The sequence below is a fragment of the Blastococcus jejuensis genome (genome assembly GCF_039534705.1).
Lineage (GTDB): Bacteria > Actinomycetota > Actinomycetes > Mycobacteriales > Geodermatophilaceae > Blastococcus_B > Blastococcus_B jejuensis.
Map to the genome: position 1 here is coordinate 112,177 of NZ_BAAAVV010000005.1, position 56,884 is coordinate 169,060.

The 56,884-nt window shown below is 73.5% G+C and carries 55 protein-coding genes and 4 tRNA genes (2 of these 59 running past the window's edge); 14 read left to right on the forward strand and 45 right to left on the reverse strand.

What is annotated here, in order from left to right; genetic code table 11:
- From ABD644_RS12055 to ABD644_RS12100, 10 genes are all read right to left on the reverse strand, one after another.
- Positions 1-377, reverse strand: the 5' portion of a protein-coding gene (locus ABD644_RS12055; protein WP_344689132.1) for a shikimate kinase. 151 nt of this gene lie to the left of the window's left edge; only the first 377 of its 528 coding nucleotides appear in the window; the start codon lies at positions 375-377; the stop codon falls past the left edge of the window.
- Complete coding sequence (aroC, locus tag ABD644_RS12060; RefSeq protein ID WP_344689133.1) at positions 377-1,570, reverse strand: chorismate synthase; 1,194 nt, start codon at positions 1,568-1,570, stop codon at positions 377-379. The genes ABD644_RS12055 and aroC overlap by 1 nt, the downstream gene beginning before the upstream one ends.
- Before the next feature lie 46 nt (positions 1,571-1,616).
- Positions 1,617-2,276 (reverse strand): prepilin peptidase, encoded by a 660-nt coding sequence (locus ABD644_RS12065; protein WP_344689134.1) that lies wholly within the window; start codon positions 2,274-2,276, stop codon positions 1,617-1,619.
- Positions 2,277-2,289: 13 nt separating this feature from the next.
- Complete coding sequence (locus tag ABD644_RS12070) at positions 2,290-3,093, reverse strand: shikimate dehydrogenase (RefSeq protein ID WP_344689135.1); 804 nt, start codon at positions 3,091-3,093, stop codon at positions 2,290-2,292.
- Between the two features lie 24 nt (positions 3,094-3,117).
- Positions 3,118-5,154 (reverse strand): endolytic transglycosylase MltG, encoded by a 2,037-nt coding sequence (gene mltG, locus ABD644_RS12075; protein WP_344689136.1) that lies wholly within the window; start codon positions 5,152-5,154, stop codon positions 3,118-3,120.
- On the reverse strand, positions 5,151-5,744 hold the full coding sequence (gene ruvX, locus ABD644_RS12080; protein WP_344689137.1) for a Holliday junction resolvase RuvX: 594 nt from the start codon (positions 5,742-5,744) through the stop codon (positions 5,151-5,153). The genes mltG and ruvX overlap by 4 nt, the downstream gene beginning before the upstream one ends.
- Positions 5,745-5,833: 89 nt before the next feature.
- Positions 5,834-8,530 (reverse strand): alanine--tRNA ligase, encoded by a 2,697-nt coding sequence (alaS, locus tag ABD644_RS12085; protein WP_344689138.1) that lies wholly within the window; start codon positions 8,528-8,530, stop codon positions 5,834-5,836.
- 64 nt (positions 8,531-8,594) lie between these two features.
- On the reverse strand, positions 8,595-8,879 hold the full coding sequence (locus tag ABD644_RS12090) for a hypothetical protein (RefSeq protein WP_344689139.1): 285 nt from the start codon (positions 8,877-8,879) through the stop codon (positions 8,595-8,597).
- Positions 8,879-9,304 carry a DUF948 domain-containing protein gene (locus ABD644_RS12095; protein ID WP_344689140.1) on the reverse strand — a complete coding sequence of 142 codons (426 nt, stop codon included), beginning with the start codon at positions 9,302-9,304 and terminating at the stop codon, positions 8,879-8,881. The genes ABD644_RS12090 and ABD644_RS12095 overlap by 1 nt, the downstream gene beginning before the upstream one ends.
- A gap of 138 nt (positions 9,305-9,442) precedes the next feature.
- A complete protein-coding gene (locus tag ABD644_RS12100) occupies positions 9,443-10,777 on the reverse strand; it encodes a replication-associated recombination protein A (RefSeq protein ID WP_344689141.1) in 1,335 nt (444 codons plus the stop codon).
- A 35-nt stretch (positions 10,778-10,812) separates the two neighbouring features.
- Here ABD644_RS12100 and ABD644_RS12105 point away from each other — a divergent pair, with 35 nt between their 5' ends.
- Complete coding sequence (locus tag ABD644_RS12105) at positions 10,813-11,697, forward strand: aldo/keto reductase (protein WP_344689142.1); 885 nt, start codon at positions 10,813-10,815, stop codon at positions 11,695-11,697.
- Between the two features lie 138 nt (positions 11,698-11,835).
- Positions 11,836-12,705, forward strand: a complete 870-nt coding sequence (locus tag ABD644_RS12110; RefSeq protein WP_344689143.1) for a hypothetical protein — start codon at positions 11,836-11,838, stop codon at positions 12,703-12,705.
- Between the two features lie 103 nt (positions 12,706-12,808).
- Here the strand turns inward: ABD644_RS12110 and ABD644_RS12115 are convergent, their stop codons facing one another.
- From ABD644_RS12115 to ABD644_RS12135, 5 genes are all read right to left on the reverse strand, one after another.
- Positions 12,809-13,900 (reverse strand): pyridoxal-phosphate-dependent aminotransferase family protein, encoded by a 1,092-nt coding sequence (locus ABD644_RS12115; RefSeq protein ID WP_344689144.1) that lies wholly within the window; start codon positions 13,898-13,900, stop codon positions 12,809-12,811.
- Between the two features lie 10 nt (positions 13,901-13,910).
- Positions 13,911-15,698, reverse strand: a complete 1,788-nt coding sequence (gene aspS, locus ABD644_RS12120; protein ID WP_344689145.1) for an aspartate--tRNA ligase — start codon at positions 15,696-15,698, stop codon at positions 13,911-13,913.
- A gap of 24 nt (positions 15,699-15,722) precedes the next feature.
- Entirely contained in the window at positions 15,723-16,715 is a 993-nt protein-coding gene (locus ABD644_RS12125; protein ID WP_344689146.1) for an aldo/keto reductase, read from the reverse strand.
- On the reverse strand, positions 16,712-17,974 hold the full coding sequence (hisS, locus tag ABD644_RS12130) for a histidine--tRNA ligase (RefSeq protein ID WP_344689148.1): 1,263 nt from the start codon (positions 17,972-17,974) through the stop codon (positions 16,712-16,714). The genes ABD644_RS12125 and hisS overlap by 4 nt, the downstream gene beginning before the upstream one ends.
- Positions 17,975-18,053: 79 nt before the next feature.
- Positions 18,054-18,749, reverse strand: coding sequence for an MBL fold metallo-hydrolase (locus tag ABD644_RS12135; protein WP_344689149.1), 696 nt, complete (start codon positions 18,747-18,749; stop codon positions 18,054-18,056).
- A 174-nt stretch (positions 18,750-18,923) separates the two neighbouring features.
- Here ABD644_RS12135 and ABD644_RS12140 point away from each other — a divergent pair, with 174 nt between their 5' ends.
- Positions 18,924-19,763 (forward strand): peptidylprolyl isomerase, encoded by an 840-nt coding sequence (locus tag ABD644_RS12140; RefSeq protein WP_344689150.1) that lies wholly within the window; start codon positions 18,924-18,926, stop codon positions 19,761-19,763.
- Positions 19,760-20,440, forward strand: coding sequence for a peptidylprolyl isomerase (locus ABD644_RS12145; RefSeq protein WP_344689151.1), 681 nt, complete (start codon positions 19,760-19,762; stop codon positions 20,438-20,440). Before ABD644_RS12140 ends, ABD644_RS12145 begins: the two co-directional genes overlap by 4 nt.
- Here ABD644_RS12145 and ABD644_RS12150 read toward each other — a convergent pair.
- The 24 genes from ABD644_RS12150 to ABD644_RS12265 form a co-directional block, all read right to left on the reverse strand.
- Positions 20,437-22,794 (reverse strand): RelA/SpoT family protein, encoded by a 2,358-nt coding sequence (locus ABD644_RS12150; RefSeq protein ID WP_344689152.1) that lies wholly within the window; start codon positions 22,792-22,794, stop codon positions 20,437-20,439. The two genes, ABD644_RS12145 and ABD644_RS12150, sit on opposite strands and share 4 nt — an antisense overlap.
- Positions 22,795-22,982: 188 nt before the next feature.
- Positions 22,983-23,591, reverse strand: a complete 609-nt coding sequence (locus tag ABD644_RS12155) for an adenine phosphoribosyltransferase (protein ID WP_344689153.1) — start codon at positions 23,589-23,591, stop codon at positions 22,983-22,985.
- On the reverse strand, positions 23,588-24,973 hold the full coding sequence (gene secF / locus ABD644_RS12160; protein ID WP_344689154.1) for a protein translocase subunit SecF: 1,386 nt from the start codon (positions 24,971-24,973) through the stop codon (positions 23,588-23,590). The genes ABD644_RS12155 and secF overlap by 4 nt, the downstream gene beginning before the upstream one ends.
- The gene (secD, locus tag ABD644_RS12165) at positions 24,970-26,625 is read right to left on the reverse strand and encodes a protein translocase subunit SecD (protein ID WP_344689155.1); all 1,656 of its coding nucleotides are present in this window, start codon (positions 26,623-26,625) and stop codon (positions 24,970-24,972) included. Before secD ends, secF begins: the two co-directional genes overlap by 4 nt.
- Positions 26,626-26,640: 15 nt before the next feature.
- Positions 26,641-26,964, reverse strand: coding sequence for a preprotein translocase subunit YajC (yajC, locus tag ABD644_RS12170; RefSeq protein ID WP_344689156.1), 324 nt, complete (start codon positions 26,962-26,964; stop codon positions 26,641-26,643).
- A gap of 275 nt (positions 26,965-27,239) precedes the next feature.
- Positions 27,240-28,355, reverse strand: coding sequence for a Holliday junction branch migration DNA helicase RuvB (ruvB, locus tag ABD644_RS12175; protein WP_344689157.1), 1,116 nt, complete (start codon positions 28,353-28,355; stop codon positions 27,240-27,242).
- Positions 28,355-28,993, reverse strand: coding sequence for a Holliday junction branch migration protein RuvA (ruvA, locus tag ABD644_RS12180; protein WP_344689158.1), 639 nt, complete (start codon positions 28,991-28,993; stop codon positions 28,355-28,357). The genes ruvB and ruvA overlap by 1 nt, the downstream gene beginning before the upstream one ends.
- Positions 28,990-29,556 carry a crossover junction endodeoxyribonuclease RuvC gene (ruvC, locus tag ABD644_RS12185; RefSeq protein ID WP_344689159.1) on the reverse strand — a complete coding sequence of 189 codons (567 nt, stop codon included), beginning with the start codon at positions 29,554-29,556 and terminating at the stop codon, positions 28,990-28,992. The genes ruvA and ruvC overlap by 4 nt, the downstream gene beginning before the upstream one ends.
- 121 nt (positions 29,557-29,677) lie before the next feature.
- Entirely contained in the window at positions 29,678-30,430 is a 753-nt protein-coding gene (locus ABD644_RS12190; RefSeq protein WP_344689160.1) for a YebC/PmpR family DNA-binding transcriptional regulator, read from the reverse strand.
- A complete protein-coding gene (gene pdxT, locus ABD644_RS12195; protein ID WP_344689161.1) occupies positions 30,427-31,077 on the reverse strand; it encodes a pyridoxal 5'-phosphate synthase glutaminase subunit PdxT in 651 nt (216 codons plus the stop codon). The genes ABD644_RS12190 and pdxT overlap by 4 nt, the downstream gene beginning before the upstream one ends.
- Positions 31,074-31,988, reverse strand: a complete 915-nt coding sequence (gene pdxS / locus ABD644_RS12200) for a pyridoxal 5'-phosphate synthase lyase subunit PdxS (protein ID WP_344689162.1) — start codon at positions 31,986-31,988, stop codon at positions 31,074-31,076. The genes pdxT and pdxS overlap by 4 nt, the downstream gene beginning before the upstream one ends.
- A gap of 46 nt (positions 31,989-32,034) precedes the next feature.
- Positions 32,035-32,607 (reverse strand): LemA family protein, encoded by a 573-nt coding sequence (locus ABD644_RS12205; protein WP_344689163.1) that lies wholly within the window; start codon positions 32,605-32,607, stop codon positions 32,035-32,037.
- An 11-nt stretch (positions 32,608-32,618) separates the two neighbouring features.
- Complete coding sequence (locus ABD644_RS12210) at positions 32,619-33,842, reverse strand: glycosyltransferase family 4 protein (protein WP_344689164.1); 1,224 nt, start codon at positions 33,840-33,842, stop codon at positions 32,619-32,621.
- Positions 33,842-34,756: a phosphatidylinositol mannoside acyltransferase gene (locus ABD644_RS12215; RefSeq protein WP_344689165.1), complete on the reverse strand. Its 915-nt coding sequence runs from the start codon at positions 34,754-34,756 to the stop codon at positions 33,842-33,844. The genes ABD644_RS12210 and ABD644_RS12215 overlap by 1 nt, the downstream gene beginning before the upstream one ends.
- On the reverse strand, positions 34,753-35,400 hold the full coding sequence (gene pgsA / locus ABD644_RS12220; protein WP_344689166.1) for a phosphatidylinositol phosphate synthase: 648 nt from the start codon (positions 35,398-35,400) through the stop codon (positions 34,753-34,755). The genes ABD644_RS12215 and pgsA overlap by 4 nt, the downstream gene beginning before the upstream one ends.
- Complete coding sequence (locus tag ABD644_RS12225) at positions 35,367-35,906, reverse strand: HIT family protein (RefSeq protein ID WP_344689167.1); 540 nt, start codon at positions 35,904-35,906, stop codon at positions 35,367-35,369. Before ABD644_RS12225 ends, pgsA begins: the two co-directional genes overlap by 34 nt.
- Positions 35,903-37,918 carry a threonine--tRNA ligase gene (gene thrS, locus ABD644_RS12230; protein WP_344689168.1) on the reverse strand — a complete coding sequence of 672 codons (2,016 nt, stop codon included), beginning with the start codon at positions 37,916-37,918 and terminating at the stop codon, positions 35,903-35,905. Before thrS ends, ABD644_RS12225 begins: the two co-directional genes overlap by 4 nt.
- 69 nt (positions 37,919-37,987) lie before the next feature.
- The gene (locus ABD644_RS12235) at positions 37,988-39,115 is read right to left on the reverse strand and encodes a CapA family protein (protein ID WP_344689169.1); all 1,128 of its coding nucleotides are present in this window, start codon (positions 39,113-39,115) and stop codon (positions 37,988-37,990) included.
- A gap of 9 nt (positions 39,116-39,124) precedes the next feature.
- Positions 39,125-39,658 (reverse strand): MOSC N-terminal beta barrel domain-containing protein, encoded by a 534-nt coding sequence (locus tag ABD644_RS12240; protein ID WP_344689170.1) that lies wholly within the window; start codon positions 39,656-39,658, stop codon positions 39,125-39,127.
- Between the two features lie 50 nt (positions 39,659-39,708).
- On the reverse strand, positions 39,709-40,476 hold the full coding sequence (locus ABD644_RS12245) for a hypothetical protein (RefSeq protein WP_344689171.1): 768 nt from the start codon (positions 40,474-40,476) through the stop codon (positions 39,709-39,711).
- A gap of 129 nt (positions 40,477-40,605) precedes the next feature.
- A tRNA-Val gene (locus ABD644_RS12250) sits at positions 40,606-40,677 on the reverse strand.
- Positions 40,678-40,702: 25 nt separating this feature from the next.
- Complete coding sequence (locus ABD644_RS12255; RefSeq protein ID WP_344689173.1) at positions 40,703-41,176, reverse strand: TIGR02611 family protein; 474 nt, start codon at positions 41,174-41,176, stop codon at positions 40,703-40,705.
- A gap of 26 nt (positions 41,177-41,202) precedes the next feature.
- Positions 41,203-42,033 (reverse strand): anti-sigma factor, encoded by an 831-nt coding sequence (locus tag ABD644_RS12260; RefSeq protein ID WP_344689174.1) that lies wholly within the window; start codon positions 42,031-42,033, stop codon positions 41,203-41,205.
- Positions 42,030-42,698, reverse strand: a complete 669-nt coding sequence (locus ABD644_RS12265) for a sigma-70 family RNA polymerase sigma factor (protein WP_344689175.1) — start codon at positions 42,696-42,698, stop codon at positions 42,030-42,032. The genes ABD644_RS12260 and ABD644_RS12265 overlap by 4 nt, the downstream gene beginning before the upstream one ends.
- 185 nt (positions 42,699-42,883) lie before the next feature.
- Here ABD644_RS12265 and ABD644_RS12270 point away from each other — a divergent pair, with 185 nt between their 5' ends.
- The 5 genes from ABD644_RS12270 (at position 42,884) to ABD644_RS12290 (ending at position 44,620) form a co-directional block, all read left to right on the forward strand.
- Positions 42,884-43,351, forward strand: a complete 468-nt coding sequence (locus ABD644_RS12270) for an SsgA family sporulation/cell division regulator (protein WP_344689176.1) — start codon at positions 42,884-42,886, stop codon at positions 43,349-43,351.
- A 97-nt stretch (positions 43,352-43,448) separates the two neighbouring features.
- Positions 43,449-43,521 (forward strand) — tRNA-Gly (locus ABD644_RS12275).
- 41 nt (positions 43,522-43,562) lie between these two features.
- Positions 43,563-43,633: transfer RNA gene (locus ABD644_RS12280), tRNA-Cys, on the forward strand.
- Positions 43,634-43,688: 55 nt separating this feature from the next.
- Positions 43,689-43,763 (forward strand) — tRNA-Val (locus ABD644_RS12285).
- Positions 43,764-43,831: 68 nt separating this feature from the next.
- Positions 43,832-44,620: an alpha/beta hydrolase gene (locus ABD644_RS12290; protein ID WP_344689177.1), complete on the forward strand. Its 789-nt coding sequence runs from the start codon at positions 43,832-43,834 to the stop codon at positions 44,618-44,620.
- On the opposite strand, the gene ABD644_RS12295 is transcribed toward ABD644_RS12290, so the two are convergent.
- Together ABD644_RS12295 and coaE are read right to left on the reverse strand one after the other, a co-directional pair.
- Complete coding sequence (locus tag ABD644_RS12295) at positions 44,604-45,131, reverse strand: GNAT family N-acetyltransferase (RefSeq protein WP_344689178.1); 528 nt, start codon at positions 45,129-45,131, stop codon at positions 44,604-44,606. The two genes, ABD644_RS12290 and ABD644_RS12295, sit on opposite strands and share 17 nt — an antisense overlap.
- The gene (gene coaE / locus ABD644_RS12300) at positions 45,128-45,724 is read right to left on the reverse strand and encodes a dephospho-CoA kinase (protein ID WP_344689179.1); all 597 of its coding nucleotides are present in this window, start codon (positions 45,722-45,724) and stop codon (positions 45,128-45,130) included. Before coaE ends, ABD644_RS12295 begins: the two co-directional genes overlap by 4 nt.
- A 147-nt stretch (positions 45,725-45,871) precedes the next feature.
- On the opposite strand from coaE, the gene ABD644_RS12305 reads away from it, so the two are divergent.
- Positions 45,872-46,144 (forward strand): hypothetical protein, encoded by a 273-nt coding sequence (locus ABD644_RS12305; protein WP_344689180.1) that lies wholly within the window; start codon positions 45,872-45,874, stop codon positions 46,142-46,144.
- Between the two features lie 115 nt (positions 46,145-46,259).
- On the opposite strand, the gene rpsA is transcribed toward ABD644_RS12305, so the two are convergent.
- A complete protein-coding gene (gene rpsA, locus ABD644_RS12310) occupies positions 46,260-47,735 on the reverse strand; it encodes a 30S ribosomal protein S1 (protein ID WP_344689182.1) in 1,476 nt (491 codons plus the stop codon).
- Between the two features lie 220 nt (positions 47,736-47,955).
- Here rpsA and ABD644_RS12315 point away from each other — a divergent pair, with 220 nt between their 5' ends.
- Positions 47,956-48,810, forward strand: a complete 855-nt coding sequence (locus ABD644_RS12315; RefSeq protein ID WP_344689183.1) for a class I SAM-dependent methyltransferase — start codon at positions 47,956-47,958, stop codon at positions 48,808-48,810.
- Between the two features lie 77 nt (positions 48,811-48,887).
- Here the strand turns inward: ABD644_RS12315 and ABD644_RS12320 are convergent, their stop codons facing one another.
- Positions 48,888-51,842, reverse strand: a complete 2,955-nt coding sequence (locus ABD644_RS12320; protein ID WP_344689184.1) for an AfsR/SARP family transcriptional regulator — start codon at positions 51,840-51,842, stop codon at positions 48,888-48,890.
- Positions 51,843-51,957: 115 nt separating this feature from the next.
- Here ABD644_RS12320 and ABD644_RS12325 point away from each other — a divergent pair, with 115 nt between their 5' ends.
- Positions 51,958-52,608, forward strand: coding sequence for a peroxiredoxin (locus ABD644_RS12325; protein WP_344689185.1), 651 nt, complete (start codon positions 51,958-51,960; stop codon positions 52,606-52,608).
- Between the two features lie 43 nt (positions 52,609-52,651).
- Here ABD644_RS12325 and polA read toward each other — a convergent pair whose 3' ends face one another.
- Positions 52,652-55,393, reverse strand: a complete 2,742-nt coding sequence (gene polA / locus ABD644_RS12330; protein ID WP_344689186.1) for a DNA polymerase I — start codon at positions 55,391-55,393, stop codon at positions 52,652-52,654.
- A 67-nt stretch (positions 55,394-55,460) separates the two neighbouring features.
- On the opposite strand from polA, the gene ABD644_RS12335 reads away from it, so the two are divergent.
- Positions 55,461-55,862: a PaaI family thioesterase gene (locus ABD644_RS12335; protein WP_344689187.1), complete on the forward strand. Its 402-nt coding sequence runs from the start codon at positions 55,461-55,463 to the stop codon at positions 55,860-55,862.
- A 6-nt stretch (positions 55,863-55,868) separates the two neighbouring features.
- Here ABD644_RS12335 and ABD644_RS12340 read toward each other — a convergent pair whose 3' ends face one another.
- Positions 55,869-56,480, reverse strand: a complete 612-nt coding sequence (locus ABD644_RS12340) for a GNAT family N-acetyltransferase (protein WP_344689188.1) — start codon at positions 56,478-56,480, stop codon at positions 55,869-55,871.
- Between the two features lie 274 nt (positions 56,481-56,754).
- On the opposite strand from ABD644_RS12340, the gene ABD644_RS12345 reads away from it, so the two are divergent.
- A protein-coding gene (locus ABD644_RS12345; protein ID WP_344689189.1) for a branched-chain amino acid ABC transporter permease crosses the window boundary here: on the forward strand, positions 56,755-56,884 show its start. Its footprint extends 1,175 nt past the window's final position; the window shows 130 of its 1,305 coding nt (coding positions 1-130); the start codon lies at positions 56,755-56,757; its stop codon lies beyond the right edge, outside the window.

Consider the following 56,884-nt stretch of genomic DNA (forward strand, 5'->3'; position numbering starts at 1 on the left):
CCGAGGATCGGACGGTCGCGGGACAGCCCGACCCGCTTGGCCGCCGAGCGCAGGTCCACGTCGAGCCAGACCACCGTGCCCCCTGCCCGGCCATAGGCGACCAGCAGGGCGCGGGTGTCGGCACTGGTCACCGCGCCACCGCCGAGGGCGAGGACGCCGGCATGCTCGGCCAGCGCCTGAGCCACCGCGACCTCCTCCAGCGCGCGGAAGTGCGGCTCGCCGTGCTCGACGAAGACGTCGGCGACGGTCGCGCCGGCCTTCGCCTCGATGTCCCGGTCGGTGTCGCGGAACTCCGCGCCCAGGGCAGCGGCGACCGCCGTCCCGACGGTGGTCTTGCCCGACGCCGGCGGCCCCACGAGGACGAGCAGGGGTGCCATCACCGGTAGGGCAGGGCGTCGAGGTAGGCCCGCGCGTTGCGGCGGGTCTCGGCCACCGAGTCGCCGCCGAACTTCTCCAGGACTGCGTCGGCGAGCACCAGGGCGACCATCGCCTCCATGACGACGCTGCCGCGCGGCACCGCGCACGCGTCGCTGCGCTGGTTGATCGCCACGGCCGGCTCGCCGGTCGCCGTGTCGATGGTGGCCAGCGCGCGGGGCACGGTGGAGATCGGCTTCATCGCCGCCCGGACCCGGAGGACCGCGCCGTTGGTCATGCCGCCCTCGATGCCCCCGGCCCGGTCGGTGAGCCGCTGCACGCGGTGTTGGCCGCCCACCGGATCCACCAGCTCGATCTCGTCGTGCGCGACCGAGCCGCGGCGCCGGGACGTCTCGAGCCCGTCACCGACCTCGACCGCCTTCACCGACTGCACGCCCATCAGCGCGCCGGCCAGGCGGGAGTCCAGCCGCCGGTCCCAGTGCACGTGGCTGCCCAGGCCCGGCGGCAGGCCGTGGACGACGACCTCGATGACGCCGCCGAGGGTGTCGCCGTTCTTCCGGACGTCGTCGATCTCGGCGACCATGCGCTCGCTGGTCGCCGGGTCGGCGCAGCGCACCGGGTCCTCGTCGATCAGCGGGTTGTCCTGGGGCCCGGGCAGCACCCCGTCGGGCACGACCACCGGTCCGATGCCCACGACGTGGCTGACCACCTCGGCGCCGACCGTCTGGCGCAGGAACGCCGCCGCGATCGCACCGAGGGCCACCCGGGCCGCGGTCTCACGGGCGCTCGCGCGTTCGAGCACGGGCCGGGCGTCGTCGAAACCGTACTTCTGCATGCCGGCGAGGTCGGCGTGGCCGGGGCGCGGCCGGGTCAGCGGAGCGTTGCGCGCCTGCCCCTCGAGCACCTCGGCGTCGACCGGGTCGGCGGACATGACCGTCTGCCACTTGGGCCACTCGGTGTTGCCGATCTGCACCGCGATGGGCCCGCCCTGGGTGCGGCCGTGCCGGACACCGCCGGTGAGGGTGACCTCGTCCTGCTCGAAGGACATGCGCGCGCCGCGGCCGTGACCCAGCCGGCGCCGCGCCAGCGCGGCGTCGATGTCGGAGGTCTGCACCTCCACCCCGGCGGGCAGCCCCTCGAGCACGGCGGTGAGCTGCTGACCGTGCGACTCCCCTGCGGTCAGCCAGCGCAACATGCCCGGGATTCTGCCAGGCGAGGACCGCGGCCCCGGCAGCGGCGGCTCAGCCGAGCGCGGCCGAACCGGTCAACGCCAGTGCGAACACAGCGCCGGCGATCAACGGCGGGCCGAAGGGGATGGCGGACCGCCAGCCGACCCGGCGGGTGACGAGCAACCCGACCGAGACCAGGGCACCGGTCAGCAGCCCGAGGAGCACCCCGGCGAGCAGCACGCCCCACCCCACCCAGCCGAGCAGCAGGCCGAGCACGCCGAGCAGCTTGACGTCGCCGAAGCCGAGCCCGGCCGGGGAGATGGCCGCGGCCAGCGCCGCCACCCCGAACGCGGCCGCGCCGGCCAGCACCGCGCGCAGCAGGGCCGGCCAGGTGTCGTGGACGGCGGCGTCGACGAGCAGGGCGGTCGCGACGACGACGGCCGCCGGGTAGGTGACGCGGTCGGGCAGCCGGTGGGTGGCCAGGTCGACCGCCCCGAGCACGACGGCCGCCCCGGCGGCCCATGCGAACGCGGCACCGGCGGGGCGCAGACCGGTGAGCAGGGCGGCCCCCGCGAGCAGCGCGGCGAAGACCGCCGTCACGACCACGGTCCGTGCCGCGGTCGGGCGCGCGGCGTCGTCGCGGGCCGCCAGCCGGGCGGCGACGACCGCGAGCCACGGGCCCACGGCGACGGCGCACACGAGCGCGGCGCCGAGCAGGACCGGCCGGGTCACCTCCACCGGGAGGTCAGCGGGTGGTGACGGCGGCGTCGAGCGCCGCGCGCATGGCGCCGATCGGCGCGGCCTGCCCCGTGAACAGCTCCACCTGGACGGTGGCCTGCCAGAACAGCACCTCGAGCCCCCCGATGACCGTGCCGCCCACGGCGGCCACGCGCTGGGCCAGCGGGGTCGGCCAGGGCGCGTAGAGCACGTCGAGGACGGTCTGCTCCGAGCGCCACGGCAGGGCGAGCAGGTCGGGCTGCGCGGCGAGGGGAACGGTGCTGACGACCACGGGAGCGGCGAGGTCGGCGGCGGCCAGCGGGGTGACGGTCGTCGACACCCCCAGGACGTCGAAGACCCGCCGCAGGTCCGCTGCCCGGGACGGCTCCCGGACGACGACGTCGACGTGCCGGGCCCCCAGCGACGAGAGCGCGACGGCCGCGGCCGCCGCCGTCCCCCCGGCACCGACGAGCACCGCGTGGTCGACCTGCTCCACGCCGCCGAGTTGCAGGGCCATGCCGACGCCGGTGACGTCGGTGTTCTCCGCGCGCCAGCCGGTCTCCGTGCGGACCAGCGTGTTCGCCGCGTGCAGCAGCCGCGGCAGCGGCTCGACCTCGTCGGCGACGTCGACCGCCGCCTGCTTGCACGGCATCGTCACCGAGAACCCGCGCCACTCCTCGCCGAGCCCGGCGAGCAGTGGCGTCAGGTCCTCGGCACCGACGTCGAGGGCGTCGTAGGTCCAGTCGGTGAGCCCGAGCGCCGCGTACGCCGCCCGGTGCAGCAACGGGGAGAGCGAGTGCGAGACCGGGCGGCCGAGGACGGCTGCCCTCATCCCGCTGTCCTCATCCCGCTGCCCTCATCCTTCGGGGTTCTCCCGCAGCCACTGCCGGAAGATCTCCACGTTCGCCGCGTGCTCCTCGGCCGTGGCCGCGAACCGCGTCTCGCCGGTGTCCGGGTCGACGACGACGAAGAACAGCCAGTTCCCGTCGGCCGGGGCGAGCGCTGCCTGCAGCGCCACCTCGCCGGGGTTGCTGATCGGCCCCGGCGGGAGGCCCGAGTGCACGTAGGTGTTGTACGGCGAGGGATTGGCGCGGTCCTCCGCGGTCGTCGTGATACCGCTCTTGCCGTTGGCGTAGTTGACCGTCGTGTCCAGCTGGAGCGGCATGTCGATGGCGATGCGGTTCTCCAGCACCCGGGCGACCTTGGCCATGTCCTCGGGCGAGGCTGCCTCGGCCTGCACGATGCTGGCCTCGGTGAGCACCTCCTGCAGCCGGTCGGCCGGGATCTGCAGTTCGGTGAACGCCTGGTTGGCCCGCGCGACCATCGCCCGCAGCATCTCGACCGCGGGCGTCTCCGGCTCGAAGTCGTAGGTGGCCGGGAACAGGAAGCCCTCGAGCGACCCGTTGGTCCAGGCCGGCAGACCGAATGCGGCGGGGTCGGCGGTCGCCGCCGCCTGCAGCTCCTCGACCGGCACGCCGGTGGCGTCCGCCAGCCGGGCCAGGGTGGCCGCGGCGGTCAGCCCCTCGGGCACGGTGACCCGGGAGACCAGCCGCGCGACGGGGTCGAGCAGCCGGTCGAGCGCCGCCTGGCCGCTCATCTTCTCGCGCAGGCCGTAGACGCCGGGCTGGATGCCCATCGCGGCGGGGTCGGTCTCGGCGGCGTCGATGAACGGACCGATCGAGGCGATGACCCCGGCGTCGACGAGCGTGCGGGCGATGTCGCTGAGCGTGTCGCCGTCCTTGACCCGCACCTCGACCTCTCCACTGCCCTGACCTGCGTAGTCGCGCGAGGACGGGTCGATCAGTCCGAGCAGCGCCTGGCCGCCGACGACGATGCCCACGACCAGGCCGGCGAGCACGAGCAGGGACACGATGACGGCCCACGGCCGGCGGCGGCGGTGCCGCCGTCCGCTGCGGGGGTCGTACGGGGCGATCGGGATCTCGTCGTCGTGCAGGTCGTCGTGCAGGTCGTGGTCGCGCGCGTCCTGGTCGTGGTCATACAGGTCGTGGTCGTGCAGGTCGTCGTCGCGCAGGTCGTCGTCGTGGTGCTCGTCGACGTAGCGGCCCGACCGCTGGTCGGCATCGTGCGCGTAGTCGGGATCGGCATCGACATCGGCGTCGTGCTCGAAGTCGTGCCCGGCGTCGTGCCGATCGGCGGCACGCCGGCGGCGGAACAGACCCCGGCGGCGGCCGTGGTCCTCGACGTGGGCGCCGATGACGTCCAGCCCACCGGTGTGGTCGTGGTCGTCCCACATCGCGGGGTCGAGGTCGTGCGCGTCGGTGACGTCGTCGGAGTGCTCGGCGTGGCGCCCCGCGTGCGGGCCGGGAAACAGCGGGCTGGCGATCGTCTCGTCGTCGGCCGGGACGTCCTGCCGGGGGTGCAGCCGGTCCCACACGCCCGCGGGGCGGGGCGGGAGCGGCGCTGAGGGGTGCTCGGTGTCGGAGAAGTGCTGCGGGGGCTGGTCGGCGGGCCGGTCGTCCCGGCCGTGCCGGGCGCTGAGCTGCCCCGCGGGGGCGTCGCTGCAGCCGTGGGCCCACCACTCGGGCTCGACCAGGGGGCCGGTCTCGTCCGCGAACCGGTCGAGGACGCGGGAGGGGCGGAGCCCACCGGTGGGGCGCTCGGCCGCCTCGAAGGAGTGCCGCGGCAGGTCGGCGCGGGAGGTGCTGACCGGCTGGATACGAGACTGCGGAACCGCGAAGCGGTTGGGCTCGTAGCGCGAGGGCTCGTAGCGGGGGGCCTCGTGACCGGGCGCCATGTCGCGGCGGGCCCCGGCCTCGAACGAGCGCGGGTCGAAGGCCATCGCCTCGTAGGCGCGGGGGTGGAAGGCGCCGGCGGCGCCGTCGTCCGCCGAGGAGTGTCGTCCCCGTCGGTCCGGCCCGCCGGTCGCGCTCACGACCGGGCCCGCCTGCCGTCGAGGAACTGTTGCAGGATGACCACGGCTGCCGCCTGGTCGATCACGGAGCGCTGCTTGCGGCTGTCGATGCCGCCTGCACGCAGGTGACTGGCTGCGGTCACGGTCGAGAGCCTTTCGTCGATCAGATGCACGGGCACATCCGCTATGCGGTCGGCCAGTGCCTGAGCGTAATCGCCGGCGTCCGCTGCGGACGCGCCCGACGCACCCGAGAGGTGCACCGGCTCTCCCACCACTACCTCGGTCACCTCGTGTTCCACCACGAGCGCCACGAGCCGGTCCAGATCGGACCCGTCCTTGGCTCGCTTGAGGGTCTCGAGCGGGCTCGCGAGCGTCCCGGTCGGGTCGGAGAGGGCCAGGCCGACGCGGACGGTGCCGACGTCGACGCCCAGCACGCGGCCGGTGGGCCGGGACCGCTCCGGCCGCGGCGGCACCTTCAGGTGCTGCGGCCAGCCCTTCGACAGGTCGATCTCGCTGGTCTCGTTCGAGACCGGCGGGAACCCGCGGGTCAGGTCGATCTCCGTCGTCGGGTGGTACTCCGGCTGCGCCGGACGCGGCCGCGCCGGCGGCACCGCCGGCAGCTCGCGCCGCCGCCCACCGACGGGACCGGTGTCGTCGGGGCTGTGCTCGGTGCTCGAGTTCTCGGATCCAGGCACGCTGGTCACCTCCCACTGGCGGTCGCAACCGCCTGCTCGCCGGCCTGCAACGCCGCGGGGATACCCGCAGGGTCCGTTCCGCCGCCCTGGGCGACGTCCGCCTTGCCGCCGCCGCGGCCGCCGACCGGGCCCGCGGCCGCCCGCAGCACGTCGTTGGCCGACAGCCCGCGCTCGACAGCGACCGGGTTCAGCGCCGCGACGAGAGCCACCTTGCCACCGGACTCGCTCGCCAGCAGCACGACGGCCGGCCGGTCGGCGGGCAACCGGCCACGGACGTCGAGGGCGAGCGTGCGCAGATCGCCGCCGCCGAGCCCCGCCGGCGAGCCCGTCACCACGGTCGTCCCGCCGACGTCGGTGGCGCCGGCGGCCAGCTGCCCGGCCGCCGCGAGGGTCTGCTGGCCGCGCAGTTCGGCCAGTTCCTTGTCCACGTCCCGCAGCCGCGCGAGCATCCCGCTGACCCGCTCGATGACGCCGTCCTGCGGGGTCTTGAGGATCTCGGCGAGCTGGCGGACCAGGTCGCGCTCGCGGGCGAGGTAGCGGAAGCCCTCCAGCCCCACGACCGCCTCGACGCGCCGCGAGCCCGAGCCGACCGACGACTCGCCGGTCAGCGCCAGCGTGCCGATCTGCGCGCTGCCGCGCACGTGGGTGCCACCGCAGAGCTCGCGCGACCACGGGCCGCCGATCTCGACGACGCGCACCTGCTCGCCGTAGGTCTCGCCGAACAGCGCGAGCGCGCCGAACGCCTGCGCCTCGGGCAGGCTCATGTAGCTCGCGGTGACCCGGTGGTCGGCGCGGACGGCCGCGTTGGCGACGTCCTCGATGTCGGTGCGCTGCTGCTGGCTGAGCGCGCCCTGCCAGGCGAAGTCCAGCCGCAGGTAGCCCGGGCGGTTGTAGGAGCCGGACTGCAGCGCCTGCGGGCCGAGCACCTGGCGCAGCGCCGCGTGCACCACGTGGGTGCCCGAGTGCGCCTGGCAGGCCGACAGCCGCCACTCGTAGTCGACCTCGGCGATCAGCTCGGCCCCCTCGCGGAGCTCGCCCTCGAGGATCCGGACCTGGTGGGCCACCAGGCCCTTGACCGGCCGCTGGACGTCGATGACCTCCGCGCGGCCGCCGTCCCAGGTGAGGTGGCCGGCGTCGGCGACCTGGCCACCGGACTCGGCGTAGAAGGGCGTGCGGTCGAGCACGACGCGCACGATGTCGCCCGGACCGGCGAGACCGGCGGCGTCCTCGTCCTCGGTCACGACGCCGAGCACGCGCGAGTCGGTGCGGAGGGTGTCGTAGGCGCGCCAGTCGGTCGGGCCGTGGTCGGTCAGCAGCTGCCGGTAGGCCAGGACGTCGACGGCGCCGGTGCGCTTGGCGCGCGCGTCGGCGCGGGCACGGTCGCGCTGCTCCTTCATGAGCGCGCGGAACCCCGCCTCGTCGACGGTCACGCCCTGCTCGGCCGCCATCTCCAGGGTGACGTCGATCGGGAAGCCGTAGGTGTCGTGCAGGGAGAACGCCTGGTCCCCCGACAGCGCCGGGGTGCCGGCCTTCTTGGCCTGCCGGACGGCCGTGTCGAACAGCGTGGTGCCGGCGCTCAGGGTGCGGCGGAACGCCTCCTCCTCGGCGTAGGCGACGCTGGAGATCCGGGCGAAGTCGGTGGTCAGCTCCGGGTAGCTGGGGCTCATCGCGTCGCGGGACACCGGGAGCAGCTCGGGCAGCGTGGCCTCGTCGACGCCGAGCAGCTTCATCGACCGGACAGCGCGGCGCAGCAGGCGGCGCAGGATGTACCCGCGTCCCTCGTTGCCGGGCGTCACGCCGTCGCCGATGAGCATCAGGCCGCTGCGCACGTGGTCGGCCACCACCCGCAGCCGGACGTCGCGTTCTTGGCTCTCCCGCCCGTCCCTCCCTTGGCCGTAGGTGACCCCGGCCAGGTCGGCCGCGCGGCGCAGCACGGGCGCGACCTCGTCGATCTCGTACATGTTCTCGACGCCCTGCAGCAGGTAGGCGACGCGCTCCATGCCCATGCCGGTGTCGATGTTCTTCTTCGGCAGCTCACCCAGGATCGGGAAGTCCTTGCCCTCGCCCGCCCCCCGCTCGTACTGCATGAAGACGAGGTTCCAGATCTCGAGGAACCGGTCGCCGACCGTGTCCACGGCCGGGCCGCCGTCGGGACCGAACTCCGCGCCGCGGTCGACGTAGATCTCCGAGCAGGGACCGGCCGGGCCCGGGGCGCCGGTCGACCAGTAGTTGTCCTCCATGCCCAGGCGCTGGATGCGCTCCTTGGGCAGGCCCGCGATCCGGTGCCAGGCGTCGGCGGCCTCGTCGTCGTCCAGGTAGACCGTGGCCCAGATCGAGTCGGGGTCGAAGCCCAGCCCGCCGTCGCCGACCGGCTTGGTGATCAGCTCCCAGGCGTACTCGATCGCGCCTTCCTTGAAGTAGTCGCCGAAGGAGAAGTTGCCGTTCATCTGGAAGAACGTGCCGTGCCGGGTGGTCTTGCCGACCTCCTCGATGTCGAGGGTGCGCACGCACTTCTGCACGCTGGTCGCCCGCGGGAACGGCGCCGGCTCCCGCCCGGTCAGGTACGGGATGAAAGGCACCATGCCGGCGACGGTGAACAGCAGCGACGGGTCGGGCGAGATCAACGACGCGCTCGGGACGACGGTGTGCCCGCGCTCGGCGAAGTGCTCGAGGAATCGGCGGCGGATCTCGGCGGTCTGCATCAGGGGCTACTCAGTTCTGCTCTTCGTCGTCGTCCTCCCGCGCGGCGGCGGGGGACGGTCGGGGTCAGTGGTCGGCGGAGTGCGCGCCGCGGCGGAAGGCCTCGACGGCGCCACCGGCGGGCAGGGGCGCGTCCAGGCCGGTGCCGGACCGCAGTTCGGCCTCCCGCTCGGCCATCGCGTCGCGGACGTCGGCGCCGAAGTCGCCGATCGCGTCGGCGAGGTCGCGCAGCGCCTCGGCGATCGACCCGGCGATGCCGCCCGGGGTCATCTTCTCGGCCGCCCGGGACAGCTTGCGCACGACCAGGGCACCGATGGTGATGCCCATGGCCAGCCAGAACAGCCGGCGCATCAGGCGGCCCGCCGAGCTGCCCGGCGTGCACGGCGCGCGGCCCTGTCACGGGCGGCGGCCTCGGCGACCGCCTGGCCCTCACGCTTCTTCCTGGCCGCGGTGCGCACGCCGTAGCTGAACGCGGCGACCTTGATCAGCGGGCTGCCGAGGGTGGCGGCGACGACGCTGGTCAGCGCGGCCACGTTGCTCGACACGTTCGCGGCGTTGCCCGTGATGTCATCGACCCGCTCGAGGTTGCTGTTCACGTGCGCCACCGTGGTGCTCGCCTGGCTGAGGATCGGGGCGGACTGCTCCCGCGCCTGCCGGATGGTCAGCGTCGTCTCGTCGAGCGTGCGGCCGAGCTTGAGCAGCGGGAACGCCACCAGCACCACCAGCAGCACCAAGGCTCCGGCTGCGATCAGCCCGGCGATCTCTCCTGCGGACACGCGCGCTCCTGTTCTCGGTCTGTTGGACGCCCGGCTCGTCTCGTCGAGGCTGGACGGCCGGCGTCAGATCACCCTAGTCGCGGGCCGCGGCGACCGTCGGCCCCCGTTCTGTATCGGCAGGGTCGGGGCGACCGCTCCCTACAGCCCCCGGCGGACGATCGCCCGCAGCTTGGCCAGCCGATCGACCAGCCGCCCCTCGACGCCGCGGTTGGTCGGCCGGTAGTAGTTCTTCCCGACCAGCGCGTCGGGCGGGTACTGCTGAGGGACGACGCCGTCGGGGTGGGCATGCGGGTAGTCGTAGGTCTTGCCGTGGCCGAGCTTCTTCGCGCCGGCGTAGTGGGCGTCGCGCAGGCCGGGCGGCACCGGGCCGGCGAGCCCGGCGCGGACGTCGGCGACCGATTCCCCCATGGCGACGGTGACGGCGTTGGACTTGGGCGCCGTGGCCAGGTGGACCACGGCCTGGGCCAGCGGGAAGTGCCCCTCGGGCATGCCGATGAAGGCGACCGCGTCGGCGGCGGCGACGGCGGTGAGCAGCGCCGTCGGGTCGGCCATGCCGATGTCCTCGCTCGCGGCGATCACCAGCCGTCGCGCGATGAACCGGGGGTCCTCCCCCGCCTCGACCATCCGGGCCAGGTAGTGCAGCGCGGCGTCGACGTCGCTGCCACGGATGCTCTTGATGAGCGCGCTGGCGACGTCGTAGTGCTGGTCGCCCTGCCGGTCGTAGCGGACGGCGGCCTGCGCGACCGCCGTCTCGAGGGTGGTCAGGTCGATCTCGGTGGCACCGACGGCCAGCGCCGCGCCGGCCCCGGACTCCAGCGCGGTGAGCGCCTTGCGCGCGTCTCCCCCGGCGACGCGGACCAGGTGCTCCTCGGCCTCGTCGGTGAGCGTGACCGCGCCGTCCAGGCCGCGGTCGCTGGCGATCGCGCGGTGCAGGACGGCGCGGATGTCGTCGTCGGACAGCGGCTGGAGGGCCAGCACGAGGCTGCGGCTCAGCAGCGGGCTGACCACCGAGAAGAACGGGTTCTCGGTGGTGGCGGCGATCAGGCTGACGATCCGGTCCTCGACCGCCGACAGCAGGCTGTCCTGCTGGGTCTTGGAGAAGCGGTGGACCTCGTCGATGAACAGCACCGTGCGCCGGCCCGCGTAGGTCAGCTCCCGCTTGGCCGCGGCGATGACCGCGCGGACCTCTTTCACGCCCGAGTCCAGAGCGGAGAGCTGGACGAACTGCCGCTTGGTGGCCAGTGAGATGACGTGGGCGAGCGTGGTCTTGCCGGTGCCCGGCGGGCCGTAGAGCACCAGCGACATCGGCTCGTCGGACTCGACCAGGCGCCGGAGCGGCGCGCGCGGGCCGAGCAGGTGCTGCTGGCCGACGACCTCGTCGAGCGCGCGCGGCCGCATGCGGACGGCGAGCGGCGCACCGGGGTCGACCGGCGCCGGTCCGTCGTCCTCGGGCGCGTCGAACAACGAAGTCACGGTTGCGAAAGTACCTGCGGGGCACGACATGCCCCGTGGAGCAGCGGAGCATCGGCAACGACACCGTCGGACGCGTCAGCGTGGGAGCGATCGGCCTCGGCGCGATGCCCCTCTCCACGAAGCAGCCGCGCCCCTCGCCCACCGAGGCCGAGGCCGTGGTGCACGCGGCCCTCGATGCCGGGGTGACCCTGATCGACACCGCCGATGCCTACGCCCACGACGAGGCGGAGTTCGGCCACAACGAGGTGCTGGTGGCCAACGCGTTGCGCTCGTACGGCCGGGCCGATGTCCTGGTGGCGACCAAGGGCGGCCACACCCGGCGCGGCACGGACTGGGAGCTCGACGGGTCACCGGCCTACCTGCGGCGGGCCTGCGAGGCGTCGCTGCGCCGACTGCACGTCGACGCGATCGGGCTCTACCAGTTCCACCGGCCCGACCCGGCGACGCCGTGGGAGGAGTCGATGGGGGCGCTGCGCTCGCTCCACGACGACGGGCTGGTGCGGATGGTCGGCATCTCGAACGCCGACATCGAGCAGATCGACTCGGCCCGGGCGATCGTGGGCGACGCGCTGGTGAGCGTGCAGAACCAGTTCTCCCCGGGCTACCGCTCCTCGGCCGGCGAGCTGGCGCACTGCGCGTCGGTCGGGCTGGCGTGGCTGCCGTGGAGTCCGTTCGGCGGGGTGTCGCGGGCCGGCTCGCTCGACGCCGCGGCACCCGCCTTCGCGGAGGTGGCCGCCGAGTTCGGCGTCTCCGTGTACCGGGTGACCCTGGCCTGGCACCTCGCGCAGGCCGACGTCGTCATCCCCATCCCGGGCGCCTCGCGGGTGGAGTCGATCCAGGACTCCGCGGCCGCCGCCGACCTGCACCTCAGCGCGTCCCACCTCGTCCGCCTCTCGGTCTCCCCGACCGCCGACTGCTGACTTGTCGTCGACAACACGGGACGACACACCGCAAGCGGCGGCAACAACTCAACAGTCGCCGTCGTCCACAGGCGGGGCGTCGTCCACAGATGTCGTGAGTCAGCCCGCTGGCCTCGCCATCGTGTCGAGCCTCGCCAGATGGACGCACACCGACTCACGACCAGCTACACCTGGAAGTCGGCGAGGTCGGCCGGGCTGACCCGCGCCGACATCCGGGACGACGGCATCCGGGTGACCCGGGGCGCGTACGTCTCGCGAGCGGTAGCCCTGTCGGTAATCGACGTATGCCGGGCAGCCGCCCAGGTCCTTCCCGCCGACGCGGTCTTCTCAGACCTGACTGCGGCGGCCCTGCTGGGTGCGCCGGTTCCCCACCGCTGGCCGTTGCACGTCACCGTGCCCGTCGGCGTCGCACGGCCGCAGCGACCGCGGATCCGCGCCCATGCGAGGGACCTGCTCGCCGAGGACGTCGTCGTCCGCGGTGGCCTCCGCATGACCAACGGCCCCCGCACCCTGCTGGACCTGTCCGCCTCGATGCCGCGGGACGAACTGGTTGCCGTGGGTGACGCGCTCTACCGCGCGGGGCACCTCGACCACGAGCGGCTCCGTGCTCGCCTCGACCGTGCCGCGGGCACCCGCGGCATCGTCACCGCTCGCCACGTGGCCCCGCTGCTCACCCCGCTCGCGGCGTCCCGACCCGAGAGCCTGTTCCGCTACTGGCTCCTCGACAGCGATCTCCCGGACCCTCGTCCTCAGATCCCCGTGCTCGATCGGTGGGGCCGCGAGGTCGCCCACGCCGACCTCGGCTACGAGGAGTGGAAGGTCGCGCTCGAGTACGACGGGCGGCATCACGCCGAAGTCCGCCAGTTCGGTCGCGACCTCGAGCGGTACTCGCTCATGGCCGCTGGCGGATGGCTCCTGCTGCGCTTCGGGGCGCCCCATCTTTTCCGACGTCCCGCCGTCGTCGACCGGGTAGCCGGGGCCTTGCGCAGTCGAGGAGCCCTCTGGTGAATCGCGAGTGCTGACTTGTTGTCGACGCCACGGTGCGACACGCCGCGGCGGGCGACAACAAGTCAACACTCGGCCATCCCGCACGGGGTAGCGGGCGGCGGCCTCAGCGGCCGAGGACTTCCTTCAACGCGCCGAGCACCAGCACCACCTTGTCGGGGGTGGCGTTCTGGCCCATGAGCCCGATGCGCCAGACAGTGGCCGCGTAGGCGCCGACCCCGCCGCCGATCTCGAGGTCGTAGCGCTCCAGCAGTTCCTTGCGGACGGCGGCGGAGTCCACCCCGTCGGGCACGCGCACCGTCGTCAGCTCCGGCAGCCGGTGGCCCTCGGCGGCGAACAGCTCCAGGCCCAGCTCCGCCAGGCCGGAGTGCAGCAACCGGCCGGCCTCGGCGTGGCGGGCGTGGACGGCGTCGAGCCCCTCCTCGAGGATCCGGCCGAGGCCCGCGTGCAGCGACACGACCATCCCGGTCGGCGCGGTGTGGTGGTAGGTCCGCCCGCCGGAGCCCGCGGCCTCGCCCGCGTACCCGCCGAGCATGCCGAGGTCGAGGTACCAGCTCTGCGGCTTCTCGATGCGCCGGTCCCACGCCCGGTCGTTGATCGTGAACGGCGCCAGGCCGGGGGCGACGCCGAGGCACTTCTGCGACCCGGAGTAGGCGAGGTCGACACCCCACTCGTCCAGCTGCACCGGCACCCCGCCCAGCGAGGTCACGCAGTCGGCGAGCAGGAGGGCGTCGCCCTTCCCGGCGGCCAGCGGCTCGAGGTCGGACAGCACGCCGGTCGAGGTCTCCGCGTGGACGGCGGCGATCAGCTTGGGCGACGGGTGCGCGGACAGCACGCGGTCGGCGTCGACCGGCTGCCCCCACTCGTGCTCGACCGCCACGACCTCCGCGCCGCAGCGCGAGGCGACGTCGACCATGCGCTGGCCGAACAGCCCGTTGACCGCGACGACGACGACGTCGCCCGGTCCCACGGTGTTGACGAACGCCGCCTCCATGCCCGCCGACCCCGTCGCCGACAGCGGCAGGGTGCGCCGGTTCGCCGTGCCGAACACCTGCCGCAGGCGGTCGGAGGTCTCGTCCAGGATGCGGAGGAACTCCGGGTCGAGATGACCGAGCAACGGCTGCCCGAGGGCGACGGTCGCCTCCGGGTAGGGGTTGGACGGTCCGGGGCCGAGCAGGGTGCGGGCGCGCAACGACATGGGCGCGAACTTACGGCCGGATCGTGACGTGCGTCGACGTGGGGCCGGGCGCACCCGGCTCGTCGGGCAGCGGCGGCTCCTCGGGCTTGGCGTCGATCCCGGCCTCCTTGCGCTGCGCCTCGGTGATCGGCGTGGGCGCACCGGTCAGCGGGTCGAAGCCGGCGCCGGTCTTCGGGAAGGCGATGACCTCGCGGATCGAGTCCACCCCGGAGAGCAGGGCCGACAACCGGTCCCAGCCGAGCGCGGCGCCGGCGTGCGGCGGCGGCCCGTACGCGAACGCCTCGAGGAAGAACCCGAACCGCTCGCGGGCCTCCTCACGGGACATACCGAGCGTCTCGAACACCCGCTCCTGCAGACCGGCGTCGTGGATACGCACCGAGCCGCTCATCACCTCGTTGCCGTTGATCACCATGTCGTAGGCGTCGGACAGCGCCTCGCCCTTGTGCTCGGCGAAGGACTCCCGGTACTCGGGCGTCGGCGAGGTGAACGGGTGGTGCATGAAGGTCCAGGAGCCGTCCTCGGTCTCCTCGAACATCGGGAAGTCGACGACGAACAGGAACGACCAGCTGCCGGGCTCGATCAGCTCCAGCCGGCGGGCGATCTCGTTGCGCGCCGCGCCCAGCAGTTCCTGCGAGTGCCGGCGGGCGCCGGCGGCGAAGAAGACGCAGTCACCGGGGGCGGCCCCCACCGCCGCGACCAGCCCGTCGCGCTCGGCGTCGGAGATGTTCTTGGCCACCGGTCCGCCCAGCGTGCCGTCGTCGCCGATCGTCACGTAGGCCAGGCCCTTCGCGCCGCGCGACTTCGCCCAGTCCTGCCACGCGTCGAACGCCCGCCGCGGCTGCGAGCCGCCGCCGGGCATGACGACGGCGCCCACGTAGGGCGCCTGGAACACCCGGAACGGGGTCTCGGCGAAGTAGGACGTCAGCTCCGTCAGCTCGATGCCGAAACGCAGGTCCGGCTTGTCCGAGCCGAACCGGTCCGTGGCCTCGCGGTAGGTCATTCGCGGGATCTCGGGCACCTCGTAGGACGCCAGCTCGCGCCACAGCGCCCGGACGACGTCCTCGGCGATCGCCAGCACGTCCTCGCGCTCGACGAAGCTCATCTCGAAGTCCAGCTGGGTGAACTCCGGCTGCCGGTCGGCGCGGAAGTCCTCGTCCCGGAAGCAGCGGGCGATCTGGTAGTAGCGCTCCAGGCCACCGATCATCAGCAGCTGCTTGAACAGCTGCGGCGACTGCGGCAGCGCGTACCAGTTGCCCGGCTGCAGCCGGACCGGGACGACGAAGTCCCGCGCACCCTCGGGCGTCGAGCGGGTCAGCGACGGCGTCTCGACCTCGACGAAGCCGTGCGAGGCCATGACCCCACGCGCGATCCGGTTGACCTCCGAGCGCAGCCGGATGGCCTGCGCCGGACCCTGTCGGCGCAGGTCGAGGTAGCGGAACCGGTAGCGGACGTCGTCGGACGCCGCCTGGTCGGTCTCGATCGGGAACGGCAGCGGCGCGGCGGACGAGAGCACCTGCAGCATCGAGGTGGCGACCTCGATCTCACCCGTCGGCAGCTCCGGGTTCTCGTTGCCCTCCGGACGGCGGCGCACCTCACCGGTGACGAGCACGCAGTACTCGTTGCGCAGGTGGTGCGCCTCCTCCTCGCGGACGACGACCTGCACGTACCCCGACGCGTCGCGCAGGTCGAGGAAGATCACACCGCCGTGGTCGCGGCGGCGGGCGACCCAGCCGGCGAGGGTGACGGTGGTTCCGGCGTCGGACGCGCGGAGCGCGCCGGCGTCGTGGGTGCGGAGCACGGTGGAGCCTTTCGTCGGGGTGAACTACCAGCGGTCGTGCACGTGCGCGCGGATGCGCTCGTCGTAGAGCCGCTCGAGATCGGACAGCTGGGACTCGGTGAGGGGCGGCAGCGTCGCCGCGGCCACGTTGCCGCGCACCTGCTCGACGGTCCGCGCCCCGGGGATGACGGTGGTGACGCCGGGCTGGTCGATCACCCAGCGCAGGGCGAACGCCGCGGTGGGCGCGTCGCCGGCGATCGCGGCGACCTCGCGGGCGGCCGCGACGCCGACCTCGAACGGCACGCCGGCGAACGTCTCCCCCACGTCGAAGGCCTCGCCGTGGCGGTTGAAGGTCCGGTGGTCGTCGGCGGGGAACGTCGTCGACTCGTCGTACTTGCCGGTGAGCAGGCCGCTGGCGAGCGGCACGCGGGCGAGGACGCCGACCTCCGCCTTCTGGGCCGTCGGCAGCAACTCCTCCAGCGGCTTGCGCCGGAAGATGTTGAGGATCACCTGGAGGGACTGCACGCCGGGGCGCTGGAGCGCACGCAGCCCCTCGGCCACGGTCTCCACCGACACCCCGTAGGCGGCGATGGCGCCCTCGTCGACCAGCGCGTCGAGGGTGTCGTACACCCGGTCGTCCTCGTACGTCGCCGGGGGCGGGCAGTGCAGCTGCACGAGGTCGAGGGTGTCGACGCCGAGGTTGCGGCGCGACCGGTCGATCCACGCGCGCAGGTTCTCCGGCGTGTACTGCGCGGCCTCGAAGGGGTCGGCACGCCGGCCCGCCTTGGTGGCCACGAAGGGGCGCTCGGCCCGCGCCACCAGGGCCTGCCGGATGCGGACCTCCGACCGGCCGTCGCCGTACACGTCGGCGGTGTCGAGCAGGGTCACCCCGGCGTCGAGCGCCGCGTCGAGGACGTCGGCGGCCGCGTCGTCGTCGACGTCCCCCCAGTCCGCGCCGAGCTGCCAGGTGCCCAGACCGACCACCGACACGTCGGCGCCGGTACGTCCCAGTGGCCGCGATTCCATCGAAGAACTCACGTCCCCACCGTCGCACGGACCGTCTCGAACAGCTCTCCCACCGGGACGGCGTGCTGCTCCCCGGTGCGCATGTCCTTCAGCTGACCGACGCCCTCGGCCAGGTCGCGGTCGCCGATCACGACGACGTGGGACGCGCCGGAGCGGTCGGCAGCCTTCATCGCGCCCTTGAGCCCGCGGTCGCCGTAGACGGTGTCGGCGGCGACGCCGGCCTGCCGCAGCTGCCCGACGAGCCGGACGGCGACCCGCTTGGCCTCGGCACCGAGCGGGACGACGAACGCCTGCACGCCGGCCTGGACGCCGATGTCGAGGCCCTCGGCCTGCACGGCGAGCAGCGTCCGGTCGACGCCGACGGCGTACCCGATGCCCGAGAGGTCCGGCCCGCCGAGCGCCGCGGACAAGCCGTCGTAGCGGCCGCCGCCGCCGATCGCCGACTGCGCCCCCAGGCCGTGGTGGACGAACTCGAACGTCGTCTTCGTGTAGTAGTCGAGCCCGCGGACCAGCCTGGGCGCCTCGGTCCAGGTGACCCCGAGGTCGGTCAGGTGCTGGCGGACGGCGTCGTAGTGCGCCCGCGTCTCGTCCGACAGGTGGTCGACCATCAGCGGGGCGTCGTCGAGCTGCGCCTGCACCTCGGGCCGCTTGTCGTCGAGCACCCGCAGCGGGTTGATCTCCGCGCGGCGCCGGGTCTCCTCGTCCAGGTCCAGCTTCTCGAGGAACTGCACCAGCTTCTCGCGGTACTGCGGCCGGCAGGTCGCGTCGCCCAGCGAGGTGAGCAGCAGCTCGAAGTCGGTCAGCCCGAGGTCGCGGAAGCCCTGCACACCGAGGGCCACGACCTCGGCGTCCAGCGCCGGGTCGTCGACCCCGAGGGCCTCCATGCTCACCTGGGTGAAGTGCCGGTAGCGGCCGGCCTGCGGCCGCTCGTAGCGGAACGCCGAGCCGACGCTCCACAGCTTCACCGGCAGCCCGGCGTCGAAGAGCCGGTGCTCGATGAACGCCCGCATCACCCCGGCGGTGAACTCCGGCCGCAGCGTCAGCGACCGGCCGCCGCGGTCGTCGAAGGTGTACATCTCCTTCGTGACCACGTCGGTGGACTCCCCCACCCCGCGGGAGAACACGGCGGTCTCCTCGAACACCGGCGTCTCCAGGTAGCCGTACCCGGCCAGCCGGAGCGGTCGGACGAGCGCGTCGCGCACCGCCAGGAACGTCGCCGACGTCGGCGGCAGCGTGTCGAACGTGCCCTTCGGCGCCCGCAGCTCGCTCACAGTGCTCCCCGTTCGACTCCGGACTCGATCCGCTCCTCGGTCGCTGGCGCTCCCTGCGATGCTCCCTCGACCGTCGTTCTCACAGCCCGCGCCCCTTCGGAGGCGCGCCCGCACCGGCCGCAGCCTCGGCGAGGTAGGGGTTCGTGGCCCGCTCCCGGCCGATCGTGGTGGCCGGGCCGTGCCCGGGCAGCACGATCGTCTCGTCGTCCAGCGGGAGGACGACGTCGCGCAGCGAGCGCAGCATCGAGTCCCAGGAGCCGCCGGGCAGGTCCACGCGGCCGACGGAGCCGGCGAACAGGACGTCACCGGCGAGCAGGCCGGGAGCCTCCCCGAGGTCCACCGAGAACATCACCGAGCCCTCGGTGTGGCCCGGGGCGTGCCGGACGGTGAGGTCGACGCCGGCCAGCGAGAGCAGCGCGCCGTCGTCGAGCGGCTTGACGCCTGCGGGGTCGGGCAGGCGGACGCCGCTGATCAGCGGGGCCAGTTGCGGGCCGTGCCAGCGGGCCGGGTCCGACAGCATCCCGAAGTCGGCCGGGTGCAGATAGGCAGGGATGTCGTAGCCGTCGCAGACCGGCAGCACCGAGAAGGTGTGGTCGAGGTGGCCGTGGGTGAGCACCACCGCCACCGGCTTGAGCCCGTCGTCGGAGAGCATCCGGGCGAGGGGCTCGACGGCGTCCATGCCGGGATCGACGACGACGCACTCCTGCCTCGGTCCCGAGGCCACGGCGTAGCAGTTGGTGCCGAACGCGCCGGCGGGGAACGAGCGGATGAGCACCCGTGCAGGTTACGCGGACGGGCGGCGCGACCCGGCGCTGCCAGGGAACCCGCAGCGGCGCCACCTAGACTCGGGCACCGAGCAGCGGCGCGCAGCCTCAGCCGCGCCGTCGAGCAGCCGTGCCGTCGAGCAGCCGTGCCGTCGAGCAGCCGTCCGTCCGAGGAGTACCGAACCGTGCCCACGAACAAGCAGCGCCGCCAGGCCGCGCAGCGTCACCTCCAGCGCCAGCTGGAGCGCCGCGCCGAGATGGCCCGCAAGCGCCGCCGGAACATCGGCATCCTCGTGACGGTCATCGCCGTCGTCGTGGTCGTCGGCGCGGCGCTGCTGCTGACCGGCGTCCTCGCCGGCGACGACGACAGCACCTCCGCGGCCGACGGCACCACCTCGGCCCCGACGACGGGCACCCCGGCCGCGACGACCAACGCCGACGGCACGATCAGCTGCACCTACGGCCCCGACGAGTCGGGCAACCCGAACCTGACCGACGTCGGCACGCCGCCCGACCCCGAGGCGACGCCCACCCAGGGCACCACCACGCTGCTGATGAGCACCGACCAGGGCAACCTCACCCTGACGCTCGACCGGGCGAAGGCGCCGTGCGCGGCGGCGAGCATGACCTTCCTGACCGAGCAGGGCTTCTACGACAACAGCCCCTGCCACCGGCTGGTCAACCAGGAGAGCTTCGGGGTCCTGCAGTGCGGCGACCCGACCGGCAGCGGCTCGGGCGGCCCGACCTACAAGTACGCCGAGGAGGTCGGCCCCGACACGACCTACCCGCGCGGCACGATCGCCATGGCGAAGACCAGCGCACCCGGGACCACCGGCAGCCAGTTCTTCCTGTGCTTCGTCGACACCGACCTGCCGCCGGAGTACACCGTCGTCGGCACCGTCGACGAGGCCGGGCTCGCGGTGCTCGAGACCGTCGCCGCCGGCGGGATCAAGGACGTCGGCCCCACTGGCGACGGTGCCCCCGCGATCCCCGTGACGATCCAGTCGATGACCGTCATCCAGTGACGGCGCGCGCCGCCGGCCCCTGGCTCGCCGCCGCGTTCGTGCTGGCCGGCTGCACGACGACCGTCGCCGGCACCTCGACGCCCGGGGACCGGGCCGCGGGTCAGGGCGAGGTCGGCTGCGAGTGGGAGGCGATCGACGACCTCGATCCCTACCTCGTCGACGTCGACACCCCGGCCGGCCAGGTGCCCGCGTCGGGGACCGTGACGCTCGAGCTGCGCACCGGGACGGGCGAGATCCCCCTCGCGCTCGACCGCGCCGGCGCTCCCTGCGCCGTGGCCAGCCTGGTGTCGCTGGCCGAGCAGGGCTACTTCGACGGCAGCACCTGTCACCGGGAGACCGACGTGCCGGGTCTGCAGGTCCTGCAGTGCGGCGACCCGACCGGCACCGGCCGGGGCGGACCCAGCTACCGCTACCCGACGCAGGTCGATGGCAGCGAGACCTACGAGCGGGGCACGGTCGCCATGGCCAACGCCGCCGACGGCTTCGACGGCAGCCAGTTCTTCCTGGTCTGGGGCGACAGCCGGCTGCCCCCGAGCTACACCGTCGTCGGTCGGGTCGACGACGCCGGGCTGGCCGTCCTCGACGGGATCGCGGCGGAGGGCAACGACGGTTCGAACGGGACGGGCGACGGCGCCCCGAACACGCCGGTCGAGATCGAGGCGGCGACCGTCGGCTAGGCGGTCACGCGTTCCACGTCGAAGACGCCGTCGACGTTGCGCACCGTCTGCAGCACCGCGCCCAGGTGGGCCGGGTCGGCGAGCTCGAAGGTGAAGCGGCTGATCGCCACCCGGTCGCGGCTGGTCTGCACCGAGGCCGACAGGATGTTGACCCGCTCGTCGGCCAGCGCCTTGGTGACGTCGGAGAGCAGCCGGTGGCGGTCGAGCGCCTCGACCTGGATGGCCACGAGGAACACCGAGCCCGGCTGCGACGCCCACTCGACCTCGACCAGCCGTTCGGGCTTGCGCTGCAGGTCGGCGGCGTTGGTGCAGTCGGTGCGGTGCACGCTCACCCCGCCGCCGCGCGTGACGAAGCCCAGGATGGAGTCGCCGGGCACCGGCGTGCAGCACTTGGCGAGCTTGGCCCACACGTCGGTCATGCCGTGCACGACGACCCCCGGGTCGCCGCCGGCCGAGCGGCGCGGCACCGAGCGGCTGGTCGGGATCGCGGTTTCCGCGATGTCCTCGACGGCGCCCTCCGCGCCGCCGAGCGCGGCCATCAGCTTCTCGACGATCGACGCCGCGGAGATGTGGTTCTCCCCCACCGCCGCGTACAGCGCGGTGACGTCGGCGTGGTGCAGGTCCTTGGCGAGCGTGGACAGCGCCTCGCCGCCGAGCAGCCGCTGCAGCGGCAGCCCGGCCTTGCGCATGGCGCGGGTCAGGGCCTCCTTGCCTGCCTCGACGGCGTCCTCACGGCGCTCCTTGGTGAACCACTGCCGGATCTTGGTGCGCGCGCGGGAGGAGCCGACGAAGGTCAGCCAGTCCTGGGAGGGCCCGGCGGTCTGGGAGCGGGAGGTGAAGATCTCGACGACGTCGCCGTTGGTGAGCTTGCTGTCCAGGCTCACCAGCGAGCCGTTGACCCGGGCGCCGATGGTGCGGTGGCCGACCTCGGTGTGCACGGCGTAGGCGAAGTCGACCGGCGTGGACTCACCGGGCAGGCTGATCACGTCGCCCTTGGGCGTGAAGACGAAGACCTCCTGCGGGCCGAGGTCGTAGCGCAGCGTCTCCAGGAACTCGCCCGGCTCCTGGGCCTCCCGCTGCCAGTCCAGCAGCTGGCGCAGCCACAGCATGTCGTCGGGCGTCCCGGCCTTGGGCGGCGCGCCGAACTCGCCCGCGCTGGGCTTGCCGCCGGCTCGCGCCTTCTCCTTGTACTTCCAGTGCGCGGCGATGCCGAACTCGGCGGTGCGGTGCATGTCGTGCGTGCGGATCTGCAGCTCGACCGGCTTGCCCTGCGGGCCGATCACCGTGGTGTGCAGCGACTGGTACATGTTGAACTTCGGCATCGCCACGAAGTCCTTGAAGCGCCCCGGTACCGGCTGCCAGTGGGCGTGCATGATGCCCAGCGCCGCGTAGCAGTCGCGCACCGAGTCGACCAGGATCCGGATGCCGACGAGGTCCCAGATGTCGGTGAAGTCGCGGCCGCGGACGATCATCTTCTGGTAGATCGAGTAGTAGTGCTTGGGCCGGCCGGTGACGACGGCCTCGATCTTCGCGGCCTTCAACTGCTCCTGGACGGTGGAGGTGACCTCGGCCAGGTACGTGTCACGGGACGGCGCGCGCTCGGCGACCAGCCGCACGATCTCGTCGTAACGCTTCGGGTAGAGCGTCGCGAACGCGAGGTCCTCGAGCTCCCACTTGATCGTGTTCATGCCGAGGCGGTGGGCCAGCGGCGCCAGGATCTCCAGCGTCTCGCGCGCCTTGACCTCCTGCTTCTCCGGCGGGAGGAAGCGCAGCGTGCGCATGTTGTGCAGCCGGTCGGCCAGCTTGATGACCAGCACCCGGGGGTCGCGCGACATCGCGACGATCATCTTGCGGATCGTCTCGGCCTGGGCGGCGTCGCCCAGCTTCACCTTGTCGATCTTGGTGACGCCGTCGACGAGGTGGGCTACCTCGGTGCCGAAGTCGGCGGTGATCGACTCCAGCGTGACGCCGGTGTCCTCGACGGTGTCGTGCAGCAGCGCCGCGACCAGGGTCGTGGTGTCCATGCCCAGCCCGGCCAGGATGGTGGCGACGGCCAGGGGGTGGGTGATGTAGGGGTCGCCGCTCTTGCGCTTCTGCGCCGCGTGCGCCGCCTCGGCGACGTCGTAGGCCCGCTGCAGCAGGACGAGGTCGGCCTTGGGATGGCTCTGGCGGTGCAGGGCGGCCAGCGGTTCGAGAACCGGGCGGACGACGGGGCTGCGCTGCCCGGCGATGATCCGGCGGGCCAGGCGGTCGCGCACGCGGCGGCGCGGGGAGCCGGGGTCGACGTCACCCGGCTCGGAGCCGACGTCGTCGGGACGCCGGATCGCCGGGCGGTCGGGAAGCGGCTGGCGCACCTCGCCGGACGGCGCGGCACTCTCCGGCGCGGGCGGTTCGGAGACGGGCGCACCAGGCCGCGCGGGAGCCGCGTTCGCGGCTACGTCGGGGCCCACGGCGACTCCTGCCTTGCTGCGGAGGTCAGACCCTCCCCATGCTAGCCGCGCAGCCTGGGCCGGGACCGTCGGCGGGGCCGGTTCTCCCTCGGTCAGGTGGTCCAGAGCGCGTGCACCGCGTGCGGGGCGATCCGCTGCCGGCCGCCCAGCGCGGCCAGCTCGATGACCACCGAGACGCCCGCGACGACGCCGCCGAGCCGCTCGACGAGGCCGATCGCGGCCTCGAGCGTGCCGCCGGTGGCCAGCACGTCGTCGACGACCAGCACGCGGTCGCCCGGTGCGACGGAGTCGGCGTGCAGCTCCAGCGTCGCCGTGCCGTATTCCAGCGCGTAGTCGGCGGCGATCCGCGCCCGCGGAAGCTTGCCGGCCTTGCGCACCGGGATCACCCCGACACCGGTCTCCAGGGCGACGGCCGCGGCCAGCAGGAAGCCGCGCGCCTCCACCCCGACGACGAGGTCGAACGGCGGGCGGCCCTCGTCGGCGGCCACCGCCGCGACGCGCGGGTCGCAGGACTCCGGCGTGGCCAGCCCGAGGACCATCCGGCGGAACGCCGGGCCGTGGGCGAAGACCGGCGTCAGGTCGCGGAAGACGACCCCGGGGACCGGGTAGTCCGGGACGTCGACGGCCAGCCCGGCGATCAGCTCGTCGAGCGGACCGTCCAACCGCGCGTCAGGACTGCTCCCCGGCCACCCGGTGCTCACCGGCGCTTCTTGCCCGAGGGACGCCCCTTGCCTCCGGGACGCTGCGGCCGGGCACCCGGGCGCGGCGCTGCGGTGGCCCCGCTCCCCCGGTCCGGACGCACCGAGGCGGGTGACTCGACCACGACGTCGGCCTCGACCGTGTCGGGCAGCTCGGCGACGGCCACCCCACCGGAGCGGGTGGGACGCGTGCGGCGTGCGCTGGCGACCGGCCCCGTCGGGACGGCACCGCGCGCGCCCGTCCGGGCAGCCGACGACCGCCGGGCCATGACCCGCTTGCGCAGGGCGATGACGTCCGGCTCGCGCTCCTTGAGGTCGGCCACAATCGGGGTGGCCAGCACGATCGAGGAGTAGGCGCCGGCGGCGAGGCCCACGAACAGCACGAGCGCGAGGTCCTTGAGCGTGCCGACCCCGAGCAGGCCGGCACCGACGAAGAGCAGGCCGGCAACCGGCAGCAGGGCGATCACCGAGGTGTTGATCGAGCGCATCAGCGTCTGGTTGACCGCCAGGTTGGCCGCTTCGCTCCACGTCATGCGGGCGCTGCGCTCCAGGTCCTTGACGTTCTCGTCGACCTTGTCGAACACGACCACCGTGTCGTAGAGCGAGAAGCCGAGAATGGTCAGGAAGCCGATGACGGTCGACGGGCTGACCTCGAAGCCGATCAGCGAGTAGACGCCCGCCGTCACGACGATGTCGTGCACGAGGGCGGCGATCGCCCCGATGGCCATCTTCGGCTGGAAGCGGACGGCGAGGAACAGCACCACCGCCACCAGGAAGACCGCCAGGGCGATCAGCGCCTGCTGGGTGATGTCGCTGCCCCACTCGGCGCTCACCGACTCGGGGCTCACCTGGTCCGGCGCGATGCCGACGGCGTCGGCGACGGCGTTGATGACGGCCCGCTCGCCCTCGTTGTCGAGGGAGCCGGTGCGCAGCAGGATCGTGTCGCCGCCCACGACCTGGGCGGTGGCCACCTCGGCGCCGGCGTCCTCGGCCGCGGTGCGCGCCTCGGACAGCTGCTCGCTGCCGCCCGGCAGCCGGAAGCTGTTGCCGCCGGCGAAGTCGATGCCGAAGTTGAAGCCGCGGAACACCATCGACGCGATGCACAGCAGCACGACGACGGCGGTGATCTTGTAGATCAGGCGGCTCCGGCCGACGACGTCGAGCCCGGCCTCGCCGTTGTAGAGGCGGTGCCCGAGCCCCGCACGCCGCTCGGGGCGGCGGACCGCGGTGTCCCCGCTGCGCGGCAGGCCGGCGTCCTCGAGGGCCTGCTCGTCGGCCGACGCCGCCGCGTCGGCGACGACGGCGTCGCTGTCCTGCTGTTCGTCGGCGTCGGTGCCGACCGGGATGTCGACGTCCTCCGGCTCGCGGGTGTCGTCGCGGGTCATGAGGTGCTCCTGTCGGTGCTGCCGGCGCCCACGAGCTCGCGGCCGCCTGCCGGTCCGGCGGTCACGGGCCGCCGGGTGTGCTCGACCCGCCCCAACCCGGAGAAGCGGCTGCTCCCGAAGGACTTGAAGCGGGCGAGGACGGCCATCAGCGGGTGGGTGAAGAGGAAGACGACGACGAGGTCGAGCACGGTCGACATGCCGAGCGTGAAGGCGAAACCCTTCACGTCCCCGATCGCCAGCACGTACAGGATCGCCGCGGCCAGGAAGCTGACGGCGTCGGCGGAGAGGATCGTGCGGCGGGCGCGGACCCAGGCCCGCGGCACGGCCGACCGCAGCGTCCGGCCCTCCCGGATCTCGTCCTTGAGCCGTTCGAAGTACACGACGAACGAGTCCGCGGTGATGCCGATCGAGACGATGAACCCGGCGATGCCGGCGAGGCTGAGGGTGAAGCCGATCTCGCGGCCGAGCAGCACCAGGCACGCGTAGACCACGACCGCCGAGAGCAGCAGGCTCGCGATCATCACCAGGCCGAGCAGGCGGTAGTACACCAGCGCGTAGAGGAACACCAGCGCGATGCCGATGGCGCCCGCGATCAGGCCGGCCTCCAGCTGCTCGGCGCCGAGCTCGGTCGAGATCGACTGCGCGGTCGCCTGCTCGAAGGTCAGCGGCAGCGCCCCGTACTTGAGCTGGTTGGCCAGCTGGGTCGCGGACTCCTGGTCGAAGTCGCCGGTGATCGTCGTCTGGCCGTTGATCGCGCCGTTGATGACCGGGGCGGAGACGACCCGGCCGTCGAGGGTGAACGCGACGTTCTTGCCGACGTTCGCGGCGGTGTACTCGGCCCACGTCTGGCGGCCGCCGGACCGGAAGTCCAGCAGCACGATCCAGCCGCCGGTGGTCGGCTCGGTGGCCGCACTGGCGTCGCTGATCTCGGTGCCTTCGATGATCGTCGGGCCGAGCAGGTACTTGACGGAGCCGTCCTCGCTGCAGGCGGCGACGAAGTCCTCCGACCGCGAGGTCTCCCCGGCGACGCTCTCCGTGCCGCAGGTCAGCGCGGCGTACTCGGCCGTGGCCTCCTCCTGCGTGACCGGCGATGCATCCGGGTCGGGCTCGGCGGTGTCCTCCGCGGCACTCCCGGACGGCGCGGCGGAGGTGGGCGCGGCCGACGTGGTCGGCGCGGCCGGGTCCGTGGGCGTCGCGGAATCGGTGGGCTCGGTCGGCGTGGTCGGGGTGGCCGGGTCCGTGGGCGCCTCGGAGCCGGCGGACTCGGCGGGAGCGGCCGGCTCGGGACCGGTGATCACCGGGCGGAACCGCAACTGGGCGGTCGCGCCGAGCTGCCGGGCCTGCTCGCCGTTGTCCCCCGGGACCGAGATGATGATGTTCGAGTCACCCTCGGTGACGACCTCGGCCTCGGCGACGCCCAGCCCGTTGACGCGCTGCTCGATGATCTGGCGAGCCAGCTCGAGGTCCTCCTGGGCCGGAGCCTGCCCGTCAGGGGTGCGGGCGTTGAGGGTCACCGTGGTGCCGCCGCGCAGGTCGAGTCCGAGCTGCGGGGTCCGGTCGGTGCCGGTGAAGAAGATCAACCCGTACAGGGCCGCCACGATCAGCACGAACGCGCCGAAGTAGCGGCCTGCGGGCAGCGAGCGCTTGGCCATCAGGGATCCGCCCGGTCAGACAGTGCCGTCGGCCGGGCGTTCGCCGGTCGTGCCCTCGGCGTCGTCCTGGATCGGCTGGGCCGGCTTGCGGATCTCGAGGATCGCCGGCCGCGCGAACGTCACCACGACGCCGGGCGCGATCTCGATGTCGACCGTCTTGTCGGCCAGGCCGGCGACCGTGCCGTGCAGGCCGCTCGTCGTCATCACCGGCGTGCCCACGGTCAGCGAGTCCTGCAGGGTCTTCGCCTGCTCCTGCATCCGCTTGCGCTGGCGTGCCGGCAGCACGAACAGCAGCAGGACGGCCAGGGCCAGGATGATGAACGGGAAGTACTGCTCCACGACAGGTGTGCCTCTCTACCGCGTGCGCTGCTCCGCGGTCGGTGCGGGCCCGGGACGGGACCGCTCGGGTGCGTCGGTCGTGGCGCGCGGCAAGCGGCCGGGCGGGACGCGCACGGCCGCGGCCTGACGAGTTGCGCGCCAGCGGCTCGGAGTCTATGCGTCCCCCGGCGGATGTGACGACGCACCCGGGGCGGACGACGCCCCGGTCATCCCAGCCGACACAGCGCCCACTCCCCCACCGCGCCGGAGACCGACACTCGGCCGGGCCGGTGGTCTCAGGCCTCGAAGAGCGGTTCGGGCGAGGTGTCGGCCGCCGGGAGCGAGCCTCCGCCGAGCGGCAGCCCCCCGCGGGGCAGCGGGTGCCCGAGGTGCCGCCAGGCCGCCTCGGTGGCGACCCGCCCGCGCGGGGTCCGGGCCAGCAGCCCGGCCCGGACGAGGAAGGGCTCGCACACCTCCTCGACGGTGTTGGGCTCCTCGCCGACGGCGACCGCCAGCGTCGAGACGCCGACCGGGCCGCCGCCGAAGCGCGCCACGAGTGCCTCCAGGACGGCGCGGTCGAGCCGGTCCAGGCCGAGCTCGTCGACGTCGTAGAGGGCCAGCGCGGCGCGCGCGACGTCGCGGGTCACGCGGCCGTCGGCCTCGACCTCGGCGTAGTCCCGTACCCGGCGAAGCAGCCGGTTGGCGATCCGCGGCGTCCCCCGCGACCGGCCGGCGATCTCCGCGGACCCGTCGTCGGTCAGCTCGACTCCCAGCAGCGAAGCGCTGCGGGCGAGGACGAGCTGCAGCTCGGCCGGCTCGTAGAACTCCATCTGCCCGACGAAGCCGAACCGGTCGCGCAGCGGCCCGGTGAGCAGGCCCGCGCGCGTGGTGGCCCCGACCAGGGTGAACGGGTTGATCTCCAGGGGGATCGCGGTGGCGCCGGGCCCCTTGCCGACGACGACGTCGACCCGGAAGTCCTCCATCGCCATGTAGAGCAGTTCCTCGGCGGGCCGGGCGATCCGGTGGATCTCGTCGATGAACAGCACGTCGCCGTGCCCGAGGTTGGAGAGCATCGCGGCGAGGTCGCCCGAGCGCTCGATGGCCGGGCCGCTGGTGATCTTCACCGAGGTGCCGAGCTCGGAGCCGATGATCAGCGCGAGACTGGTCTTGCCGAGCCCGGGCGGGCCGGAGAGCAGTACGTGGTCCGGCGGCCGCCCGCGCCGCTTGGCGCCCTCGAGCACCAGGTCGAGCTGGCGGGCGACCTTGGGCTGGCCGATGAAGTCGTGCAGCGAGTGCGGGCGCAGCGCCGACTCGACGACCCGCTCCTCGTCGCCGGCCTGCGGCGAGACGGCCCAGTCCTGGCCGAGGTCTCCGTCGACCTCGCCGGTCAGGGGCCGGTCGAAAGAGGACATCAGGCCCTACCCAGCAGCTGGAGCGCGCGGCGGAGCAGCACGGCCACCTCGACCGAGCCGGTGGCCGCGATCTGCTCGTCGGCGACCGGCGCGAGCTGGCCGACCGCCGACTCGGCCTCCTTGGCGCTCCAGCCGAGGCCGACCAGGGCCGAGGACAGCTGGTCGCGCCACGGTGCCACCGGGGTGACCGACGGCAGCCCGAGAGCGGCCGGGCCGTCGAGAGAGGTGTCCGAGGACGTCGAGCCGAGCCGGTCGCGCAGCTCCAGCACCAGCCGCTCGGCGCCCTTCTTGCCGATGCCGGGCACCTGCATGAGCGCCTTGAGGTCGGCCATCGCCACCGCGCGGCGGACTTCCCGCGGCGGGTGGATGGCCAGCACCGCCTGGGCCAGCCGCGGGCCGACGCCGTTCGCGGTCTGCAGCAGCTCGAACAGCTGGCGCTCGTCGTCGTCGGCGAAGCCGTACAGGGTCAGCGAGTCCTCGCGCACGATGAGGCTGGTGGCCAGCCGTGCCTGCTCGCCCACCTGCAGGCGGGCGATCGTGCCCGGCGTGCACTGCACGGCCAGCCCGATGCCGCCCACCTCCACGACGGCGCCGTCCGGCGACACCGCGGCCACCCGGCCGTTCACGCTCGCTATCACTTCGCGACTCCTGTCCACCGGGGCAGCGTGCGGGTCGTCATCGGGGCACCGATCCCGCCGGCCAGCGCCGCGACCCGCAGCCGCTGCTGCGCGGGACCGCGCCAGACGTGGCAGACGGCCAGCGCCAGCGCGTCGGCGGCGTCGGCCGGTTTCGGTGCGGCAGCAAGCCCGAGAACCCGGGTGACCATCAGCGTGACCTGCTCCTTGTCGGCGCGACCGTTGCCCGAGATCGCGGCCTTGACCTCGCTCGGGGTGTGCCAGGCGACCGGTCGGTCCGCCTGGGCCGCGGCGAGCGCCGCGACCCCGGCGGCCTGCGCCGTCCCGGTGGCCGTGCCCTTGTTGTTCTGCGTGAAGACCCGCTCGATCGCGACGACGTCGGGCCGGTGCTCGCGCAGCAGCGCGGTGACCGCCGTGTGCAGCTCCAGCAGCCGGAGCTCCAGGTCGAGCTCCGCGGAGCTGCGGACGACGCCGACGCCCACCGCCGTGGGCCGCGCCCCGGGGCGCCCGTCGACCACGCCCCACCCGCACCGGGTGAGGCCCGGGTCGATGCCGAGCACCCGCATGAGTTGCCCCCAGTCAGCCGAACGCGTGTTCGACCGAGGCTAACCCCGCCGACCGACGCTCCACGGAGCAACACGCCCGACCCCAGGGCCAAAATGGCCATCGTGGCCCTGGGTCAGCGATTCACCCGACGCGTTCGAGAACCTCGTCGGACACGTCGTAGTTCGCGTAGACGTTCTGCACGTCGTCGCAGTCCTCGAGCGCGTCGATCAGCCGGAAGACCTTGCCCGCGGCCTCCTCGTCGAGTTCGACGGTGACGCTGGGCACGAAGCCCGCCTCGGCGGAGTCGTAGTCGATGCCGGCGTCCTGCAGGGCCGTGCGGACGGCGACCAGGTCGGTCGGCTCGCAGACGACCTCGAAGCTGTCGCCGAGGTCGCGGACCTCCTCGGCGCCTGCGTCGAGCACCGCCATCAGCACCGAGTCCTCGTCGGCACCGTCGGCCCGGGGCACGACGACGACGCCCTTGCGGGAGAAGAGGTAGGACACCGAGCCCGGGTCGGCCATCGATCCGCCGTTGCGGGTCATCGCCGTGCGGACCTCCATGGCCGACCGGTTCTTGTTGTCGGTGAGGCACTCGATGAGCACCGCGACGCCGCCGGCGGCGTAGCCCTCGTAGGTGATGCCCTGGTAGTCGACCCCGCCGGCCTCGGCACCGGACCCGCGCTTGACGGCGCGGTCGATGTTGTCGTTGGGCACCGAGGACTTCTTCGCCTTCTGGATGGCGTCGAACAGCGTCGGATTGCCCGCCGGGTCACCGCCGCCGGTGCGCGCCGCGACCTCGATGTTCTTGATCAGCTTGGCGAAGAGCTTGCCGCGCTTGGCGTCGATCCCGGCCTTCTTGTGCTTGGTCGTCGCCCACTTGGAATGGCCGCTCATGTGTTCTCCTCGCTGGCGCTCGCCTGCTCGGCCAGATGCGCACGGACGATGTCGACGAACAGCGCGTGCACCCGGCGGTCCCCGGTGAGTTCGGGGTGGAAGCTCGTGGCCACCAGATTCCCCTGGCGGACGGCGACGATCCTACCGTCGGCCGCTCCCCCGACGACGCGGCCGAGGACCTCGACCTCGGCCCCGGCCTTCTCCACCCACGGCGCCCGGATGAAGACCGCGTGCATCGGCCCGCCCTCCAGCCCGGCCAGGTCGAGCTCCGACTCGAACGAGTCGACCTGCCGGCCGAAGGCGTTGCGCCGCACGGTGACGTCGAGTCCACCGATGGTCTCCTGGTCCGGCGGGGCGTCGAGGATGCGGTCGGCGAGCAGGATCATGCCCGCGCACGAGCCGTACACCGGCAGCCCACCGTGCACGGCGACGCGCAGCGGCTCGAGCAGGCCGAAGCGGTCGGCCAGCTTGACGATCGTCGTCGACTCGCCACCCGGCAGCACCAGCCCGTCGACGGCGGCGAGCTCCTCGGGCCGCCGCACCGGCACCGCCTCGGCGCCCAGCGTGCGCAGCGTCGCCAGGTGCTCCCGGACGTCGCCCTGCAGCGCGAGCACCCCGATGCGGGGCATCCCCAACCGGTCGGTCACCAGCCCCGCGTGGCGTAGCGCTCGCTCTCGGGGAGCGTCGCCACGTTGATGCCGACCATCGGCTCGCCGAGTCCGCGGGAGACCTTGGCGATGACGTCGGGGTCGTCGTGGAAGGTCGTGGCCTGCACGATCGCGGCCGCGCGCTGGGCGGGGTCGCCAGACTTGAAGATGCCCGAGCCCACGAAGACGCCCTCGGCGCCGAGCTGCATCATCATCGCCGCGTCCGCGGGCGTGGCGATGCCGCCGGCGGTGAACAGCACGACGGGCAGCTTGCCCAGTCGGGCCACCTCGACGACCAGGTCGTACGGCGCCCGCAGCTCCTTGGCCGCCACGTACAGCTCGGTCTCGTCCAGCGTGCCCAGCCGCTTGATGCCGGCGCGGATCGCGCGCATGTGCCGGGTGGCCTCGACGACGTTGCCGGTGCCGGCCTCGCCCTTGGACCGGATCATCGCCGCGCCCTCGGAGATGCGGCGCAGCGCCTCGCCGAGGTCGGTGGCGCCGCAGACGAACGGCACGGTGAACTCGTGCTTGGCGATGTGGTGCGCCTCGTCGGCGGGGGTGAGCACCTCGGACTCGTCGATGTAGTCGACCCCGAGGGCCTGCAGGACCTGCGCCTCGACGAAGTGCCCGATGCGGGCCTTGGCCATGACGGGGATCGAGACGGCCGCGATGATCCCGTCGATCATGTCGGGGTCGCTCATCCGGGAGACGCCGCCCTCGGCGCGGATGTCGGCGGGGACCCGCTCGAGGGCCATGACGGCCACGGCGCCGGCGTCCTCGGCGATCTTCGCCTGCTCGGGGGTGACGACGTCCATGATGACGCCGCCCTTGAGCTGCTCGGCCATGCCGCGCTTCACGCGGTCGGTGCCGGTGCCGGAGGGGGTGCCGCTGGGGGTCTCGTGCGTTGCCACGGTGTGCTGCCTCGGATCGGGTCGGGTGGGTCGGGCGGGTGGAGGCTCAGGAAGGCCCATCGTACGGCGGCGGGTGGCCGGCCGACCCGGCCCCGCCCGCGCCGGTGGGCACGGCCCCGGGTCGGTCGTCGATGTCGAAGAACCGAGGCAGGGGGCGGGAGGCGTGCAACCGGAGCAGCCGTGTGTATCGCCCGCGGCGCAGGGCCCGGGTGTCACGGACGGCGTCGTTGTAGAAGCGCCGGGCCAGGCCGACCCTGGTCACCGTGCCCTCGAGGTCCTCCCGCAGCGCCGCGGGTAGCTTCCGCACGTCCGGCCCGAGCTCGCGCAGCTCCCGGCCGAGGAGGTTCTCCGCCGTCTCGCGGTCACCGTCCCCCGGGGCGCGGGCGTCGGCCGCGAACGCCGCCAGGTAGGGCGCCCGCTCCTGCCCGACGACGTCGGGATGGTCGCGGGCCAGCTCGGCGGCGAGACCGGCCCGGCGCTGCAGCTGGAGGTCGAGCGCGGTCCAGGCGCGGGCGACCCGTTCCTCCAGCCGCCGCAGCCGGACGAGGGTCCAGGCGGTCCATGCCAGCAGGACGAGGAACACCCCGCCGGCCAGCAGCCCCCAGACCTCGGTCGTCACGGGGCATCAGGCTAGCGGGCCGGTCGTCGTCCCCGGCCCGGCCGCGACCCGTCGTCGGCCGGGGACCGCTGCCCGGGCAGCACCGGCAGCTCCTCGTCGTCGCCGGGCAGCACACCGCCCCCGTCGGCGAGCAGCACCGTCTCGTAGACCTCGAGGATGCGGCGAGCGAGCACGTCCCAGTCGTAGGCGGCGGCCACCTCGGCGCCGCGAGCGGAGAGCGCCGCGCGCCGGGCGGGGTCGTCGATCAGGTCGCACAGGGCGCGCGCGAGAGCGCCCGGATCGCCGCGGCGGACCAGGACGCCCGCTGCCCCGCCGTCGAGCACCTTCGCGAACGCGTCGAGGTCGCTGGCCACGATCGGCGCACCGGCGGCGAGGGCCTCGATGAGGATGACCCCGAAGGACTCCCCCAGCAGGTTCGGCGCGCAGTAGATGTCGACGGAGCGGAGGAACGCCGCCTTGTCCGGCTCGGAGATCTCGCCGAGCAGCGCCACGTGCGCGCGCAGGTCCTCCCCGATGAGCTCCTGCACCTCGTCGGCGTTGCCGCGCCCGGCGATGAGCAGCCGCGCCCCCGGATGGCGCCGCACGACCGTCCGCATCGCCTCCAGCAGGACCGGCAGGCCCTTGCGCGGCTCGTCGAAGCGACCGAGGAAGCCGATCGTCGGACCGTCGACACCGCGCGTGTAACCGGGCAGCGACGGCCCCTGGGCGAACGCGGCGACGTGCACGCCGTTGGGGATGATCACCGCGTCCCCGCCCAGGTGCTCGACCTGCACCCGCCGGGCGAAGTCGGACACCGCGATCCGACCGCTGATCCGCTCCAGCCAGGGCCGCACCACCGGACCCCACGCGGCCAGCCACTTGGACCGGGTGGTGGCCGCGTGGAAGGTCGCCACGATCGGGCCCTTCGCGATCATGCAGACCAGCAGCGACACCGACGGCGGCGCCGGCTCGTGCACGTGGACGACGTCGAAGTGGCCGTCCCGCAGCCACCGTCGCACGCGGGCGGCGGACACCGGGCCGAACTGAAGGCTGGCCATCGAGCCGTTGTACGGGACCGGCACGGTCCGCCCGGCGAAGGTGACCCACTCGTGGGGCAGGGACTCCTCGTGCTCGGCCGGGGTGAGCACCTGCACGTAGTGGCCCATGCCGCGCAGGGTCTCGGCCAGGTCGCGCACGTGGTACTGGACGCCGCCGGGGACGTCCCACTGGTAGGGGCAGACGAGGCCGATGCGCATCACGGGGGTCCGGGATCCGGGGGGACGTCGGCCCAGATGCGGCCGAGCATGTGCCAGTCCTCGGGTTGTTCCCCGATCGAGGCGGTGAACCCGTCGGCGACGCCCTGCATCGCCCCGGCGACCCGGTCGCGCAGCCGGCCGGGACCGGCGACCGGCACCTCGGGATGGAAGACGATGCGCCAGCCGCGCCCGGTGAACTGGCAGGTCGACGGGATGATCGCCGCACCGGTCTGGTCGGCCAGCACCGCCGGCCCCGAGGGCATCGTGGTGGGCCGGTCGAAGAAGGTGACCGGCACGCCGGCCCGGCCGAAGTCGCGGTCGACCAGCAGGCAGGCCGAGCCACCGTCGTCGAGCCACTCGCGCAGCACCGTCGAGCTCGGTCGCTCGCCACCGGTCAGCGGGACGACGCGCATGCCGAGCGACTCGCGGTAGTCGAGGAACCGCTGGTACAGCGACTCCGGCTGCAACCGCTCGGCGACGGTCATGAACGGCCCGCCCAGCCAGTCGATGAACCAGATGGCGGCGGCGTCCCAGTTGCCGCTGTGCGGCAGGGAGAGGATCAGGCCGCGCCCCTCGTTCCGCACCCGCTCCAGGTGCTCGAGGCCGACCAGCTCGGTCTCCTCGACGATCCGGCGGTGGTCCATCGACGGCAGCCGGAACGCCTCCTGCCAGTACCGGGCGTAGGAGCGCATCGCCCGGACGGTGAGCTCGTCGAGCTCCGCCTCGCCGAGCCGCTCCTTGGTCGCCACCCGAAGGTTCGCCGTCAGCTGCCGGACGCCCTTGCCCCGTCGACCGGCCGCCCAGGTGCCGGCCCGGTCGAACACCCGGCGCGCGGCCGGCTCGGGCAGCATGCGGACCGCCCGCCACCCGGCGGCGAAGCCCAGGTCGGTCAGCCGTGCGGTGGCGCCGCTCACGGCAGCGCCCGACCGGCGGCCGCCCGGTGGACGGTGGCGAGCCGCTGCCCGACGGTGACGGCGCTGCCCACGAGGAGCACCCACAGCGCCACGTGCACCGCGTACGGGACGCCGAGGCCGGCCAGCCCGGTGCCGACCAGCACGATGATCAGCCGCTCGGTCCGCTCGACGATGCCGACGTCGCAGGCGAGCCCGACGCCCTCGGCCCGGGCCTTGACGTAGGAGGTGAGCAGGCCGAGGACGAGGCAGAGCAGGGCCAGCAGGACGAGCAAGCGGTTGTCGCCGGGGCCGGCGAACCACCAGATCAGCGCGCCGAAGACCGAGGCGTCGGCCGCCCGGTCGAGGGTGGAGTCGAGCACCGCGCCCCAGACCGAACCACCGCCCCGGGCCCGCGCGAGGGCACCGTCGAGCAGATCCAGCAGCACCGACACGGTGACGGCCATGACGCCCCAGAAGAACTCGCCGCGGGCGATGAGCAGCACCGCGCCCGCGACGGCGCCGAGGAAGCCGACGACCGTGACCATGTCGGCAGTGACCCCGGCCCGCGCCAGCCGGGCCACCACCGGGGCGACGACCTTCGCGACGACGGGCCGGGCGTTGACGCCGAGCATCAGGCCCCCAGGGACGTGCTGTCGGTCGCCCATGCCTCGGCGAGGAGCTTGCGCGTCTCGCCGAGGACCTGCGGCAGGACGCGGGTCAACCCGATGACCGGCATGAAGTTGGTGTCCCCGCCCCAGCGCGGCACGGCGTGCTGGTGCAGGTGGTCGGCGATGCCGGCACCGGCGACCGAGCCCTGGTTCATGCCGATGTTGAAGCCGTGCGCCCCGCTGACCGAGCGCACCACCCGCATCGCCGTCTGCGTGAACGCCCCGAGCTCGGCGACCTCCGCGGCGCTCAGGTCGGTGTAGTCGGGCACGTGCCGGTACGGGACCAGCATCAGGTGCCCGGCGTTGTACGGGTACAGGTTGAGGACGGCGAACACGACGTCGCCGCGCGCGACGATCAGCCCCTCCTCGTCGCCCAACGTCGGGATGACGCAGAACGGGCAGTCGTGGGCACCCGTGGGCTTGCCCTCGCCCTGGATGTAGGCCATCCGGTACGGGGTCCACAGGTGCTCGAACGGCTTGCCCGGCCCGTCCACGTCGGTCATCCCGAGGACTCCGCGGTCGGGTCGGCGTTGGAACGCCCGGCCACCCAGGCGGCGACCTGCTCGACGGCGTCGGCGACCGGGACGCCGTTCTGCTGCGACCCGTCGCGGTAGCGGAAGGAGACCGCGCCGGCCTCGGCATCGGTGGCGCCGGCGATCAGCACGAACGGCACCTTCTGCTTGCTCGCGGTGCGGATCTTCTTCTGCATCCGGTCGTCGGAGTCGTCGATCTCGACCCGGATGCCGCGGGCCTTCAGCGTCAGCGCGACGTCCCGGAGGTAGGGCACCTGCTCGTCGGTGACCGGGATGCCGACCACCTGCACGGGCGCGAGCCAGGCCGGGAAGGCGCCGGCGTAGTGCTCGGTCAGAACCCCGAAGAACCGCTCGAGCGAGCCGAACTTGGCCGAGTGGATCATGACCGGCTGCTGCCGGCCGCCGTCGGCGGAGGTGTACTCCAGACCGAAGCGGGCGGGCTGGTTGAAGTCGTACTGGATGGTCGACATCTGCCAGGTGCGCCCGATGGCGTCGCGCGCCTGGACGGAGATCTTCGGGCCGTAGAACGCCGCACCGCCCGGGTCGGGCACGAGCTCCAGGCCGGTCTCCTGCGCCGCCTGCTCGAGCACCGCCGTGGCGACGGCCCACTCCTCGTCGGAGCCGATGAACTTGTCCGACTCCCCGCGGGTGGACAGCTCCAGGTAGTAGTCGTCCAGGCCGAAGTCGCGCAGCAGCCCGAGCACGAACGCCAGCAGGTGCCGGACCTCGCCCGGCGCCTGCTCGGGGGTGACGTAGCTGTGCGAGTCGTCCTGGGTGAGCCCGCGCACCCGGGTGAGGCCGTGCACGACGCCGGACTTCTCGTACCGGTAGACCGAGCCGAACTCGAAGAAGCGCAACGGCAGCTCGCGGTAGGACCGCCCGCGCGACTGGAAGATCAGGTTGTGCATCGGGCAGTTCATGGCCTTGAGGTAGTACGTCGAGTTCTCCAGGTCCATGCCCGGGAACATCGTGTCCTCGTAGTACGGCAGGTGCCCGGAGGTCTCGAACAGACCGCCCTTGGTGATGTGCGGGGTGCCGACGTAGTCGAAGCCCTCCTCGATGTGCCGCCGGCGGACGTAGTCCTCCATCTCCCGCTTGATCACACCGCCCTTGGGGTGGAACACCGCCAGGCCGGAGCCGATCTCGTCGGGGAAGCTGAACAGGTCCAGCTCGGCCCCGAGCCGCCGGTGGTCGCGCCGCTCGGCCTCGGCGAGGTGCTCCAGGTAGGCCTTGTGCGCGTCCTTGCTCTCCCACGCCGTGCCGTAGATGCGCTGCAGCTGCGGGTTCTTCTCGCTCCCGCGCCAGTAGGCGGCCGCCGACCGGGTGAGGCTGAACGCCGGGATGTTGTTGGTGCGCGGCAGGTGCGGGCCGCGGCACAGGTCGGTCCAGACCAGCTCGCCGGTGCGCGGGTCCAGGTTGTCGTACATCGTCAGCTGCGCGCCGCCGACCTCCACGGAGGCACCCTCGGTGTCCTCCGCCCCACCCTTGAGGCCGATGAGCTCGAGCTTGTACGGCTCGTGCGCCAGCTCGGCCTTCGCGTCGGCGTCGGCGATCTCGCGCCGGGCGAAGTTCTGCCCGGCCCGGACGATCTCGGTCATCTTCTTCTCGAGGACTGCCAGGTCCTCGGGGGTGAAGGGCCGCTCGGGGTCGAAGTCGTAGTAGAAGCCGTTCTCGATCGGCGGGCCGATGCCCAGCCGGGTGCCCGGGAACAGCTCCTGGACCGCCTGCGCCAGCACGTGCGCGGTCGAGTGACGGATGACCGCGCGGCCCTCGGCGCTGGCCGCGGGCACCGGCTCGACCTCGGCGTCGGTATCCGGGGTCCAGGCCAGGTCCTTGAGGTCACCCGAGGCGACGTCGCGGACGACGACGGCGCCGTCGGGACCCTTGAGCGGCACCCCGGCGTCCTTGAGCGCCTGCTGCGCCGTCGTCCCGGCCGGCACCCTGATCGGGAGAACGGCGGTCGGCGAGGGCGGGGTGGACACGAGGTACTCCTGGGGACGGCGCGGGATCGGTGGGTGGAACGGCCCCCGAGCCTAGTGCGAGGGGTGCGCTCAGCCGGGGACGATGCCCAGCCCGGTCGCCACCGCCCCCCGGGCGTCGAGCACCGTCGCCACCCGGGCGGCCGTCTCGGCGTCGGCCGGCTGCACGGTCACCGCACCCTCGCCGACGACGATCTGCAGCGGCACGGCCTCCGCCGCGGTCACCGTGAACCGCCCGTCGTCGCCCCGGGTGAAGGTGAACCGGGCCAGCACCGAGTCCTCGGTGTCGTAGCCCCGGGTGGCGTGCTCGGCGATGTGGTTGCCGAGGCCGAAGGCGGCCCACTCGCCCTCGATCAGCTCGAACGGCTGCACGACGTGGGCGTGGTGGCCGAGCACGAGGTCGACGTCCGGCGAGGCGAGGAGCGCACGGACGGCCTCGTCCTGGGCAGCCGTCGGCTCGTCGTCGTACTCCAGGCAGCAGTGCAGGCTGGCGACGACGACGTCGGCACCTGCGGCACGGGCGCGGGCGGCGGCCTCGAGCATCGGCGTCACGTCGGGCACACCGACGACGTCGACCGACCATTCGGCACCGGCAGGCAGCGGGACGCCGTTGGTGCTGAACGTGCCCGCGACGTGCCCGACCCGGACGCCGCCGACGTCGAGGATCCGCGGTTCGAGGCTGTCCGCCTGCGTCCGGTAGGTGCCGGCGTGCCCGATGCCCGCGGCGTCGAGGTCGTCCAGGGTCCGGACCAACCCGTCGAACCCGTCGTCGAGGGAGTGGTTGGAGGCGGTCGAGCACTGGTCGTAGCCGGCTCCGGCCAGCGCGTCGACGATCTCCGGCTGGACGGCGAAGCTCGGGTAGCCGCGGTAGGGGCCGCCGGCCGGTGCGACGGGCGTCTCGAGGTGGCAGATCGCGAGGTCGGCGGCCTCGATCATCGGCGCGACCGGCGCGAGCACGGCGGAGAAGTCATAGCTGCCGTCGTCCTGCCGTGCGCCGGCGGCCAGCGCACGGTCCTGGTGGACGAGCACGTCGCCGGTCGCGACGAGCGTGAAGCTCTCCGGGGTGGGCGGGGTTCCGGTCGTGGCCGTCGCGGACGACGAGGACGACGGCGGATCGGCGGCCGGATCGTCCGGCGGGTCGTCGCCACCGCAGGCGGCGAGGAGCAGCACCGCCCCCAGGACCGCCGCTCCCCTGCGCACGCCCCGACGCTAGAGGAGCACCGGGTCCCCGGCGGTCACCGTGCCCGCGTGCCGCACCTCGGCGTAGACGCCGAGGCAGTGCTTGGGCGTGCGGGTCACCTCGAGCACGGCGCCCCCGACGCGGAGCGTGCGGCCCACCCAGGACCGCTCGTCGTCCGCGCCGTCGAGATCCAGCAGCAGGTTGGCGCGCGGGTCGTCGGCCGAGCAGCCCTCCGGCACGTCCCCGAGCGCCGCGCGGTCGATGGCCTGGCGGGAGACGAGGTGCACGGGCGCGACACCGGGCTGCTCGGCGAGCGGCTCGAGCCGCACCGGCCGGCCCAGCGCGGCCGAGAGGGTCGCGGCATCGGCGTCGGGGGCGAGCGTGGCCAGCACCGGAGCGTCCTTGGCCCGCACCGGCCGCCCACCGTCGTCGACGACCGCCCAGACCCGGTCACCGACCAGGCCGGTCGGTCCGACCTCGGCCGCGGGCACGTCCGAACCGGCGAGGGACTTGACCGGGTAGACCCGGATCTGGACGACGCGTCCCACCCTGCGCTCGCTCACGACGGCAACCTACGCGGCGGCTGCCGGGCGGCCACGGCCTGCGAGGGAGCTCAGGCCTGCCGCACCGGCTCCGCCTCGGGCACGGTGGCGTCGGGGCGGCCGGTCCGGCCCAGCACGACGGCGAAGAACAGCTCGACCAGCAGCAGGCAGACGAACACCTCGGCGAACCGCGACGCGAACTCGATCGCCTCCCCGAGCAGGCCCCCGAGGTCCATCGGCAGCAGGAGGGAGAACAGGATCGGAGCGGCGACGAGGAAGCCGTACCACGCGGCTCGCAGAGCCCGGGACGTCCGCGCTCCGGGGTCCAGGATGCCGCGATCGACCACGTCGAACGCGATCGGGACGAGCACCAGCGCCGCCAGCGTCTCGGCGAGGCCCGTGACGAACTCGGTCCGGTTGAATGCGACGACGCCGGCCAGCAGGACCGCGGACAGCGCGCCGGCCAGCCGCCCGGGCAGCGGTCGGCGTGCCTGGAGGTAGGGCACGACCAGCGCAGCGGCCAGCAGGGTCTCGTTCAGCGTGCGGAACCGGCTGGGCAGGTCGGTGAGCAGCAGGGCGACCCCGAGGGCCAGGAGCACCGCCCCCGCGGCGAGCGTCACCGGCCATTCACGGCGGGACCCGACGAGGCGGGGCCGGGCGAACTGGATCCATGCCGCGATGACCAGCGCGAGGAGGATCCCTTCGCTGTTCCGAGCTATCCGCCCGGCGAGCGCGTCCGGGAGGACGACCGGGAAGACCTGCAGCAGGATGCCCAGCAAGGCACCGCCGACCAGGACGTAGAAGGCGACCGTGAACGCCGTCCGGCGGGTCTGGGACACGCGGGGACGATAGGGAATGTTCGCCGCCCGTGGGGCGGCCCGGCGAACGGCACCCCCCGTCCGGGCGAGAGAGCGGACGACGAAGCCCCAGACCCTCCGCGTTCGGAGGACCTGGGGCTCGTCGTCCGGTGGGCGATACTGGGATCGAACCAGTGACCTCTTCGGTGTGAACGAAGCGCTCTACCGCTGAGCCAATCGCCCGGACGGCGTCGATTGTGCCAGACCGTCAGCGCCAGAGCGGGACCCACCCCGGCACCCAGTCGGGCACTCCGGTGACGTGCAGGGTGACCACGAGCACGCCGTACACGAACGCCGCGGTCGCCGCCGCGAGGAGCAGCCGGATCCACAGGGGCTGGTTGGTGACCCAGTCGGTCCAGCGCTTCACGTGCTTCTTCGTGAAGTCCAGCAGCCGCTCGGCCCACGTGAACTCGGTCGCGAGGACGAACAGGCCCGCGATGACGGTGAGCCACCCGGGCCCGGGCAGCGGGATCGTGACCAGCCCGAGGGCGACGATCATGCCGCCCACCACGCCGACGCAGACCCGGTAGCTGTGGTTGACCGTCCGGCGGCCGGCCAGCCGGCGGCGCCACCGGGTCTCGGCGATCCGCTCCCGGAGGCTGCGCATCTCGTCCGCGGCGTAGCGGGCGATCCGCTCGTCGTGGCTCTCCCGGTGGTGCTCGGGGCGATCCGGAGCTGCCACCGTCTCCTGTTCGCTCAGCTGTCCACCTACCCGATAGCGACGATCTCCGTCGGAGCCGGCGGAGCCTGCCGACCGGGTTCGAGACTGATGCCGTACCTGGCGTAGTCGTCGAGACCGGTCTCGCCCGAGCCTACGGTCTGGAGCGTCATCTGTGACCGGGTCACGTCGAAGGTGCCGAGCGCTCGTGGGTCTCCGTCGTCGAGACCCCACACGACGTAGGTCTCCGCGTCGGTGTCGTTGACCGACAGCCCGTAGCTGACGACGTCGACCCGGTCCTGACGGGCCACCACGGTGGCCACGGCGGTCCCGTCGTCGGCCGACAGCGCGGAGACGGTGGCCTCGCCGGGCGTGAGCAGCGCGTCCACGATGTCCTGCTGCTGCGCGACGGTCGCCCGGAGGTCGTCGCGGGAGTCGGCCAGGAACACGTTCCAGACGCCGAGGGCCACGGCGCCGAGCAGCGCCGCGGCGAGGGCGAGCGCCGGCAGGCGCCGCCGGAGGGACGGCGGGGCCGACTCCCGGGGCTCGACGGGGCGGTACCGCGGGAAGCCCGTGGCGGCCGGCGGCTCGGACGGTTCCCCGCCCGCCCCGGCGGGCACCTGCTCGGTCTCGGCGACGGCCGCGCGCAGGCGGTCGCGCAACTGGGGGGACGGCTCGGACCGCGGCAGGTCGGTGGCCATCGCCGCCATGACCTCCGAGGTCTCGGCCACGGTGCGCGCGCACCGCGGGCAGCCGGCGAGGTGCTCGGCGAAGACCGCCTCGTCCTCCGGCTCCAGCGCGTGCAGGGCCCAGCCGACGGCGAGCTCGTCGAAGGCGCGGTGGTCCTCGGGCGGGCGCGTCCCGCGTCCCGGCTCGCTCATCGTCCCGGCCCCTCGAACGCGGCCGGGCCGTCGAGGGCACCGCCCCGCGCCGTCGCCGACGCGTCGCCACCGGCCCCGGGCCCGCCGAGCTCCTCGCGGAGACGCCGCATCCCCGCGAGCATGCGCGTCTTCACCGTGCCCAGCGGCGTGCCGGTCAGCGCCGCCACCTCCCGTTGCGTGTACCCGCCGTAGTAGGCCAGCGTGAGCGCCTCGCGCTGGGTGGAACTGAGCTCGCCGAGGGCGGCACGCACCTGCTCGGCGACGACGCGGCGCCAGGCCTCGTCCTCCACGTCGCGGGTCGCGGTCGGGGCGTCGAGCTCCAACTCCTCCTCGGCCCGCGTCTGCCGCCGTCGCTGCGACTCCTCCCGCCGCACGGCGTCCACCGCCTTGTGGTGGACCACCGCCAGCAGCCAGGAGGCGAAGCTGCCGCGGGCGCGGTCGTAGGCGGCGGGATCGCGCCACACGCCGAGGAAGACGTCCTGCAGCACGTCCTCGGCCAGACCGTCGTCACCGAGGATGCGGCGGGCCAGGGCGAACGCGGGGCGCCGGAACCGCTCGTAGAGGTCGTCGACGGCGCTGCGGTCGCCCGCGCGGATGCGTCTGACCAGGTCGGCGTCGGCGACGTCGTCCTCTGGTCGCCGCGCCGCCCGACTCACGGTTCCCATGATCACACGCGGTGTTCGCATCCACCCGACCGTGCGGTTCACGACTTCACCCTCCGCGCGATTGGCCGGGCCCCGCAACGGGCATGACAGGGGGCGAGACAGACCCGTCAGCTGTGACGGGTGGGACGGAAGTGAAGGAAGTGCAATGCCGCGTCACCCCCGCACCGGATGGTCGTTGACCTGACATGCCGAGCCGATGGACCTCCGGGCACTCCTCCCCCATCACCCTGCAGCTGGTCGGTCCGCAGTCGTGGACCGAGGTACCGGCGATGCTCTGCTACGAGCCGGCCGACCCGTTCGCGGTCCGCATCGCCTTCGGCGACGTGGGCGACGAGAACGGTCAGGTCGACGCCGACGAGGCCGGCATCGCCTGGCTCGTGAGCCGCGAGCTGCTGCAGAGCGGACTGGACCGCCCCTCCGGCGACGGTGACGTCCGGGTGTGGCCGGCACACGCCGCGACCGACGTCCTGTTCCTGCACCTGCGCGCCCCGTCGGGCGAGGCGCTGTTCGAGCTGTCCCGCGCCACCGTCGCGGCGTTCCTCCGGCAGACCGAGGCGCTCGTCCCCTCCGGCTCGGAGAGCGGCATGCTCGCCCTCGACGACGAGCTGCAGGCGCTGCTGTCCGGCGGCGGCGCCGACCCGACAGGTCGCTGACCTGGGCGGACACCGACCGATCCCCCCGTCAGGGGCGCGCCGGGCACCCCCCGGCTTTGGCGCCCCCGACGACGTCGGTTAGAGTTCTGCACGCAACGCGGACGTGGCTCAGCTGGTAGAGCATCACCTTGCCAAGGTGAGGGTCGCGGGTTCGAATCCCGTCGTCCGCTCGGAACCTCGGGCGCTGGTCGAGAGACCGGCGCCCGTGTGCGGTGGAGTGGCCGAGAGGCGAGGCAACGGCCTGCAAAGCCGTCTACACGGGTTCAAATCCCGTCTCCACCTCGGCTCCTCGCGAGAGCTCGAGCGCGGAGGAGGGTCCGGCCACCCGGCCGGAGTAGGGCGATTGGCGCAGCGGTAGCGCGCTTCCCTGACACGGAAGAGGTCACTGGTTCGATCCCAGTATCGCCCACCACCTCGAGAACCCCAGGCCGGCCACAGGTCGCCTGGGGTTCTTGCTCTCCCCGGGGCAGGATCGTCGGCGTGGCCCACCTGCGAGTCGACTTCTTCTCCGACGCTCTGTCGCTGTCCACCTCGATGACGGTGCTGCTGCCCCAGCGCACGACGACGCAGGTCGGCCTCACCGGCCGGACCACCGAGGGCCCACCGCCGGTGCTGTATCTCCTGCACGGTCTCAGCGACGACGACACCATCTGGCTGCGCCGCACCTCGATCGAGCGTTACGTCGCACCGCTGGGCCTGGCCGTGGTGATGCCCCAGGTGCACCGGAGCTTCTACACCGACCAGGCCTACGGCGGCAGCTACTGGACCTTCCTCACCGAGGAGCTGCCCGCCCTGGTCGGCTCCTGGTTCCAGGTCTCCCAGCGGCGCGCGGACACCTTCGTCGCGGGCCTGTCGATGGGCGGCTACGGAGCGCTCAAGTGGGCGCTGCGGCAGCCCGAACGGTTCGCCGCGGCCGCGAGCCTGTCCGGGGCGGTGCACGTCGCCGGCCTGCGCACGCGGCGCGAGCGACCGGAGGACCCCCGCCTGTTCGACCGGGTGTTCGGCGACCGCGAGGTGGCCGGTGGGCCCGACGACCTGCTGCACCTGATCGGGCAGCCCGCCGCCGTACGTCCACCGCTCTACGTGTGCTGCGGCACCGAGGACCCGCTGATCGACGACAACCGCGCGCTCGTCGAGCGGAGCCGGGCCGCGGGGTTCGACGTGACGAGCGACTTCGGGCCCGGGGCGCACGACTGGGCTTACTGGGACGCCACCATCCAGGACGTCCTGGCCTGGCTGCCTCTGGAGGGTGCTACGCCAGCGTCTTGACGGCGACCACCCGACCACCCTCGACGACGGTCTGGAAGCCGAGTCGCTGCAGCACGTAGAGCGCCGATGCATTCTCCCGGCTCGTGTCCGCCCGCACCGCCCGCGCACCGTGCGCACGCGCCTGCTCCAGCACGTCCGCGATCGCCTTGCGAGCGACCCCCTTGCCGCGGGCCGCCCGGACGAGCCAGATCCCGGTCTCGAGGACGTCGGCGTCCGCCGTGCGCTTGAGCCGGACGGCGCCGACGACGTCGCCGTCGACGGCCACCGCCCAGGTGGCCTCGCCCAGCGGTCCGTCCAGCCCCGGCCGCCGGTCGCGGTGGAACCGGCGGAGCCACTCGATGCGCTCCGGACCCCACCGGCGCCCTGCGCCCAGCGCCGGTGTCACCTCGTCCGGTGCAGCGTCGGCGAGGGCGGCCCCCACCAGCCGGGCCAGCACCGACTCGTCCACGGGACTCAGCCCGACGGCCCGCGGCCGGCGCCGCCGCCACCGGTCGAGGACTCCCCACGTCATGACATCGACGGTGCCACGTGCTCGACCCAGAACCGGTCCACCTGGGCCGCCAGCTCCTCCGGCGTGCCGCTGTTGTCGAGGACGACGTCGGCGACGGCCCGGCGCTGCTCGTCGGTCGCCTGCGCGGCGATGCGCGCGCGGGCGTCGTCCTCCCCGAGGCCGCGCTGGACGAGCCGGGCGACGCGGGTGTCGACGTCGGCCTCGACGACGAGCACGAGGTCGAAGGAGCCGGCCTGCCCGGTCTCGACCAGCAGGGGGATGTCCTGGACGACGACGGCGTCCGCCGGCAGCGATCCGAGGATCTCGACCGACCGCGCCCGCACCAGCGGGTGCACGATCCCGTCGAGCCGCGCGCGGGCCGCGGGATCCCCGAAGACGACGGCGGCGAGCGCCGGCCGGTCCAGGCCACCGTCGGAGGTGAGCACGTCCGCGCCGAACGCCTCGGCGACGGCCGCCAGCCCGGGAGTGCCCGGCTCGACGACCTCGCGGGCGATCCGGTCGGCGTCGACCACGACCGCGCCGCGCTCGGCGAGCAGGACCGCGACGGTGCTCTTGCCCGATCCGATTCCTCCGGTCAACCCGATGCGCAGCACGCACGGACAGTAGCGATGGAGCCGAACGAGGTCACAGACGGATAACACGCGCCCGTCCAGCCCGGCGCGTCGCAGCAGTCACACCCGTAACACGCCATAACGTCCGCCTCGGCGATCTTCCCCCGCCGAGAGAGGCAGACACCGACCATGTCCAGTTCCACCGCCGTCGCTTCCCCGTCGACGCGTGCCGCCCGTCGCGGCGCGGGCCGTCACCGGCTCGGCTCGGCCACCGGCGTCCGCGTCAGCGATCTGCCCGCCGTCCGCGAGCGGATGCAGTTCCAGCGCTCGGCCCCCAAGCCGGCCAACTCGTTCCTGCGCTGGCTGTTCGCCGCGCCGCCCGCCGGCCGGCACACGTGGAGCTTCCTCGCCGGCAACGGCGGCCGCCCGCGGACCGCGTTCGCGATCATCCTCAGCCTCTGAACCCCGCGAAAGGGCCCGTGGACGTCGGTCCACGGGCCCTTTTCGCGCGCCCGGACAACGCCGAGGGCCCGGCACCCCCCAGGGGGTGCCGGGCCCTCGGACCGGTAGTGCTAGCTCACTCGCCGCCGGCGAGCTTGGCCCGCAGGGCCGCGAGCGCCTCGTCGCTGGCGAGCGTGCCGCCACCCGAGGCGGGCGCCTCGCCGGCCGGAGCCGCGGCGTCGCTCGAGTAGTTGCCGCCGGCCGCCGCCTCGGCGTCGGCCTCCTTGGCCGCCGCGATCTGCTTGCGGTGCGCCTCGAAGCGGGCCTGGGCCTCGGCGTACTGCTTCTCCCACGTCTCGCGGGCCTCGTCGAAGCCCTCGAGCCACTCGCCGGTCTCCGGGTCGAAGCCCTCGGGGTAGATGTAGTTGCCCTGCTCGTCGTACGAGGCGGCCATGCCGTAGGCGGCCGGGTCGAACTGCTCCTCGTCGCCGACGACGCCCTCGTTGGCCTGCTTGAGCGACAGCGAGATCCGGCGGCGGTCCAGGTCGATGTCGATGACCTTGACCAGGATCTCGTCGCCGACCTGCACGACCTGCTCGGGGATCTCGACGTGACGCTCGGCCAGCTCGGAGATGTGCACCAGGCCCTCGATGCCCTCGTCGACGCGCACGAACGCACCGAACGGGACGAGCTTGGTGACCTTGCCCGGGACGACCTGCCCGATCTGGTGGGTGCGGGCGAACTGACGCCACGGGTCTTCCTGCGTCGCCTTCAGCGACAGCGAGACGCGCTCGCGGTCCAGGTCGACGTCGAGGACCTCGACGGTGACCTCCTGGCCGACCTCGACGACCTCGGAGGGGTGGTCGATGTGCTTCCAGGACAGCTCGGAGACGTGCACCAGGCCGTCGACGCCGCCGAGGTCCACGAACGCACCGAAGTTGACGATCGAGGAGACGACGCCCGTGCGGACCTGGCCCTTGGCGAGCTTGTTGAGGAACTCGCTGCGCACCTCGGACTGGGTCTGCTCCAGCCACTGGCGACGCGAGAGAACGACGTTGTTGCGGTTCTTGTCGAGCTCGATGATCTTGGCCTCGAGCTCGCGGCCCACGTAGGGCTGCAGGTCGCGGACGCGACGCATCTCGACCAGCGAGGCGGGGAGGAACCCGCGCAGGCCGATGTCGAGGATCAGGCCGCCCTTGACGACCTCGATGACGGTGCCGGTGACGACCTCGTCGGCTTCCTTCTTGGCCTCGATCGTGCCCCAGGCGCGCTCGTACTGGGCGCGCTTCTTGGAGAGGATCAGCCGGCCTTCCTTGTCCTCCTTCTGGAGAACCAGGGCTTCCACCTCGTCGCCGACCTTGACGACCTCGTTCGGGTCGACGTCGTGCTTGATGGAGAGCTCACGCGAGGGGATGACGCCCTCGGTCTTGTAGCCGATGTCCAGCAGCACCTCGTCCCGGTCGACCTTGACGATGACGCCCTCGACGATGTCGCCATCGTTGAAGTACTTGATCGTCTGGTCGATCGCCGCGAGGAAGTCCTCGGCCGAGCCGATGTCGTTGATCGCGATCTGAGGAGTGGTGCTGTCGGGACGGACCTGAGTGGAGGTCATGTGGTTGGTTGCTCCGGACGGTTTATGCGTAGGGACAGGACACCCGCGGCCGGACGGCCGCGGGGATGATCAGCGGGGAGAGCCGGCGCGTGCGTTCCCCTGACCGGGGAGAGCACGACAGACCTCTGGCGCATTCCCCATGGTACGGACGCAGGGACCGCACGGTCCACCAGGGTCGGCCGCGAGGAACCGCCGCCCGGCGTGTCACGATCGGCGCGCCATGACCGAGCGACCATCCTCCCCCACCGGTCTCGCGCTGGGCAGCGACGGCTACCCGGCCGCCGGCGGGGTCGCCCGGCGTCCCGTGGGAGCCGACGAGTCGGCCCGCGCGAACCGCCGCTGGTGGGACGCCGCCGCGCCCGCGTACCTGGCCGAGCACGGCTCCGACCTGGGCGACGTCGAGTTCCTCTGGTGCCCGGAGGGACTGCGGGAGGACGACGCCCACCTGCTCGGCGACGTCCGGGGACGACGCGTCCTCGAGATCGGCTGCGGGTCGGCACCCTGCTCGCGCTGGCTGCGCCGAGCGGGCGCCGACGTCGTCGCGCTCGACCTGTCGGCCGGGATGCTGGCGCGCGCGGCGGCGCTGAACCGCTCGACCGGCATCGCCGTGCCGCTGCTGCAGGCCGACGCCGGGGCGCTGCCGCTGGCCGACGGGAGCGTCGACATCGCCTGCTCGGCGTTCGGCGGCCTGCCGTTCGTCGCCGACGCCGGCGCGGTGCTCGCCGAGGTGGCCCGGGTGCTGCGGCCGGGCGGTCGCTTCGTCGCCTCGGTCAACCACCCACTGCGCTGGCCGTTCCCCGACTCCCCCGACCCCGAGGACCTGCGGGTCGTCTCCTCCTACTTCGACCGCACGCCGTACGTGGAGACCGACGACGCGGGCCGCACCGTCTACGTCGAGCACCACCGCACGGTGGGCGACTGGGTGCGGGCCGTCGTCGGTGCCGGGCTGGTCCTGGTCGACCTGCTCGAGCCGGAGTGGACGCCGGGACGCACGCAGAACTGGGGCCAGTGGTCGCCCGAACGCGGCGCCCTGGTCCCCGGCACGCTGATCGTGGTGGCCGAAGCCGCCGGATAGACGCGAGAGCCGTGCCACGGCGTGGCTCTCGCAACAGCCCGGCGGCTCCGGCCCCCACTCGGCACGACCCGGCCTGCTCAGCCTGCCGTCGGCTCCAGCGAGAGCTCGAGGCCCAGGACCGCTTCGAGAGTCGGCGCACCGGCCAGTCCGGGCCCGCCCGCCGCCCGCCGTCGTGCCTCGACCCGCTCGGCGGCGCGGACCTCCTCCGGCGACGCCGTCACCCCGCTGGCCCGCCGGCGCTCGTCGGCGGCCGCCAGCAGGACCGCGGCCTCCTGGTGCCGGTCCCGCAGCGCCAGGTCGTCGGCGAGGCCGGTGAAGCACTCGGCCAGGCCCGCGTAGTCGCCGAGCTCGCAGCGCAGCCGGATCGCGTCGCGGAACAACGTCGCGCACCGGTCGTGGTCGCCGTGCGAGGAGGCGATGATCGCCAGGTTCTTGAACGTGGAGGCGGTGCACCGGCGGTCGCCCACCGCGCAGAGCTCGGCCAGCGCCCGTTCGTACATCGCGGCGGCGCGCTCGCGGTCGCCGCGCGCCCGCGAGATGTCGGCCAGGGTGCTCTGGGCGTGGGCCATCGCCGGCCGCTCGCCCAACGCCTCCCAGACGGCCAGCGCCCGTTCGCACAGCCGCGTCGCGCCGTCCAGGTCACCACGTTGCTGCAGGGTCACGGCGAGGTGGCGCAGAGCGGTGGCCTGGCCCCGCCGGCTGCCGAGCGCGGTGAACACGTCCAGCTCCTCGCGGGCCAGTGCCTCGGCGTGATCGCTCGCGCCGCGCCGTGCGGCGATGGCCCACGCCGTCGTCGCGGCGCGGCCCACGCGCCAGGTGTCGCCGAGCCGGTCGGCGATGGCCCGGGCCTCCGCCAGGCAGACGTCCGCCGCGTCCAGCGTGCCCTCGTCTCGGTGCGCGCACGCCAGCGCGACGAGTGCGGAGCACAGCCCCCGGTCGTCCCCGACCTCACGGAACAGCGCGACGGCGCGCTCGGCGGGCCGGCGGGCCAGCCGTGCCTCGCCGGGGTTGGCGGCGAGATCGGCCATCACGGTCAGCGCCCAGCCCTTCTCCGCGGCGGTCATCCCCTCGCCCCGGCGGTCGAGCAGTGCCGCGAGGTACGCGATCGCGAACCGCTCCCGCCAGCGCAGGTCCCAGTACGCCCAGAGGGCGACCGCGAGGTCAACCGCCAGCGCCGGATCGTGCTCCGCCGCCCAGTCGAGCGCGGCATGCACGTTGGGTTCCTCGGCCTCGATCCGGCGGATCCACTCCTCCTGCTCGGGACCGTGCAGCCGGGAATCCGCCGCCCGCAGGAACTCCAGGTAGTAGCGGGCATGCGCGCGCCGGACGTCGACCTCCTCGCCGGTGGCGGCCAGCAGCTCGAGCGCGAACAGCCGCAGCGTGTCGAGCAGCCGGAACCGCGCCGCGCCGCCGGCGTCGGCGTCCCGGACGAGCAGCGACTGGTCGACGAGCGCGGCGACGTGCGGTGCGGCGTCCTCTGGGGCGCAGACGGCAGCCGCCCCGGGGAGCGTCAACGTCGACGCGAAGACACCGAGGCGGGCGAACACCCGCTGGGTCGGCGCGGGCAGGAGCGCGTGGCTCCAGGCCACCATGTCCCGCAGGGTGCGCTGGCGGGCCGGGGCGTCGAAGCGGCGGTTGGCGAACTGCAGCCGCGCGTCCAGCCGGGCGGTGAGTTCGGCCGGTCCCAGGCTCCGGACCTGGCCGGCGGCCAGCTCCAGCGCCAGCGGCAGGCCGTCGAGGGCGCGGCAGATCTCCGGCACGGGCAACCGCGCGACGTCGTCGTCGGCGACTCCGGTGCGGCGCACCCGGTCCTCGAACAGCCGGCACGCCTCGTCCGCGGGCAGCGGTGCGAGGACCAGGACGCGCTCGCCGTCGACACCCAGGGGCTGCCGGCTGGTCGCGAGGACGTGCGCGCCGGGGCAGCTGCGGGCCACGCGGTCGACCAGCTCGGCGCACCGCGCGAGGAGGTGCTCGCAGTTGTCGACGACCAGCAGCAGCGGGCCCTGGTTGGCCAGGGCGGCGAGCACCGTGCCCTCCTCGTCGGCGTCCCGCGGATCCCCGACCGCCAGCGTCACCGCCACCTGGCGGACGACGAGGCCCGGGTCGGTCAGGCCGGCTAGATCGACCAGCCAGGCGCCCCCCGGGAAGTCCGCTGCGACCGCGGCCGCGGCCTCGACTGCCAGCCGGGTCTTGCCGACGCCGCCGGGCCCGGTGAGCGTGACCGGCGCGGCCCCGCGCAGCGCCGCGACCGCCCGCCGCAGCTCGTCGGTGCGGCCGACGAAGGAGGAGACGGGGAGCCGGATGTTGCCCCGTGACGGCGCGGCGGCCGGTGCCGGTGGAGGGTCGAGCGTGCCGTCGTGCCGGAGGATCGCCCGCTCCAGCGCGGTCAGCTCCTCCGCGGGCTCGATGCCCAGCTCGTCGGCGAGGCGACGGCGGTGCCGCTGGAAGACGTCGAGCGCCTCGACCTGCCGGCCCGAGCGATAGAGAGCGAGCATCAGCAGGCAGGTGAGGTGTTCGCGCCCGGGATGCGCAGCGGCGAGCTCCGCGAGACCGGCCACGACCTGAGCGTGCCGACCGGTGCCGATGTCGGCCTCCGCGCGGCGCTCGACCGCGACCAGCCGGAGCTCCTCCAGACGCGCCCGCTCCGCGACGACGAACGGGACGTCGGGCAGGTCGTCGAGCGCCTCCCCGCGCCAGAGGTCCAGGGCCCGGTCGATGGTCCCCTCGGCGAGCAACTGCTCGAAGCGGACGGTGTCGACGTCGCCGTCCACCCGGTAGCCGCCACCGACGGTGACCAGTTCGGCCGCACCCAGGGCGTGGCGCAGCTCGGAGACGTACTTCTGCACGGTCTTCGCCGCGGTCGGCGGCGGGTCGCCGCCCCACACGTCGTCGGCGAGCCTCCCGACGGGCACCGCGCGGCCGGGGGCGAGCAGGAGACGGGCGAGCACGGCGCGCTGCCGGGGACCCCCGAGCGGGACCGAGCGGCCGTCGCGGACCGCCTGCACGGGGCCGAGGAGGCCGTACTGGATCACGCCCGCTGCCCGCGTCCTCGTCCCACCGGACTCCCACCGTCCTGGAACCACCGCTTGCGAGCGTCATGGTGCTCCGGGACTCCCCGGGCGGCAATCACCTCAGAAGGGGACGGACATGACGCAGACGACGGTGCGGCAGCCGCTGCGTCTCGGCGACGAGGCGCCCGACTTCACCGCGGAGACGACGGAGGGGCCGCTGCGGTTGCACGAGTGGCTCGACGGCGGCTGGGGGCTGCTGTTCTCCCACCCGCGGGCCTTCACTCCGGTCTGCACGACGGAACTGGGCGCGGTGGCCCGGATCCGCGGCGAGTTCGACCGGCGCGGCGCGAAGGTGCTGGGGCTGAGCGTGGACCCGGTGGACGACGTCCTCCGGTGGTCCCGGGACATCGACGAGACCCAGGGCAGCGCGCCCAACTTCCCGATCGTCGCGGACGCCGACGGCTCGGTCGCGGCGCTCTACGGGATGATCCATCCGAACGCCGACGACACCGCGACGGTGCGCTCGGTGTTCGTGATCGGGCCGGACAAGAAGGTCAAGCTGATGCTGACCTACCCGATGAGCACCGGCCGCAACTTCACCGAGATCCTCCGCGCGATCGACTCTCTGCAGCTGACCGCGAAGTACAAGGTGTCCACGCCGGCCGACTGGCACCAGGGCGAGGACGTGTTCATCATCCCGGCGGTCGGCGACGAGGAGGCTCGCCAGCGGTTCCCCGCCGGCTGGACGGCCGCGAAGCCCTACCTCCGGGTGGTCAGCCAGCCGTGATGAGGGCGGGGGCGGCGCGCGCTGCGCCGCCCCCGCCCCGTCGTCAGTGCGCGGCGGCGTCCCAGCTCGCGCCGAAGCCGACCGACACCTCGAGCGGCACGGAGAGCTCCGCCGCGCCGGCCATCTCGCGCCGGACGAGGGCCTCCAGCTTCTCCTTCTCCCCCGGCGCGACCTCGAGCACGAGCTCGTCGTGCACCTGCAGCAGCATGCGCGAGCACAGCCCCTCGGCCTCGATCGCCTTCTCCACGTTCAGCATCGCCACCTTGATGACGTCGGCCGCCGAACCCTGGATCGGTGCGTTGAGCGCCATCCGCTCGGCCATCTCGCGGCGCTGCCGGTTGTCGCTGGTCAGGTCGGGCAGGTAGCGGCGCCGGCCGAGGGTGGTCTCGGTGTAGCCGGTCAGCCGTGCCTCCTCCACCACCGTGTCGAGGTAGTCGCGGATGCCGCCGAACCGCTCGAAGTAGGCGTGCATCTGCTCGCGCGCCTCCTCCGGGGAGATGCGCAGCTGCTGCGACAGGCCGTACGCGCTCAGCCCGTAGGCCAGGCCGTAGCTCATCGCCTTGATCCGGCGGCGCATCTCGGGGTCGACGTCCTCGATCGGGATGTTGAACGCCCGGGAGGCGACGAAGGAGTGCAGGTCCTCCCCCGACGTGAACGCCTCGATCAGCCCCTCGTCGCCGGAGAGGTGGGCCATGATCCGCATCTCGATCTGGCTGTAGTCGGCGGTCATCAGCGACTCGTAGCCCTGGCCGACGACGAACGCCTGCCGGATCCGGCGGCCCTCGGCGGTCCGGATCGGGATGTTCTGCAGGTTGGGGTCGGTCGAGGACAGCCGCCCGGTCGCGGCGATCGTCTGCTGGAAGGTGGTGTGGATGCGGCCGGCGTCGTCGACCATCGGGATCAGCCCGTCGATGACCGTCCGCAGCCGGGTGACGTCGCGGTGCCGGAGCAGGTGCTCGAGGAACGGATGCCCGGTGCTCGCGAGCAGGTTGGTCAGGGCCTCGGCGTCGGTCGTGTAGCCGCTCTTGATCTTCTTGGTCTTGGGCAGGCCCAGCTCGTCGAAGAGGACCGTCTGCAGTTGCTTGGGCGAGCCGAGGTTCACCTCGCGGCCGATCACCGCGTAGCACTCCGCCGCCGCCGCGGCGACGCCGTCGGCGAACTCGCGCTGCAGGTCGCGGAGGAACTCCAGGTCGGCCGCGATGCCGCGGTACTCCATGGCCGCGAGCACGCGGGTGAGCGGCAGCTCGATCCCGCCGAGCAGGGCGTCACCGCCCCGGGACCCGAGCACCTGCTCCAGGGCGTCGGACAGGTCGTTGACCGCCACGGCCTTGAGGACGTCGGCCTTCGCGGCCTCCGCCGCGATGTCGTCCTCGGTCGGGCCGAGCCCGTCGAGGGTGAGCTGCCCCTCGGGCTCGGCGGCGTTCGTGAGCTCTCGGCGCAGGTAGCGCACCGCGAGGTCGCCCAGGTCGAAGGAGCGCTGCCCCGGCAGGGCCAGGTAGGCGGCGAGCGCGGTGTCGCTGACGACGCCGTTCAGCTCCCACCCCCGCGCCCAGATGGCCAGGTACGGGCCCTTGACCTCGTGCACGACCTTCTGGGTGGCCGGGTCGGCCAGCCACGCGGCCAGCGCCTGCTCGTCGGCGGCGTCGAGGTCGGGGCCCAGGTCGACGAACGTGGCGTGGTCGTCGGCGGCGGCCAGCGCCAGCCCGGTCAGCTCACCGGTGCCCCGCCCCCAGGTGCCGCGGAAGATGATGCCGGTGCGGCCGGTCCGGGCGTGCGCGGCCAGCCACTCCCCCAGCCCACCGGCGTCGACCTCGTCGGGGGTGACGTCGAAACCGCCATCGACCTCCGGCTCCGCGCTGGTCAGCGTGGCGAACAGCCGGTCGCGCAGGACGCGGAACTGCAGGTTGTCGAAGAGGGTGTGCACCTCGTTGCGGTCCCATGCCTGGACGGCGAGGTCGCCGGGCCCGAGCTCGAGCGGGACGGCGCGGTCCAGTTCGGTGAGCCGCCGGTTCTGCATGACCGACGACAGGTGCTCGCGCAGCTTCTCGCCGACCTTGCCCTTCACCGTGTCGACCTGGTCGACCAGCACGTCGAGGGAGCCGTACTCCCGCACCCACTTGGCCGCGGTCTTCTCCCCCACGCTCGGGATGCTGGGCAGGTTGTCGCTCGGGTCGCCCCGCAACGCGGCGAAGTCGGGGTACTGCGCCGGGGTCAGGCCGTACTTCTCCTCGACCGCATCCGGCGTGAAGCGGGTCAGGTCGGAGACGCCCTTGCGCGGGTAGAGCACGGTGACGTGCGGGTTGACGAGCTGGAGCGCGTCGCGGTCGCCGGTCGCGATCAGCACGTCCATGCCGTGCTCGACCGCCTGCACGGTGAGGGTGGCGATGACGTCGTCGGCCTCGTAGCCCTCGGCGGTGATCACCGGCACGCGCAGCGCGCCCAGGACCTCCTGGATGAGGCTCACCTGGCCGCGGAAATCGGTGGGGCTCTCGGCCCGGTTGGCCTTGTACTCGGCGAAGATCTCGCTGCGGAACGTCTTGCGACCGACGTCGAAGGCGACGGCGAGGTGGGTGGGCTGCTCGTCACGCAGGATGTTGATCAGCATCGACGTGAAGCCGTAGACGGCGTTGGTCGGCTGCCCGGTGGTGGTGGAGAAGTTCTCCACGGGCAGCGCGAAGAACGCGCGGTAGGCCAGCGAGTGCCCGTCGAGGAGCAGCAGCCGCGGCCGAGGCCCGGGAGCGGTGGCGGTGGGCGCGGGCGCGGAGGTGGAGACCGGAGCGGACATCGGTGCCGATCCTAGGTGCCACCGGTGACAGGCCAGGGGCCGCGGCACGGTTGGCTACCGTGCCCCCGTGACCACCGCTCCTCCCGCCTGGGCTCCCGCCGACACGATCAGCCCGCTCGACGACAAGCTCGGCATCCGGATCACCGACTACGACCCGGACCGCTTGGTCGCCACGATGCCGGTGGAGGGCAACGAGCAGCCCTACGGCCTGCTCCACGGTGGCGCCACGTGCGCACTGATCGAGTCGATCGGGTCCTGGGCGGCGGCGCTGCACGCCGGGCCGGAGCGGCAGGTCGTGGGCATCGAGCTCAACGTCAGCTATCTGCGCGCGGCAACGTCCGGCGTGGTGACGGCGGTGTGCACGCCGGTCCGCCGGGGCCGGACGCTGGCCACCTTCCTCGTCGAGGTCAGCGACGAGGGCGGCAACCCGACCGCGACCGGCCGGCTGACCTGCCTGACCAAGAGCTGACCCGGCTCACCCCTCGGCCCCCGCCGCGGTGGGCAGCGGCCGGACCACCGGCCGCCGGCGCACCGGCCCCCGGCGCGGAGCGGGGATCGGCAGCCAGCTGCGCTGCCAGGCGGTGAGCGACCGGGTCAGCGACTCGAGCGCGACGATCCGCCGGGTGGTCAGCGGCGCGAAGCCCATGCGGGCGAAGAAGCGCTGGCGCTCGGCCTCATGCCCCCCGACCGCGGCGACGACGTGGGCCGCCCCCGTCTCCCGCGCGTAGGCGGCCGCGGCGGCGAGCAGCGCAGCACCCACCCCACGGCGCCGGTGCGCGCGGTGGACGACCAGGTTGTCGACCGTGACCTGCGGGATGCCCAGCAGGACCGACAGCGGGTCGGTGCCGAGGATGGCCAGGCCGACCGCCGTCTCGCCCTCGGTGCCGCCGGCCGTGGCGTTCGGCCCCGGGACGACGGCCAGGACGACGCGGTGGTCGGTGGCCGCCAGGAGCCGGCGGAACCCGGCGGCCGCGGCCGCGCCGGGGACCTGGCCGGTGAGCACCTCTTCGGCGTGGGCGTCGGCGCGGTGCTGGCGGACCAGCGCCAGGACAGCGGGCAGGTCGTCGGGACGCGCCGTACGCGTCACCACGCGGGACCGTGAACCGATTCCTGACACAGGAGCCCTCCCCTGGACGGTGCGAGGAGACTGCACCTGCACGGGGCCGTGATCACGGCGACGCGCCGGTGGTGCACATCGATTGCACCACCGCGTGTCGCGGAATGGTCACAGGTGAGGCGCAAGGAGACAGCTGAGCAACACGAGCAGGTTAGGGTCCCTGCTCAACTCATCCGCCCTGGGAGGTCGAGTGACGCACGCGGTAGACCGTGTCCGACGACGCGGTCGACGATCGGGCCCTCCGGTGCCCCTGGCCGGCACCGTGGCCTCCGGGCCCACGGCGGCCCGTCGCCGCCACCTGGTGCGCCTGCTGCTGGTCGCCCTCTTCGGCCTGGGCATCGCGATGGTCGTGCCCGGCATCGCGCAGGCCGAGG

Bases quoted from the DNA above. Each gene is read 5' to 3' on its own strand.
- aroC (WP_344689133.1), bottom strand. From the start codon at position 1,570: ATGTTGCGCTGGCTGACCGCAGGGGAGTCGCACGGTCAGCAGCTCACC.
- ABD644_RS12070 (WP_344689135.1), bottom strand. From the start codon at position 3,093: ATGAGGGCAGCCGTCCTCGGCCGCCCGGTCTCGCACTCGCTCTCCCCG.
- alaS (WP_344689138.1), bottom strand. From the start codon at position 8,530: ATGCAGACCGCCGAGATCCGCCGCCGATTCCTCGAGCACTTCGCCGAG.
- ABD644_RS12090 (WP_344689139.1), bottom strand. From the start codon at position 8,879: ATGCGCCGGCTGTTCTGGCTGGCCATGGGCATCACCATCGGTGCCCTG.
- ABD644_RS12110 (WP_344689143.1), top strand. From the start codon at position 11,836: ATGGACGCACACCGACTCACGACCAGCTACACCTGGAAGTCGGCGAGG.
- ABD644_RS12115 (WP_344689144.1), bottom strand. From the start codon at position 13,900: ATGTCGTTGCGCGCCCGCACCCTGCTCGGCCCCGGACCGTCCAACCCC.
- secF (WP_344689154.1), bottom strand. From the start codon at position 24,973: ATGACCCGCGACGACACCCGCGAGCCGGAGGACGTCGACATCCCGGTC.
- secD (WP_344689155.1), bottom strand. From the start codon at position 26,625: ATGGCCAAGCGCTCGCTGCCCGCAGGCCGCTACTTCGGCGCGTTCGTG.
- ruvB (WP_344689157.1), bottom strand. From the start codon at position 28,355: ATGTCCTCTTTCGACCGGCCCCTGACCGGCGAGGTCGACGGAGACCTC.
- ruvC (WP_344689159.1), bottom strand. From the start codon at position 29,556: ATGCGGGTGCTCGGCATCGACCCGGGCCTCACCCGGTGCGGGTGGGGC.
- ABD644_RS12190 (WP_344689160.1), bottom strand. From the start codon at position 30,430: ATGAGCGGCCATTCCAAGTGGGCGACGACCAAGCACAAGAAGGCCGGG.
- ABD644_RS12210 (WP_344689164.1), bottom strand. From the start codon at position 33,842: ATGCGCATCGGCCTCGTCTGCCCCTACCAGTGGGACGTCCCCGGCGGC.
- pgsA (WP_344689166.1), bottom strand. From the start codon at position 35,400: ATGGGCGACCGACAGCACGTCCCTGGGGGCCTGATGCTCGGCGTCAAC.
- ABD644_RS12225 (WP_344689167.1), bottom strand. From the start codon at position 35,906: ATGACCGACGTGGACGGGCCGGGCAAGCCGTTCGAGCACCTGTGGACC.
- ABD644_RS12260 (WP_344689174.1), bottom strand. From the start codon at position 42,033: ATGAGCGAGCCGGGACGCGGGACGCGCCCGCCCGAGGACCACCGCGCC.
- ABD644_RS12265 (WP_344689175.1), bottom strand. From the start codon at position 42,698: ATGGGAACCGTGAGTCGGGCGGCGCGGCGACCAGAGGACGACGTCGCC.
- ABD644_RS12270 (WP_344689176.1), top strand. From the start codon at position 42,884: ATGCCGAGCCGATGGACCTCCGGGCACTCCTCCCCCATCACCCTGCAG.
- ABD644_RS12295 (WP_344689178.1), bottom strand. From the start codon at position 45,131: ATGACGTGGGGAGTCCTCGACCGGTGGCGGCGGCGCCGGCCGCGGGCC.
- ABD644_RS12305 (WP_344689180.1), top strand. From the start codon at position 45,872: ATGTCCAGTTCCACCGCCGTCGCTTCCCCGTCGACGCGTGCCGCCCGT.
- rpsA (WP_344689182.1), bottom strand. From the start codon at position 47,735: ATGACCTCCACTCAGGTCCGTCCCGACAGCACCACTCCTCAGATCGCG.
- ABD644_RS12315 (WP_344689183.1), top strand. From the start codon at position 47,956: ATGACCGAGCGACCATCCTCCCCCACCGGTCTCGCGCTGGGCAGCGAC.
- ABD644_RS12325 (WP_344689185.1), top strand. From the start codon at position 51,958: ATGACGCAGACGACGGTGCGGCAGCCGCTGCGTCTCGGCGACGAGGCG.
- polA (WP_344689186.1), bottom strand. From the start codon at position 55,393: ATGTCCGCTCCGGTCTCCACCTCCGCGCCCGCGCCCACCGCCACCGCT.